The organism is Mycobacterium sp. SMC-21 (genome assembly GCF_045310825.1).
Classification (GTDB): Bacteria; Actinomycetota; Actinomycetes; order Mycobacteriales; family Mycobacteriaceae; genus Mycobacterium.
The window spans coordinates 225,358-282,293 of record NZ_JBJIAO010000003.1 but is presented as its reverse complement, the minus strand read 5'-3'; the positions used below and the strand labels follow the sequence as shown (position 1 = coordinate 282,293).

General features: G+C 67.3%; 53 protein-coding genes, 4 tRNA genes and 1 pseudogene (1 of these 58 running past the window's edge). 29 read left to right on the top strand and 29 right to left on the bottom strand.

Annotation, left to right across the window (positions count from 1 at the left end):
- The first annotated feature begins 17 nt into the window (after window positions 1-17).
- Together ACJH6H_RS05135 and ACJH6H_RS05130 are read left to right on the top strand one after the other, a co-directional pair.
- Window positions 18-545: a DinB family protein gene (locus ACJH6H_RS05135; RefSeq protein WP_406774376.1), complete on the top strand. Its 528-nt coding sequence runs from the start codon at window positions 18-20 to the stop codon at window positions 543-545.
- A 2-nt stretch (window positions 546-547) separates the two neighbouring features.
- Window positions 548-1,147, top strand: a complete 600-nt coding sequence (locus ACJH6H_RS05130; protein ID WP_406774375.1) for a DinB family protein — start codon at window positions 548-550, stop codon at window positions 1,145-1,147.
- Between the two features lie 51 nt (window positions 1,148-1,198).
- Here the strand turns inward: ACJH6H_RS05130 and ACJH6H_RS05125 are convergent, their stop codons facing one another.
- Window positions 1,199-1,801: a TetR/AcrR family transcriptional regulator gene (locus ACJH6H_RS05125; protein WP_212806949.1), complete on the bottom strand. Its 603-nt coding sequence runs from the start codon at window positions 1,799-1,801 to the stop codon at window positions 1,199-1,201.
- Window positions 1,802-1,875: 74 nt separating this feature from the next.
- On the opposite strand from ACJH6H_RS05125, the gene ACJH6H_RS05120 reads away from it, so the two are divergent.
- The 4 genes from ACJH6H_RS05120 (at window position 1,876) to ACJH6H_RS05105 (ending at window position 6,401) form a co-directional block, all read left to right on the top strand.
- Window positions 1,876-2,874 (top strand): oxygenase MpaB family protein, encoded by a 999-nt coding sequence (locus ACJH6H_RS05120; protein ID WP_212806950.1) that lies wholly within the window; start codon window positions 1,876-1,878, stop codon window positions 2,872-2,874.
- Between the two features lie 73 nt (window positions 2,875-2,947).
- Window positions 2,948-4,312, top strand: coding sequence for an AarF/ABC1/UbiB kinase family protein (locus ACJH6H_RS05115; RefSeq protein ID WP_318985742.1), 1,365 nt, complete (start codon window positions 2,948-2,950; stop codon window positions 4,310-4,312).
- A 54-nt stretch (window positions 4,313-4,366) separates the two neighbouring features.
- Window positions 4,367-5,293 (top strand): alpha/beta fold hydrolase, encoded by a 927-nt coding sequence (locus tag ACJH6H_RS05110; RefSeq protein WP_212806952.1) that lies wholly within the window; start codon window positions 4,367-4,369, stop codon window positions 5,291-5,293.
- A 211-nt stretch (window positions 5,294-5,504) separates the two neighbouring features.
- Entirely contained in the window at window positions 5,505-6,401 is an 897-nt protein-coding gene (locus ACJH6H_RS05105; protein ID WP_212806953.1) for a cyclopropane mycolic acid synthase family methyltransferase, read from the top strand.
- A 58-nt stretch (window positions 6,402-6,459) separates the two neighbouring features.
- Here the strand turns inward: ACJH6H_RS05105 and ACJH6H_RS05100 are convergent, their stop codons facing one another.
- Window positions 6,460-8,247, bottom strand: coding sequence for a cellulase family glycosylhydrolase (locus tag ACJH6H_RS05100; protein WP_406774374.1), 1,788 nt, complete (start codon window positions 8,245-8,247; stop codon window positions 6,460-6,462).
- Between the two features lie 367 nt (window positions 8,248-8,614).
- Between ACJH6H_RS05100 and ACJH6H_RS05095 the strand changes: the two genes are divergently transcribed.
- Window positions 8,615-9,559, top strand: a complete 945-nt coding sequence (locus ACJH6H_RS05095) for an endonuclease/exonuclease/phosphatase family protein (protein WP_406774373.1) — start codon at window positions 8,615-8,617, stop codon at window positions 9,557-9,559.
- Window position 9,560: 1 nt separating this feature from the next.
- On the opposite strand, the gene ACJH6H_RS05090 is transcribed toward ACJH6H_RS05095, so the two are convergent.
- Window positions 9,561-10,220, bottom strand: a complete 660-nt coding sequence (locus ACJH6H_RS05090) for a M15 family metallopeptidase (RefSeq protein ID WP_318985738.1) — start codon at window positions 10,218-10,220, stop codon at window positions 9,561-9,563.
- A 79-nt stretch (window positions 10,221-10,299) separates the two neighbouring features.
- The gene (locus ACJH6H_RS05085) at window positions 10,300-10,998 is read right to left on the bottom strand and encodes a TetR/AcrR family transcriptional regulator (RefSeq protein WP_406774372.1); all 699 of its coding nucleotides are present in this window, start codon (window positions 10,996-10,998) and stop codon (window positions 10,300-10,302) included.
- A 320-nt stretch (window positions 10,999-11,318) separates the two neighbouring features.
- Between ACJH6H_RS05085 and ACJH6H_RS05080 the strand changes: the two genes are divergently transcribed.
- Genes ACJH6H_RS05080 through ACJH6H_RS05055 form a run of 6 tightly spaced genes read left to right on the top strand, consistent with a single transcriptional unit; the run spans window position 11,319 to window position 17,445 of the window.
- Window positions 11,319-12,176 carry an SDR family NAD(P)-dependent oxidoreductase gene (locus tag ACJH6H_RS05080; protein WP_212806957.1) on the top strand — a complete coding sequence of 286 codons (858 nt, stop codon included), beginning with the start codon at window positions 11,319-11,321 and terminating at the stop codon, window positions 12,174-12,176.
- Window positions 12,173-13,036, top strand: a complete 864-nt coding sequence (locus tag ACJH6H_RS05075; protein ID WP_212806958.1) for an SDR family NAD(P)-dependent oxidoreductase — start codon at window positions 12,173-12,175, stop codon at window positions 13,034-13,036. Before ACJH6H_RS05080 ends, ACJH6H_RS05075 begins: the two co-directional genes overlap by 4 nt.
- Before the next feature lie 5 nt (window positions 13,037-13,041).
- Window positions 13,042-14,568, top strand: a complete 1,527-nt coding sequence (locus ACJH6H_RS05070; protein ID WP_406774371.1) for a flavin-containing monooxygenase — start codon at window positions 13,042-13,044, stop codon at window positions 14,566-14,568.
- Window positions 14,565-16,094, top strand: coding sequence for a flavin-containing monooxygenase (locus tag ACJH6H_RS05065; protein WP_406774370.1), 1,530 nt, complete (start codon window positions 14,565-14,567; stop codon window positions 16,092-16,094). Before ACJH6H_RS05070 ends, ACJH6H_RS05065 begins: the two co-directional genes overlap by 4 nt.
- Window positions 16,091-17,119: an alpha/beta hydrolase gene (locus ACJH6H_RS05060; RefSeq protein WP_406774369.1), complete on the top strand. Its 1,029-nt coding sequence runs from the start codon at window positions 16,091-16,093 to the stop codon at window positions 17,117-17,119. Before ACJH6H_RS05065 ends, ACJH6H_RS05060 begins: the two co-directional genes overlap by 4 nt.
- Before the next feature lie 44 nt (window positions 17,120-17,163).
- A complete protein-coding gene (locus ACJH6H_RS05055) occupies window positions 17,164-17,445 on the top strand; it encodes a hypothetical protein (RefSeq protein WP_406774368.1) in 282 nt (93 codons plus the stop codon).
- 61 nt (window positions 17,446-17,506) lie between these two features.
- On the opposite strand, the gene rplA is transcribed toward ACJH6H_RS05055, so the two are convergent.
- The 12 genes from rplA to ACJH6H_RS04995 form a co-directional block, all read right to left on the bottom strand.
- A complete protein-coding gene (gene rplA, locus ACJH6H_RS05050) occupies window positions 17,507-18,217 on the bottom strand; it encodes a 50S ribosomal protein L1 (protein WP_061001845.1) in 711 nt (236 codons plus the stop codon).
- Between the two features lie 92 nt (window positions 18,218-18,309).
- Window positions 18,310-18,741, bottom strand: a complete 432-nt coding sequence (rplK, locus tag ACJH6H_RS05045; protein WP_020101322.1) for a 50S ribosomal protein L11 — start codon at window positions 18,739-18,741, stop codon at window positions 18,310-18,312.
- A 71-nt stretch (window positions 18,742-18,812) separates the two neighbouring features.
- On the bottom strand, window positions 18,813-19,556 hold the full coding sequence (gene nusG, locus ACJH6H_RS05040) for a transcription termination/antitermination protein NusG (protein WP_406774403.1): 744 nt from the start codon (window positions 19,554-19,556) through the stop codon (window positions 18,813-18,815).
- 136 nt (window positions 19,557-19,692) lie between these two features.
- Window positions 19,693-20,157, bottom strand: coding sequence for a preprotein translocase subunit SecE (gene secE / locus ACJH6H_RS05035; protein WP_406774367.1), 465 nt, complete (start codon window positions 20,155-20,157; stop codon window positions 19,693-19,695).
- A 63-nt stretch (window positions 20,158-20,220) separates the two neighbouring features.
- A tRNA-Trp gene (locus ACJH6H_RS05030) sits at window positions 20,221-20,293 on the bottom strand.
- 144 nt (window positions 20,294-20,437) lie between these two features.
- Entirely contained in the window at window positions 20,438-20,950 is a 513-nt protein-coding gene (gene hadC / locus ACJH6H_RS05025) for a (3R)-hydroxyacyl-ACP dehydratase subunit HadC (protein ID WP_406774366.1), read from the bottom strand.
- 2 nt (window positions 20,951-20,952) lie between these two features.
- Window positions 20,953-21,381, bottom strand: a complete 429-nt coding sequence (gene hadB / locus ACJH6H_RS05020) for a (3R)-hydroxyacyl-ACP dehydratase subunit HadB (RefSeq protein WP_406774365.1) — start codon at window positions 21,379-21,381, stop codon at window positions 20,953-20,955.
- Complete coding sequence (gene hadA, locus ACJH6H_RS05015) at window positions 21,368-21,847, bottom strand: (3R)-hydroxyacyl-ACP dehydratase subunit HadA (protein WP_212806967.1); 480 nt, start codon at window positions 21,845-21,847, stop codon at window positions 21,368-21,370. Before hadA ends, hadB begins: the two co-directional genes overlap by 14 nt.
- A 9-nt stretch (window positions 21,848-21,856) precedes the next feature.
- Window positions 21,857-22,024 carry a 50S ribosomal protein L33 gene (rpmG, locus tag ACJH6H_RS05010; RefSeq protein ID WP_059015841.1) on the bottom strand — a complete coding sequence of 56 codons (168 nt, stop codon included), beginning with the start codon at window positions 22,022-22,024 and terminating at the stop codon, window positions 21,857-21,859.
- Window positions 22,025-22,059: 35 nt separating this feature from the next.
- Window positions 22,060-22,136 (bottom strand) — tRNA-Met (locus ACJH6H_RS05005).
- A 67-nt stretch (window positions 22,137-22,203) separates the two neighbouring features.
- Window positions 22,204-22,276: transfer RNA gene (locus ACJH6H_RS05000), tRNA-Thr, on the bottom strand.
- Window positions 22,277-22,541: 265 nt separating this feature from the next.
- Window positions 22,542-23,381, bottom strand: coding sequence for a hypothetical protein (locus tag ACJH6H_RS04995; RefSeq protein ID WP_406774364.1), 840 nt, complete (start codon window positions 23,379-23,381; stop codon window positions 22,542-22,544).
- A 263-nt stretch (window positions 23,382-23,644) separates the two neighbouring features.
- Between ACJH6H_RS04995 and ACJH6H_RS04990 the strand changes: the two genes are divergently transcribed.
- The 6 genes from ACJH6H_RS04990 (at window position 23,645) to recD (ending at window position 34,463) form a co-directional block, all read left to right on the top strand.
- A complete protein-coding gene (locus ACJH6H_RS04990; protein WP_406774363.1) occupies window positions 23,645-24,358 on the top strand; it encodes an MBL fold metallo-hydrolase in 714 nt (237 codons plus the stop codon).
- Between the two features lie 100 nt (window positions 24,359-24,458).
- Window positions 24,459-25,295, top strand: coding sequence for a hypothetical protein (locus tag ACJH6H_RS04985; protein ID WP_212806969.1), 837 nt, complete (start codon window positions 24,459-24,461; stop codon window positions 25,293-25,295).
- Window positions 25,296-25,370: 75 nt separating this feature from the next.
- Window positions 25,371-26,069 carry a crotonase/enoyl-CoA hydratase family protein gene (locus ACJH6H_RS04980; protein WP_212806970.1) on the top strand — a complete coding sequence of 233 codons (699 nt, stop codon included), beginning with the start codon at window positions 25,371-25,373 and terminating at the stop codon, window positions 26,067-26,069.
- 47 nt (window positions 26,070-26,116) lie between these two features.
- Complete coding sequence (recC, locus tag ACJH6H_RS04975) at window positions 26,117-29,407, top strand: exodeoxyribonuclease V subunit gamma (RefSeq protein WP_212806971.1); 3,291 nt, start codon at window positions 26,117-26,119, stop codon at window positions 29,405-29,407.
- Entirely contained in the window at window positions 29,407-32,715 is a 3,309-nt protein-coding gene (locus ACJH6H_RS04970; RefSeq protein WP_212806972.1) for a UvrD-helicase domain-containing protein, read from the top strand. Before recC ends, ACJH6H_RS04970 begins: the two co-directional genes overlap by 1 nt.
- A 41-nt stretch (window positions 32,716-32,756) precedes the next feature.
- The gene (gene recD, locus ACJH6H_RS04965) at window positions 32,757-34,463 is read left to right on the top strand and encodes an exodeoxyribonuclease V subunit alpha (RefSeq protein ID WP_371824581.1); all 1,707 of its coding nucleotides are present in this window, start codon (window positions 32,757-32,759) and stop codon (window positions 34,461-34,463) included.
- Here recD and ACJH6H_RS04960 read toward each other — a convergent pair.
- Entirely contained in the window at window positions 34,460-34,930 is a 471-nt protein-coding gene (locus tag ACJH6H_RS04960) for a carboxymuconolactone decarboxylase family protein (protein WP_212806974.1), read from the bottom strand. The genes recD and ACJH6H_RS04960 overlap by 4 nt on opposite strands.
- A gap of 83 nt (window positions 34,931-35,013) precedes the next feature.
- Between ACJH6H_RS04960 and ACJH6H_RS04955 the strand changes: the two are divergent.
- Both ACJH6H_RS04955 and ACJH6H_RS04950 read left to right on the top strand, forming a co-directional pair.
- Window positions 35,014-35,979: pseudogene (locus ACJH6H_RS04955) on the top strand (pirin family protein); the annotation flags it as partial.
- An 18-nt stretch (window positions 35,980-35,997) separates the two neighbouring features.
- Entirely contained in the window at window positions 35,998-36,327 is a 330-nt protein-coding gene (locus ACJH6H_RS04950; RefSeq protein WP_225433725.1) for a GNAT family N-acetyltransferase, read from the top strand.
- Window positions 36,328-36,338: 11 nt separating this feature from the next.
- Here the strand turns inward: ACJH6H_RS04950 and usfY are convergent, their stop codons facing one another.
- The 5 genes from usfY to ACJH6H_RS04925 all read right to left on the bottom strand — a co-directional run bounded on the left by usfY (window position 36,339) and on the right by ACJH6H_RS04925 (window position 40,331).
- Complete coding sequence (gene usfY, locus ACJH6H_RS04945; RefSeq protein WP_212806976.1) at window positions 36,339-36,644, bottom strand: protein UsfY; 306 nt, start codon at window positions 36,642-36,644, stop codon at window positions 36,339-36,341.
- 99 nt (window positions 36,645-36,743) lie between these two features.
- Window positions 36,744-38,060, bottom strand: a complete 1,317-nt coding sequence (locus ACJH6H_RS04940) for an Ig-like domain-containing protein (RefSeq protein WP_212806977.1) — start codon at window positions 38,058-38,060, stop codon at window positions 36,744-36,746.
- 355 nt (window positions 38,061-38,415) lie between these two features.
- On the bottom strand, window positions 38,416-39,468 hold the full coding sequence (locus ACJH6H_RS04935) for a hypothetical protein (protein ID WP_212806978.1): 1,053 nt from the start codon (window positions 39,466-39,468) through the stop codon (window positions 38,416-38,418).
- Window positions 39,469-39,588: 120 nt separating this feature from the next.
- Window positions 39,589-40,059 (bottom strand): cyanase, encoded by a 471-nt coding sequence (gene cynS / locus ACJH6H_RS04930; RefSeq protein ID WP_212806979.1) that lies wholly within the window; start codon window positions 40,057-40,059, stop codon window positions 39,589-39,591.
- Between the two features lie 44 nt (window positions 40,060-40,103).
- Window positions 40,104-40,331: a hypothetical protein gene (locus ACJH6H_RS04925; RefSeq protein ID WP_244872772.1), complete on the bottom strand. Its 228-nt coding sequence runs from the start codon at window positions 40,329-40,331 to the stop codon at window positions 40,104-40,106.
- 104 nt (window positions 40,332-40,435) lie between these two features.
- On the opposite strand from ACJH6H_RS04925, the gene cynR reads away from it, so the two are divergent.
- The 6 genes from cynR to ACJH6H_RS04895 all read left to right on the top strand — a co-directional run bounded on the left by cynR (window position 40,436) and on the right by ACJH6H_RS04895 (window position 46,923).
- Window positions 40,436-41,344 (top strand): transcriptional regulator CynR, encoded by a 909-nt coding sequence (gene cynR, locus ACJH6H_RS04920; protein WP_212806980.1) that lies wholly within the window; start codon window positions 40,436-40,438, stop codon window positions 41,342-41,344.
- Window positions 41,345-41,505: 161 nt separating this feature from the next.
- On the top strand, window positions 41,506-41,946 hold the full coding sequence (gene arr, locus ACJH6H_RS04915; protein ID WP_371824483.1) for an NAD(+)--rifampin ADP-ribosyltransferase: 441 nt from the start codon (window positions 41,506-41,508) through the stop codon (window positions 41,944-41,946).
- 68 nt (window positions 41,947-42,014) lie between these two features.
- Window positions 42,015-42,335, top strand: a complete 321-nt coding sequence (locus ACJH6H_RS04910; protein WP_212806982.1) for a helix-turn-helix transcriptional regulator — start codon at window positions 42,015-42,017, stop codon at window positions 42,333-42,335.
- Window positions 42,332-42,808: an SRPBCC family protein gene (locus ACJH6H_RS04905; RefSeq protein ID WP_212806983.1), complete on the top strand. Its 477-nt coding sequence runs from the start codon at window positions 42,332-42,334 to the stop codon at window positions 42,806-42,808. Before ACJH6H_RS04910 ends, ACJH6H_RS04905 begins: the two co-directional genes overlap by 4 nt.
- Window positions 42,809-42,810: 2 nt before the next feature.
- Window positions 42,811-43,437 (top strand): maleylpyruvate isomerase family mycothiol-dependent enzyme, encoded by a 627-nt coding sequence (locus ACJH6H_RS04900; RefSeq protein ID WP_212806984.1) that lies wholly within the window; start codon window positions 42,811-42,813, stop codon window positions 43,435-43,437.
- Between the two features lie 111 nt (window positions 43,438-43,548).
- On the top strand, window positions 43,549-46,923 hold the full coding sequence (locus ACJH6H_RS04895; protein ID WP_212806985.1) for a YncE family protein: 3,375 nt from the start codon (window positions 43,549-43,551) through the stop codon (window positions 46,921-46,923).
- On the opposite strand, the gene ACJH6H_RS04890 is transcribed toward ACJH6H_RS04895, so the two are convergent.
- From ACJH6H_RS04890 to ACJH6H_RS04880, 3 genes are all read right to left on the bottom strand, one after another.
- Window positions 46,920-48,113 carry a permease gene (locus tag ACJH6H_RS04890; protein WP_406774362.1) on the bottom strand — a complete coding sequence of 398 codons (1,194 nt, stop codon included), beginning with the start codon at window positions 48,111-48,113 and terminating at the stop codon, window positions 46,920-46,922. The genes ACJH6H_RS04895 and ACJH6H_RS04890 overlap by 4 nt on opposite strands.
- Window positions 48,114-48,215: 102 nt before the next feature.
- Entirely contained in the window at window positions 48,216-49,133 is a 918-nt protein-coding gene (locus ACJH6H_RS04885) for an alpha/beta fold hydrolase (RefSeq protein ID WP_212806986.1), read from the bottom strand.
- A gap of 66 nt (window positions 49,134-49,199) precedes the next feature.
- The gene (locus ACJH6H_RS04880; protein WP_406774361.1) at window positions 49,200-50,231 is read right to left on the bottom strand and encodes a pentapeptide repeat-containing protein; all 1,032 of its coding nucleotides are present in this window, start codon (window positions 50,229-50,231) and stop codon (window positions 49,200-49,202) included.
- A gap of 632 nt (window positions 50,232-50,863) precedes the next feature.
- On the opposite strand from ACJH6H_RS04880, the gene ACJH6H_RS04875 reads away from it, so the two are divergent.
- Window positions 50,864-52,789 (top strand): serine/threonine protein kinase, encoded by a 1,926-nt coding sequence (locus tag ACJH6H_RS04875; protein ID WP_406774360.1) that lies wholly within the window; start codon window positions 50,864-50,866, stop codon window positions 52,787-52,789.
- 607 nt (window positions 52,790-53,396) lie between these two features.
- Here ACJH6H_RS04875 and ACJH6H_RS04870 read toward each other — a convergent pair.
- Both ACJH6H_RS04870 and ACJH6H_RS04865 read right to left on the bottom strand, forming a co-directional pair.
- Window positions 53,397-55,439: an ATP-binding protein gene (locus ACJH6H_RS04870; protein ID WP_406774359.1), complete on the bottom strand. Its 2,043-nt coding sequence runs from the start codon at window positions 55,437-55,439 to the stop codon at window positions 53,397-53,399.
- A gap of 241 nt (window positions 55,440-55,680) precedes the next feature.
- Window positions 55,681-55,763 (bottom strand) — tRNA-Tyr (locus tag ACJH6H_RS04865).
- Between the two features lie 115 nt (window positions 55,764-55,878).
- On the opposite strand from ACJH6H_RS04865, the gene ACJH6H_RS04860 reads away from it, so the two are divergent.
- A complete protein-coding gene (locus ACJH6H_RS04860) occupies window positions 55,879-56,370 on the top strand; it encodes a YajQ family cyclic di-GMP-binding protein (protein WP_020101292.1) in 492 nt (163 codons plus the stop codon).
- 3 nt (window positions 56,371-56,373) lie between these two features.
- Here the strand turns inward: ACJH6H_RS04860 and ACJH6H_RS04855 are convergent, their stop codons facing one another.
- Both ACJH6H_RS04855 and ACJH6H_RS04850 read right to left on the bottom strand, forming a co-directional pair.
- Window positions 56,374-56,796 carry a hypothetical protein gene (locus ACJH6H_RS04855; RefSeq protein WP_212806987.1) on the bottom strand — a complete coding sequence of 141 codons (423 nt, stop codon included), beginning with the start codon at window positions 56,794-56,796 and terminating at the stop codon, window positions 56,374-56,376.
- Between the two features lie 91 nt (window positions 56,797-56,887).
- Window positions 56,888-56,936: the final stretch of an alpha/beta hydrolase gene (locus tag ACJH6H_RS04850; RefSeq protein WP_406774358.1), read on the bottom strand. It continues 1,805 nt past the right edge of the window; the window shows 49 of its 1,854 coding nt (coding positions 1,806-1,854); the start codon falls outside the window, past its right edge — the gene reads right to left on this strand; its stop codon occupies window positions 56,888-56,890.

Below are 56,936 nucleotides of genomic sequence, written 5' to 3'. Positions count from 1 at the left end.
AATGTCAGGCTCTTCATGTGACCGAAGAACGGACCGAAGAACTGGCCGACCAACTCGGCTGGCACTGGCGACACCAGCTGCGTCCCCGGCTCGAGGGACTGACCGACGACGAATACTTCTGGGAGCCGGCGCCCGGCTGCTGGACCCTGCACCGCGACGGATCCATCGACTTCAGCTACCCGCCACCGCAACCCGAACCGTTCACGACCATCGCCTGGCGGCTGGCGCACGTCATCGTCGGCGTCCTGGCCATGCGGAACCATTCGCATTTCGGCGGGCCACCGGCCGACTACCAGTCGTGGCCGTACGCCCGCGACGCACGCACCGCACTCGAGCAGCTCGACACCGCCTACGCGACCTGGATCACCGGGGTCCGCGGACTCGACGCCGCTGCCCTGGCCCGGCCGTGCGGACCCGCCGAGGGTCCCTACGCTGACTTCTCAATGGCCACCCTCGTGCTGCACATCAATCGCGAAGTCATTCACCACGGAGCTGAAATTGCCTGCATCCGTGACCTTTACACCCACACCCAGAAGGAGAACTGAACATGGCCGGACTGCCCGCACCCGCAGGCGACGAGCGTCAGACCCTCGTCAACTTCATCGCGTTCCAGCAGGACGCGTTCGCGGCCGTCGCCCACGGCCTCACCGACGAGCAGGCCCGCTCCACGCCGTCAGTGAGTGCCCTGTCGGTCGGCGCCCTGATCAAACACGTCACCGCCGTACAAGCGGGCTGGGTCGCCCGCGCGGAGGCGGCCCCCAACTTCCCGCCGCGTGATACGCGACCGATGGCCGAACAGATGGCCGACCATCAGGACCAGCTCACGATGCGCGACGACGAGAAGCTGGGCGACCTGCTCGACGCGTTGCGTACGCAGAACGCCAAGACGCTGCAGGCCTTCGCCGAACTCGACCTGGACGCGCTGGTGCCGGTGCCGCACGAGGTGCCGTGGTTCCCGTCGGACATCGACCACTGGACGGTGCGCTGGGTCGGCATGCACATCATCGAGGAGCTGTCGCGGCACGCCGGGCACGCCGACATCATCCGCGAATCCATCGACCGCGCGACCATGTACGAGCTGCTGGCCGCCGAGGAGGAGTGGCCGGAGACGGATTTCATCAAGCGCTGGCGGCCGGCCGCCCGGTAACTCGAGATGGACGAAATGGCTGCTCCCACCCACGGCGGAGCAGCCATTTCGTCATTCTCGGCGCAGCACCAATGCCAGTGCCGCGTCGACCACCACATCCAGGTCCGACCCCAACGAACCGGACAGCCACTGTTGGGCCAGCTCCGCCATGGCCCCGGTGTACATGGCCGCACCGACGCGCGCGGCGACGGGATCCGAACCGGGGTGCAGCCGGCCGCCCTCGGCGAGGACGGCATCGAGCAGCAGGTCCTGCGTGACGGCGCGGCGCGCGGCCAGCACCGGGTTGGCGCGGGCCTCGGTGAACAGCACCCGGCCGCGCCGCGGATCGGCGGACCCGAAGCCCAGTACCGCGGCGATGCCGGCCCGGGTCCGGTCCCGCACCGAGTCGCCCGCGACGGTGATGGCGGCGTCGACCACCGTGGCCAGTTCACCGCTGACCTTGTCGTAGACGGCGCCCAGCAGATCGTCGATGCCGTCGAAGCTCTCGTAGAAGTAGCGGGTGTTGAGCCCGCACGCACGGCACACCGAACGGACCGACAACGCCGATTCGCCGCCGGAGCCGAACAACTCGAATGCCGCGTCGACCAGTAACCCGCGCCGCTCGGCGCGGCGGTCGTCGAGCGGAACCCCCGCCCACCTGGTCGGTGTCGACATCCCTACAGCCTAGGTCTGGTCACACCCGTCACCAAATACTATTCTGGTTACGACCGTGACCAGAAGGGGTTGACGTGTACCTGCCGCACCAGTTCATCGAGCATCAGCTTCAGCACCGGTTCGACCAGACCATCCGGCGGAACTACTTCCGCGGCATGGAGTTCGCCGGCCCCGCCGGAGACCCGGGCTGGTTCGGCCCCGGCAGCGCCGTCTGGCACGTGCACTCCCACACCGAGGCCCTGGTCTTCGGCCTGCAGTGCGCCGCGTTCATCGAGCGCCTCGACCCGTCCATCTACTGGATGGGCATGCACCACTCGCGACTCGTCAAGCGCGACGAGAACGGCGAGGCCATTCCGGTGGTCGACCCGAAGGGCGCGGCCGTCCGGCTGGGCCACTCCATCGCGTTCTTCATCGGCACCGCGTACGGCAGCACCGAGACCGCCGAGAACCTGGCCCGGACCGTGCGCGCCATGCACCACACCATCAAGGGCGTCCGCCCGGACGGCGCGGCCTATGACGCCGACGATCCGGACTGGCTGCGCTGGAACTACGCGACGGTGGTGTGGGGCCTCGCGACGGCGCACGAGCTCTACCACCCGAACCCGTTGCGCGGCAAGAAACTTAACCGCTACTACGGCGAGTTCATCCGCGTCGGACACGCCCTCGGTGGCACCGACCTGCCCACCACCAAGGCCGAGACCCTGGACTGCCTGAAGTCCTATCTCCCCAAACTGGCGCTGACGCACGGCGCCGCCATGGCCACCGGCCCCAACCTGCCGATGCCGCAGAGCGCCATCGACTGGGCCGTCCGGGACACCATGCCGAAGTGGGCCAAGCAGCTGCTCGGACATACCGACCCCAACCCGATCGAGCGTGCCGCCCGTCGAGCCGTGGTGTGGTCGATCATCAACGGCCTGCACGCCGCCGCCGGACCGTTCCCGGAATTCCGCCAGGCCACAGCGCGGGTCAAGGGCGGCGTCGATCCGGAGCTGGCACCACACACCGTCCCGGCGTACGTGCCCGGCAGCGACCCGGTCCGCAGCCGCGCCGACATCGAGAGCGTCTTCGTCTGATCCGCGGCGGCGAAACGGCATGACGCGAGACACACCTTTTTGGCGGTACCCGGGGTTTTGAGACACTTCACCAATGAGTTCTCCGCGGAAGACACCGCACCGTGAAGGTGCCAGGCTGGACCGGGTGCCGCTGCCCGTCGAAGCCGCCCGCATCGGGGCCACCGGCTGGCAGCTCGCCCGGACCGGCGTACGCGTCGTCGGCAGCGCCTTTTCCAAGGGCAGCCTGCAGCAGAAGGTGATCAAGCAGGTCCCGAAGACGTTCTCCGATCTGGGGCCGACGTACGTCAAGCTCGGCCAGATCATCGCGTCGAGCCCCGGCGCCTTCGGCGAGCCGCTGAGCCGCGAGTTCCGCAGCCTGCTCGACCGGGTCCCGCCGGCCGACAAGAACGAGGTGCACAAGCTGCTGCGCGAAGAACTCGGCGGCGACCCGGCCGACCTCTTCGCCAGTTTCGACGACGAGCCCTTCGCCTCCGCGTCCATCGCCCAGGTGCACTACGCGACGCTGCACTCCGGTGAAGAGGTCGTCGTCAAAATCCAGCGCCCGGGCATCCGCCGCCGCGTGGCCGCCGATCTGCAGATCCTCAAGCGCGGCGCGCAGCTCGCCGAACTGGCCAAGCTGGGCCAGCGCCTGTCCGCGCAGGACGTGGTCGCCGACTTCGCCGACAACCTCGCCGAGGAACTCGACTTCCGGCTCGAGGCGCAGTCCATGGACGCCTGGGTGGCGCACATGCACGCCTCGCCGCTGGGCCAGAACATCCGGGTGGCCCAGGTCTACTGGGACCTGACCAGCGAGCGCGTGCTGACCATGGAACGCGTCGAGGGCATCCGGATCGACGACGCCGCCGCCATCCGCAAAGCCGGGTTCGACGGTGAGGAGCTGGTGAAGGCGCTGCTGTTCAGCGTGTTCGAGGGCGGTCTCAAGCACGGGCTGTTCCACGGCGACCTGCACGCCGGCAACCTCCACGTCGACAAGGACGGCAAGATCGTCTTCTTCGACTTCGGCATCATGGGCCGCATCGACCCGCGGACCCGGTGGCTGCTGCGCGAACTGGTGTACGCGCTGCTGGTCTCGAAAGACCACGCCGCCGCCGGCCGGATCGTCGTCATGATGGGCGCCGTCGGCACCGTCAAACCGGAGGGCCAGGCCGCCAAGGACTTGGAGGCCTTCGCCACGCCGCTGACCATGAAGTCACTGGGCGACATGTCGTACGCCGAGATCGGCAAGCAACTGTCCGCGCTCGCCGACGCATACGACGTCAAGCTGCCGCGCGAGCTGGTCCTGATCGGCAAGCAGTTCCTGTACGTCGAGCGCTACATGAAGCTGCTGGCGCCGCGGTGGCAGATGATGAGCGACCCCCAGCTGAAGGGCTACTTCGCCAACTTCATGGTGGACATCAGCCGCGACCACAAGAACGCCGACGGCCAATCCGAGGGGTAGGCCCCGAAGGCCGAATCCGACCATCGAACAGCACCCGCTGAGATACGAGTAGATATGCAGCCCGAACGAGACACCACCCCCGAGGTCCGCACCGGATTCGCCCGCTCGGGCGACCTGGAGATCGCCTACGAGGACATGGGCAATCCGGACGATCCGGCGGTGCTGCTCATCATGGGCCTGGGAGCGCAGCTGCTGTTGTGGCGAAAAGGCTTCTGCGACAAGCTCATCGAGAAGGGTTACCGCGTCATCCGGTTCGACAACCGCGACGTGGGCCTGTCCACCAAGATCGAGGGCAGGCACGCCGGTTCGGCGCTGCTGCCCCGGATGTTGCGGTCGTACGCCGGCCTGCGCAGCGACGCGGTCTACACGCTGGAGGACATGGCCGACGACGCCGCGGCACTGCTGGATCACCTGGAGATCGAGCAGGCACACATCGTCGGCGGCTCGATGGGCGGCATGATCGCGCAGGTCTTCGCGGCCCGCTACCAGCACCGGACCAAGACGCTCGGCGTCATCTTCTCCAGTAACAACCAGCCGCTGTTGCCGCCGCCCGGCCCGAAGCAGCTCAAGGCCATCACGACGCGGCCGCAGGACACGTCGCGCGCCGGCGTCATCGCCAACGCGGTCAACGTCGGCCGCATCATCGGCAGCCCCGCCTACCCGACGCCGCTCGACCAGGCCGAGGCCGACGCCGCCGAAAGCTACGACCGCTCGTACTACCCCGTCGGCGTCGCGCGCCACTTCGGGGCCATCTTGGGCAGCGGCAGCCTGCGGCACTACGACGAGATGATCACCGTCCCGACGCTCGTCATCCATGGTCGGGCCGATAAACTGATGCGACCGAGCGGTGGTCGAGCAGTGGCCAAGGCAATCCGGCGCGCTCGGTTGGTGTTGTTCGACGGCATGGGTCATGACCTGCCCGAGCCCCTCTGGGACGACATCGCCGGTGAACTGGCCACCACATTTGCCGAAATCCCATAGACGTATCAGTCCGGTCACAGCCGCCGCCACGCTGGGGGAATGAACGCGGCTACCGGCCTCAAGGCGGTTACGTTTGCTGTCTCGACTGACCGTGACGGCGCGTTACACCAACGTCAAGGAATCGGCCGGAGGCCAGGTATTGTGCGGGCACGATTGTGATTTAGTGACCGGCATCACCACCCAGTGAGGAAGGTCAAGTTAGGTGTTACAGATGATTCAGGAGTCCGCAGAGGCCAAGGACATGCGGCCGCATTTCGAGGACATCCAGGCGCACTACGACCTGTCCGACGATTTCTTTGGGCTGTTCCAGGACAACTCCCGCAAGTACAGCTGCGCCTACTTCACCGGACCGTTCGTCTCGATGGAGGAGGCCCAGCTCGCCAACGTCGACCAGCACCTCGAACAGCTTGACCTCAAGCCCGGCATGACGCTGCTGGAGATCGGCTGCGGCTGGGGTCTGACGATGCAGCGCGCCATGGAGAAGTACGACGTCAATGTCATCGGCCTGACGTTGAGCAAGAACCAGCAGGCGTTCTGCACGGAGCTGCTCAGCAACACCGCGTCGGACCGCTCGCACCGCGTGCTGCTGAAGGGCTGGGAAGAGTTCCACGAGCCGGTGGACCGCATCGTGTCGATCGAGGCCTTCGAACACTTCGGCTTCGAGCGCTACGACGACTTCTTCAAGAACTGCTACGAGATCATGCCCGCCGACGGCCGCATGACCATCCAGAGCAGCGTGAGCTACCACCCGATGGACATGGCCGCGCGCGGCAAGAAGCTGACGTTCGAGATGGCCCGGTTCATCAAGTTCATGGCGACCGACATCTTCCCCGGCGGCCGGCTGCCCAGCACCCAGATGATGGTGGATCACGGCGAGAAGGCCGGCTTCAACGTCCCCGAGCCGCTGTCGCTGCGCAACCACTACATCAAGACGCTCGGCGTGTGGGCCGCCAACCTGGAGCACGCCAAGGACAAGGCCATCGAGATCGCGGGCCAGGAGAACTACGACCGGTACATGAAGTATCTGACCGGCTGCCAGTTCTACTTCCTTGACGAGTGCCTCGACGTCAGCCTGGTCACCTACACCAAGCAGAAGGAAGCCGCGTAGGCATTTTCGACGAGTAGCGCCCCCGACCCGAGGTCGGGGGCGCTACTCGTTTTCGGGATCAGCTGCCGGATGCCGACGATTTCGCGCTCGCGTCGCGGTGCCGGTGGGAACGCTTGTCGACGGGTGGCGGCGCGTCCGACGCCCCAGCGTCTGACCGGTCCGGCTTCGTGGCCTTGTCGGACGTGTTGGCCTTGTCCGACGTGGTGGCCTTGCCGCGCGTGTCCTTCGAGGGTGACGTCGATCCGTCATCCTTGCGGGGCTTGCCCGACGTCTTGCCGGCCGGGTCAGCCGCGGCGGCGTCCGATGCCTTGCCGTCCGCGGCGGTATCCGACGTCTTGCCGTCCGCAGCGGTACCCGACGGCGCGGTGGTGTCTGACACCGCCGACGCGGTTGACCCGGCGTCCACGCCGGTCCCCTTGGCGCGCTTCTTCAGCTTGGTTGCCGTCGATGTGGTTTCCGTGGATTCGGTCGTCCCGGATTCCGCGGCCGCCGCGGTGGCGGCGGTCGTCGTCGCAACGGATGCCGTGGCGGCGGTGGCGGTGGCGGTTGCCTTTGCGGCCAACGGCGTAGATGTCGGCAGGACTCCGCTGAGGTGCGAGCTGACCGCCGTGACCCAGGCGTTGATGGCCTTGCCCAACTGCTGGAACTCGCCCTGGATCGCCAGGCTGATCGAATTCAGCAGACTCGCCAGCGACTGGGCTATCGCCGTGACACCGGAGACGATGCCACCGACCGTCGAGCCGACACCTCCGGCCGCGCTGGTGGCGTACTCCTTGATGGCCGCCGCGATGACGGCGACGGCGAGCTTCGGGGTCCAGTCGGCGTTGTAGATGCCGTAGCCGTCGGCACCGGCGACGCCGTCCTGCGCGGTGTAGATGAACACCGGCCCGGCATAGGCGAGGGTCTGCCACGTATCGAGCAGGTTCTTGATCAGGTCGGCCTGGGTCTGCTCGCTGACGTCGTTGGTCGACGCACCGAACTCACTGATCCAGATCTTGAGGTTGCCGTCGCCGTACTGCTGCAGCAGCTGATAGATCGCATTCAGTTGCGTCAGTGGGGAATTCGCGACGCCGGCGCCCGACGAGAAGGGCAGCGACTCCTGATACGGATGGAACGACAACGCGTCGAAGTAGCCGGACGCGCCGGCGGCCAGCATCTCCTTGACGAACGTCACCGGATCGAGCGTGATGCTGCCGAAGCTGATGACGCTGCCGAGCGCGCCGGCGACCACGGTGGCGGTCGGGTCGACCGCCTTGATCGCCGGGTAGGCCGCCTTGAGCAGCGCCGCGTAGGCAGTGGCGTCGATGGGATCCGACGACAACACGTAATTCGGCTCGTTCCAGATCTCGTACGCCGAGATGGTCGAGCCGTAGCGCTTGGCCACCTCGGCCGCGAACGCCGCGTACGTGGCCGGGTCCGGCGTGCCGGCACCTGTGATGGACGTCGAGGAGCCCGCCCATGTCGGCGTGCTGGCGATCTCCACCATGACGCCCATGTTCCGGTCGGCCGCGGCCTGCATGACCATGTCCATGTAGGACCAGTTGTAGGTGCCCTGCGCAGGTTCGACGAAGATCCACGGCACGAAGACCCGGATGTCCTGGACCCCGATGGACTGCAGGGTGTCGAGTGTCTGGTCGATCTGCGCCTGGGTCTGTCCGTACAGCCCCGAGTCGGCGATCCCGATGGTCGACGGCGCAGACACGATTTCGGCGGTGTTCTCGATCTGGGCGATCAGATTCGCCGGCCCACTCGACGGCGCGTACGCGCAGATCAGTGCGATCGGGAGCATCGCGACAATGCCGCGAAACACACAGGCACGGACCAATCCACGCAGCGACCAATACATGCCGTCCTCCTCACCCCGAACGACCGGCCAGCGAATTGTTACGAGGCCGTCGATGAATGGCGGAGACATTACCCCAATGACGGCAACAAATCTGCAGAACCGTTGGAGAAATAAACATACCTATGGTCAACAACCAGGTAGAACGCCATTGTCTATTCACAGCCCACTGATAGACTCCTGACAGAATTCTCCAATGATTTCACGCATCCGCGTTACATAGCACACGTAATTACCGAGCTCAGCAAATACGAATTATCGTTGCCAAAGTCACCGGGACGAGGCAGAACATACGTCCGGTACATTTTTCGGAACAGCTCGACGCGAGCCGGCACGGCCAACACGAGAAGTGCGGAGGCAAATCATCGCGATGTGGCATTCAGTTCTGACATACGCCGGTGCCATCACGCTGTGCGCAGCCACGGCCGGCCTCGCGGTGCGGTGGGTTCCGATCGTCAACCGCACACTGCTGGCGCTGGCCGCCGGCGCCCCGTATGCGCTCATCGGCGCCCCCGTGGCCGCCATCCTGTTCGGCGTCGCAGGAAACTGGCCGCTGACAGCGGTCGCGGTCGGCACCACCGTCGTCGCGGCCGTCATACAACTACCCCTGTTCCGCCGCGCGAAGGCGCCGTCGGGGACGGCCCTGCGGTTCCTGTCGGCCAATCTGCGCTACGGGCGGGCCGACGCCGAAGCCGTCGTCCGGTACGCCGAGGAGGGCGCGGATATCGTTGCGCTGCAAGAACTCACGCCCGCGGCGCTGGCGCGGCTGGAGGCCGCCGGGCTCGACCGACTGTTCCCGCACCGGGCGCTGCGCGAGATGGACGAACCCGGGGGCGTCGGGCTCTGGAGCCGTCACCCGATCAGTGACATCCGCATCGACGACGGCTTCTGGCTGGGAATGCTGGCCGCCGACGTCCACCTGCCCGAGGCACCCGCCCCCACCCGCGTGCTGACGGTGCACCTGTCCGCGCCCTGGCCCGACCCGCTACAGGGCTGGCGCGACGATCTGGCGCGACTGGCGGGCACGTTGCTGACGGCTGCCCGGGCAAGCACGGGCCCCGTGCTGCTGGCCGGTGACCTGAACGCGACTCCGGACATGCGGGAATTCCGCCGGCTGCTGCGGCAGGGCTATCAGGACGCCGGCGCACAGGCCGGCGCCGGGGTGGTGCGCACGCATCCGTCCGACATCGTCGCGCCACCGGTCTTCGCGGTCGACCACATCCTCACGCGCGGCTACGTGGCCACGTCGCTGCGGACGCTGCAGGTACCCGGTTCCGACCACCGGGCCCTGCTGGCGCAGTTGGTCGCCGGTTGACTCAGTTCACCGGCACGTCGAGGATCGGGCGCGGCTCGGATGCGCCAGGCCCGTTGAAGTGCCACCACTCCCCCGGGTACACAGTCAGCCCACCGGCGACCATCGCGTCGCGCAGTCGCGCGCGGTTGGCCTGCTGTGCGGGGGTGACGCCCGTGGTCGCGTAGGCCGTCGCGCGCGGCGTGAAGTCGTCGAAATCGGTACCCATGTCGACGCCGGTGATGGTGACGTCCACCGACCGACCGGACTCGTGGCTGCGTGCGAACTGGCTGGGTTTGGCGACCCAGTTCGGGTCCGGCACGGCCTGGAACATCCGGACCTGCACGTCATGCGGGCGGTAGCAGTCCCAGAACGTCAGTACCTCGCCGTGCGCGCGCAGAATCCGGGCGGCGGTGGCCAGCCCCGGTGCCATGGACTCGTGGATCAGGCACCGGGCATCGGCGGGATACAGCGGGACACCGACGAAGTTGTTCGGGGTGGCGTAGCGCAGGTCGATCACCGCGTCGGGGACGACGGTCCGGACGTCGATCAGTCCGGCCGCAGCGGCCTGCGGTGACACCGGCGGCGGGGCGGGCTGTGGTGCTGCCGAGGCCGCGCCGAGGTCCGGCCCGAAGTTCCCGACCGACAGGAGCGCGCCCAAGGCGACGAGTGTTCGCACGAACATGTGTCGAGGTTGCCAGATCCCGGCACCGGACAACCACGGGATCACCGGATGTCGCGGTGTGCCAACGCGGTCGGCGCGCTCAGCGGCTGGGCGACGCCGGCTTCCTGGTGTTCTTGGTGCCGGCCCGCTTCCCCTTGGTCGGCCCGGGCTTGTCGCGCTGATCGTCCGCGGCCTGCGGTGTGGCCAACCGATCCATCCACATCCGCAGCGTGGTGACCAGCAGCGCCGCACTCTGGTCGGCGTCGGCCATCCCGATCGCCTGAGATATCGCCAATCCGCTTCCGGTCGCCACGATGGCGTCGATCGCCTCGTCCAACCGCGGGTCGGCGGCGTCGACGCCCTCGGGTATCAGGTCCTCGACCATCACCCGGACCGACTCCCGGAACCGGTCGATGGTTTCCCTCGTCCCCGCGGTCTGCTCCGGGTCTCCCAAGGTGCTCAACAGGTACTCCGAACCGAGCACCGTGAGCGGGATGTCCGAGGACAACCGGGACCACCAGGTCGCCAGCGCCCCGAACCTGTCGTCCATCGAATCAGATTCGCCGACAAGCATTTCCAGCAGTTTGGTGGTTTCCGCGAGGTACCTCGTGCGGAGGACTTCGAGGCACAGCGCCTCTTTGCCCGCGAAGTTGCTGTAGACAGCACCGATGGTGCGCCCGGCGTCAGCCGCGATGGCTGCGATGGAGGTGCCGTGATAGCCGTTCGCATAGAAGAGCCGCGCCGCCGAATCGAGCACATCCTGGCGCGTCTGCGCCTGACTCTCTGCGCGTGTCAACACTTTCCGAGCCGCCACAGTGTCCTCCGCAGGTCCGCCCACCGGTCGCCGACGAGAGGCCAGACTACCGCCTCGGCGCGCTCCAAATTTGATATTGCCCCCATATTCAAATAGGGCTACTATCCGAAATGTGACATCGGCTCCACGGCAAGCAGCCCGACGGCGGCGCCCTGGCGATGCCCGCGATGAGCACGACGTAGGCCCGGCGACGCATTCCCGCCTACCGAAATTGATTACCGCTCAACTCTTTTCATGAGGTCGACCCAAGGAGTCGAAATGACCGATACACACAGCTCACACAGCGCCACCGACGGATGTCGGCCATGACGGTGGCAGTGGTGACGGGTGGCGGCAGCGGCATCGGACGTGCGACGGCCGTGCGGTTCGCCCGCAACGGCTCCGAGGTCGTCGTGGCCGACATCAACGAGCAGACCGGCAAGGAAACGGTCGACCTCATCCAGGACGCGGGCGGCCGCGCGGTGTTCCGGCGACTCGACGTCGCCGACCTCACCGACTGGGAGGATTTCACCGACCGGGTGTGCGCCGAACACGGCGTGCCCGACGTCGTCGTCAACAACGCCGGCATCCTCATCGGTGGTGGGTTCCTGGAGCAGTCCAACGCGGACTGGCGGCGAATGATCCAGATCAACATGATGAGCCCCCTGGTGGGATCTCGGTTGTTCGTGCAACGCATGACGGACGCCGGGGTGCGCGGCCACATCGTCAACGTGTGTTCGGTCGGCGCGTTCATGCCGACGCCCATCGCCCCCTCGTATGTGGTCGCCAAGGCCGGCGCGTGGTTCGGCACCCAGGCGCTACGTGCGGAGTTCGGTGACAAGGGCATCGGCGTCAGCGCGATCTGCCCAGGGCTGATCCGAACCAGCCTGGCCGCCAACGGGACTCGCGGCGGCGTCGACGACAGCGACAGTTCGGACTGGGCGGCCAAGCTCGCCGCCGGCCACCGTTACATCGGCCGGTCCCCCGACCGGGTGGCCGCCGCGATCGAACGCGCGGTGCGCTGGAACCTCTCGACGGTCCCGGTCGGCGTCGAGGCCTGGGCCGGCTGGTACCTGTACCGGCTGTCACCGAGTGCGGCCCGCGGTCTCTACGGCCTGTTCACGATGTCGATCGCCGACAAGGCAGTCGCCCTGTCGGGCAGGCTGTTCGGAGGGAAGCGATGAAGAACGTCATCGTCACCGGCGCGGGGGCCGGTATCGGGCGTGAGACGGCAAAGCTGTTCGCCGCCAAAGGCGGTCGGGTCATCGTCGCAGACATCGACATGCCGGCCGCGAAGGAGACGGCCGAACAGATCGTCGGCGCAGGCGGCCAAGCCGTCGCCTACCGGCTGGACGTGGCCGCCGACGACGAGTGGGAGGCCTTCGGCGAGTGGATGTTTGCCCACTTCGGCGCACCCCACGTGCTGATCAACAACGCCGGCGTCATGGACCTCGGCGGGTTCGTGGAGATGAGCGCCGCGCAGTGGCAGCGCGAGATCGACATCAACCTGATGAGCGTCATCTACGGGTCACGGGTCTTCGCGCAACAGATGATCGACGATGGGATTCCCGGCCACATCGTCAATCTGTCGTCGGCGGCCGCGTACTTTCCATCGGGGCTCGAGCCCGCGTACGGCGTCGCGAAGTCGGCCGTCCTGATGGCCTCGCAGGCGCTACGAGTGGAGTTGCGCAGCAAAGGGATCGGCGTGACCGCGATCTGCCCGGGCGCCATCCGGACCAACCTGCTCGCCAACGGCCAACGGGCCGGGCTCACCGCGGAGCAGCAGGCGGCGTGGCGCGAGACCGCGGGCGGTATGCAGCGATACGCCTACACCTCACCGCAGAAGGTTGCCCGGGCGATCGAACGGGCCGTGCGGTGGAATTCGGCCGTCGTACCGGTCGCACCGGAATCCTGGCTGCTGTACGGGCTGTTCCGGTTCTCCCCCAGCCTCACGCGCGCAGTTCTCGCGCGCGCGTCCTTCGACCGCATCGAATCCGTGATCCCGGTCGCCGGCAAGGCACTCGCCCGGCTGACCGGGAAATAGGAGATATGACAATGACATCCAGCCCCGAATTCGAGGTCGTCGTCATCGGTGCGGGCTTCGGCGGCATCAACGCCGGCGTCCGGCTCCGGCAGGCCGGCATCGAGAACTTCGTCATCCTCGACAAGTGGGACAAGGTCGGCGGGACGTGGCACGCCAACCATTACCCCGGCGTCGCGGTCGACATTCCGTCGTTCATCTATCAGTTCAGCTATCACCAAAAAGGCGACTGGTCGCGGCTTTTCGCACCGGGCCACGAAATTCAGGCGTACGCCGAGGAGGTCGTGGATGCCCACGGGCTGCGGCCGAAGCTGCGCCTGAACACCACGGTCACCGGATGCCGGTTCGACGAGGCGAACGACATCTGGCACGTCAGTACCGATTCCGGCGAGGTGACGGCCCGGTTCATCATCGCGGGCATCGGCGGCCTGGAGGTGCCGAACCTCCCGGATATCGCGGGCATCGACAGCTTCGGCGGGACGGTGCTGCACACCGCCGCCTGGGATCACAGCGTCGATCTGCGCGGTAAGCGGGTCGGCGTCATCGGCACGGGCGCCAGTGCGCTGCAACTGATTCCGGAGGTCGCCAAAGTCGCCGCCCACCTCACGGTGTTCCAGCGCACCCCGATCTGGGTCGCGCCCAAGCCGGATTGGCACACGGGCCGGGTCACCAGGGCGGTGCTGGGCACCCCGATACTGCGCGCGCCGTTGCGCGCGATCGGCATGGTGGGCGTCGAACTCGGTGTCGGCGCCGGCATGCTGCACGGGCGGCGGATGCAGCCGCTCATCCGCGGCGCGGAAGCCGCGCTGAAGCTCTGGATGCGCACGCAGGTCAAGGATCCGGTGACGCGCGAGAAGCTCACCCCGAAGTACCTGCTGGGCTGCAAGCGACCGTCGATGCACAACGAGTACTTCAAGACCTACAACCTGCCACACGTCGATCTGGTGACCGACCCCATCGAGAAGGTCACCCCCGACGCGGTGGTGACCGAGGGCGGCGCGGCGCACGACATCGACGTGTTGGTGTGTGCCACCGGATTCAAGGTCATGGCCAAGGGCAGCACGCCGCCGTTCCCGACCCTGGGCCGTGACGGCATCGATCTCAACGAGTTCTGGGAGGCCAACCGCTACCAGGCGTACCAGGGCGTCTCGGCACCGAAGTTCCCCAACGCCTTCCTCGTCATCGGGCCGTACGCCTATGCCCCGGGCTCGTATCTGGTGTTGATCGAGTCGACCGGCGACCACGCCGTGCGCGTGATCACCGAGGCCCGGCAGCGTGGCGCCACCCGTGTCGAGGTCAAGCAGGAGCCGCACGACCGCTTCTTCGCGGACATGCAGAAGCGCGTCGCCGGAACTCCCCTGATGACCTCGGCGTGTGGCGGCTCCAACACGTATTACCTCAATCATCACGGCGACGCCGCGGCGTTCCGCCCGACCACGGTTCTGGAGATGCGTTGGGCGAACCGGCATTTCCCGCTGTCGGACTACCGTTTCACCCGCAACACCGTGCACGTGCCCGAAGGGGTGAGCGCATGAGTACGGCGCCGCAATTCGAGGTCGCCGTCATCGGCGCCGGGCCCGGCGGTATCGCCGCGGGTGTGAAGCTCCGCAAGGCCGGCATCGACGACTTCGTCATCCTCGAGCGCGCCGACGATGTCGGGGGCAGCTGGCACGAGAACCACTACCCGGGTCTCGGCGTGGACATCCCGACCATCGCGTATCAGTACTCGTTCGCGCGCAACGCCAACTGGGATCGTTTCTTCGCCAAAGGCGCGGAGGTCAAGCAATACCACGTCGATGTGGCCCGAAAGTACGGGCTGTATCCGCGTATCCGGTTCAATACCAACGTCGAACGGGAGGAGTGGGACGACACCGGTAACTTCTGGAAGCTGCATGCCGCCGACGGTTCCGTCGTCACGGCACGGTTCGTCATCAGCGCGGTGGGCGCGTTCGTCCGGCCCAAGGAGGACGTCGGGATTGCCGGCGCGAAATCGTTCAAGGGCAAGGTGCAGCGGCCGACCGATTGGGACCACGACTACGACATGACCGGCAAGGCCGTCGGCATCATCGGCACGGGAGCCAGTGCGGTGCAGATCATTCCGGCGATCGCACCGGAGGTCGGCCATCTGACGGTGTTCCAGCGCACCCCGGTCTGGTCCATTCCCAAGCCCGACTTCCGGGTACCGGCGGTGATGAAGAAGGTGCTGGCGATCCCCGGTGTGCAGGCCACGATCCACGGCGGCGTGCTGGTCGTGGTCGACCTGATTCTCCGTGGGGCACTGCGGACCTCGCATTCGACGCTGGATCGAGCCGACGCGCTCTGCATCCGCGGCTACGGCAGATTCGTGGCCAGAACGGTGCACGACCCGGAAACCAGCGCGAAGCTGACACCGAACTTCGGTCTGCTCGCCAAACGGCCGACCATGTCCAACGGATATCTGCAGGCCTACAACCGCACCAACGTGTCGCTGGTGACCGATCCCATCGAGAAGATCACGCCGACCGGCGTCCGGACCCGCGACGGAATGCTCCACAAGCTGGACGTGCTGATCCTGGCCACCGGCTACGAGGTGTTCTCCGATCCGGAGACGTATCGCCCGGGAACCGTCGTGGGCCGGGCCGGTTTCGACCTCGCCAAGTTCTACAACGAGGAAGGCCTGCAGGCGTACGAGAGCGTCTCGGTGCCGGGGCTGCCCAACCGGTGGACGCTGTGCGGCCCGTACTCGTGGACCGGGTCGGGCTGGCACGCTTTCGTCGAGATGACCGCGGACCACGCCGTCCGCGCGATCACCGAGACCCGCCGCCGCGCGGCGCACGTCTGCGAGATTCGCCCGGAGGCCGCCGAGGCCTACCATCGCACGACCTACCGACGTGCGGAACCGCTGCGCTACTACCTCGGCGACCTCAACGGGCATGTGCCCACCTACTACCGGAACTCGCAGGGCGACACCACATACATCCGTCCCTCCGGTTTCTTCGAGGCCAGCCGCGGCAACCGCAGATTCCCGCTGGACGACTACCGCTACGAAATCCCGGCCACCACCGAGGGAGTGCGCGCATGAGCGCGATCGATTCGGTGACCATCGAGTTGCCCAGCCGCGCGAGCCGGTCACTGCGCGTCGCCGATGCGTTGGGCCGCAGGACGATTCGGCCCGCACTCGACGGTATCGCCCGGTTGGCCTGGCGCGGTCCGCTGCGCGGCACGCCCGCGTTCCGCATCGCCAACCTCGCCGAGTTGATCACCGTCCCGCTACGGGCGCCGCGCGGCACCCGCCGCCGCGCCCTGCGCTTCGCCACCTGCCGCGCGGAATGGCTGTGGCACAAGACGATCGCCGGCCCCGACGACGTCACCGGCGGTGCCATCCTCTACTTCCACGGCGGTGGTTTTGTGGCTGGTGGACTGCACAGCCATCGCCGGATCGCGGGCCGCATCGCCCGCGCCGCGGGTATCCCGCTGCTCAACGTCGACTACCGGCAGCTGCCGGCAGCCCACATCACCGACACCGTCGCCGACGCGCTCGATGCCTACCAGCATCTGCTCGGGTTGGGCTTCGCTCCCGAAAAGGTCGTGTTCGCCGGCGATTCCGCGGGCGGTGGCCTGGCCTTCGCCGCGGCGCTGGCCGCACGCGAGCGCCGGCTGCCGATGCCCGGCGGCATCGTCGCCATCGCGCCGTGGGCCGAGTTCGATCCGGCCCGCAGGCTCGCCCACGCCAACGATCGGACGGACGCCGTGTTGTCGGCCTTCACCCTCTCGATCCCCGCCCTGGTCGGTTTCGCGGCCGGCGGCGAGCTGGACCCGCGCTGGTCGCCGGTGAACCACGACTTCACCGGGCTCCCATCGGTTTTCATCCAGGTGGGTTCGACCGAGGTACTCCTGGCCGACGCCGAACAACTGGCTCAGTGCTGCCGCGCGGCCGCGGTGCCCTGCACCCTGCAGATCTGGGATCGCGCACTGCACGTCTTCCACGCCGGGGCCGACATCCTTCCGGATGCCCGGGCCGCCATATCCGACATGGGCCGCACCATCCGCGTATTCGTCGACACCGACGCCCCGTCTCTGCCGACCGGGCGCAGCGCGGCGGCATGACCCGACGACAACGTCGCCTCGCAACCGAACAGAACGGAATCTCCATGCCCCAGCCGCTGTTCCGCCAACGCATCACCGCCTGGATGCAGCTCCGTCCGGCCCCGATTCCCGCGCTCTGGCGCGGGGTGGACCGCATCCACTTCACCGCGGATGCGGTGATCCGGCTGATCGAGAAGGCGCACATGGGAATTCGGGATCAGATCGTGCTGCCGGCGGCCGCGAGAGTCGGTGTGGCGCCGGCGGCCATCGACACCTTCCGCCGACGGCACACGCAGTTCTTCGGCCGGGTGTACCGCGGACTGCGCACCATCCACTGGTACGTCTGACAACAAAGAACCCCCGCACGACCGAAGTCGTACGGGGGTCCTTTGTGAAATCGGATTCGGCTTAGGCCTCTTCGGTGAAGTTCCGGGTGACGGCCGGGTCGACCGGGATGCCCGGGCCGGTGGTCGTCGAGACGGTGACCTTCTTCAGGTAACGGCCCTTCGACGACGACGGCTTGGCGCGCAGCACCTCGTCCAGCGCAGCACCGTAGTTCTCGGCCAGCTTGACCTCGTCGAACGACGCCTTGCCGATGATCAGGTGCAGGTTGGCCTGCTTGTCGACGCGGAAGTTGATCTTGCCGCCCTTGATGTCGGACACGGCCTTGGCCACGTCCGGGGTGACGGTGCCGGTCTTCGGGTTCGGCATCAGACCACGCGGGCCGAGGACGCGGGCGATCTTACCGACCTTCGCCATCTGATCCGGCGTCGCGATCGCGGCGTCGAAGTCGGTCCACCCACCCTGGATACGCTCGATCAGGTCATCGCTACCGACGGCATCGGCGCCGGCGGCCACAGCGGCCTCGGCCTTCTCACCAACCGCGAACACCACTACGCGGGCGGTCTTACCGGTGCCGTGCGGCAGGTTGACGGTGCCACGCACCATCTGGTCTGCCTTACGAGGATCGACACCCAGCCGGATCGCAACCTCGACGGTCGCATCCTGCTTCTTCGAGGACGTCTCCTTGGCCAGCTTGACGGCCTGGAGCGGGGTGTACAGGTTGTCGCGGTCCACCTTCTCGGCAGCTTCGCGGTATGCCTTGCTGTTCTTGCTCATTTGAATCTCCAGTTCAGAGGTTGTGGTTAGCGAGCCGAAGCGGGCTCTTCCACGTATTGCTCAGTTCGAGTACCCGACGTGTACGGGACGAACTATTCGACGGTGATGCCCATCGAGCGCGCGGTGCCGGCGATGATCTTGGCAGCGGCGTCGATGTCGTTCGCGTTGAGATCTTCCTTCTTGGTCTCGGCGATCTCGCGGACCTGGTCCCAGCTGATCTTGGCGACCTTGGTCTTGTGCGGCTCGGACGAACCCTTCTGGATACCCGCAGCCTTGAGCAGCAGCCGGGCGGCCGGCGGGGTCTTCAGGACGAACGTGAACGTACGGTCCTCGTAGACGCTGATCTCGACGGGGATGACGTTTCCGCGCTGGCTTTCTGTCGCGGCGTTGTACGCCTTGCAGAACTCCATGATGTTGACGCCGTGCTGGCCGAGCGCCGGACCCACGGGCGGGGCGGGGTTGGCCGCGCCGGCCTGGATCTGAAGCTTGATCAGCCCGACGACCTTCTTCTTCTTCGGGGCCATTGGTGTGGTGTTCCTTTCTAGGTAGTCGCGGCGCGACTACGTTCCTGCTAACCGGGAGCCGAGGCTCGCGATTAAATCTTGCTGACCTGTGTGAAGGTCAATTCGACGGGTGTCTCGCGTCCGAAGATGGACACCAGCACCTTGAGCTTCTGCTGTTCGGCGTTGACCTCGCTGATCGACGCGGGCAGCGTGGCGAACGGGCCGTCCATGACGGTGACCGACTCGCCGACCTCGAAGTCGACCAGGATTTCCGGACGCGCCAGGGTGGCTTCGCTGTCGGCACCCGACGCAGCGGCGGCCGCGGTCGCCTTGGCGGGCTTCTTCGCGGCGCCCTGCGGCAGCAGGAACTTCACGACGTCGTCGAGCGAGAGCGCCGACGGCTTCGAGGTCGCGCCGACGAACCCGGTCACACCCGGGGTGTTGCGCACGGCGCCCCACGACTCGTCGTTCAGGTCCATGCGCACCAGGATGTAGCCCGGCAGCACCTTGCGGTTGACCTGCTTGCGCTGGCCGTTCTTGATCTCGGTGACCTCTTCGGTCGGCACCTCGACCTGGAAGATGTAGTCGCCGACATCCAGGTTCTGCACGCGGGTCTCGAGGTTGGCCTTCACCTTGTTCTCGTAGCCGGCGTACGAGTGGATGACGTACCACTCGCCTGCCTGACGACGCAGCTGCTTCTTCAGCGCGACCGCGGGATCCTCGTCCTCGGGCTCCTCGGCGACGGCTTCCGCCGTCTCGTCGACGACCACGTCGGTCGCCTCGGGCGCTTCCTCGGCGTCGGCCGAGTCGGTGTCCAGGGTGTCGTCAGCGTCCACGGTGTCGTCCGAGGTCTCCACCGACTCGACTGCCTCGGCGGTCACGTCGGACTCGTCCGAAGGTGTCTCGCCATCGAAAGTCACGGTAGTCAGTCCTCTCTTACGTTCTTGAGCTCGTCCAGGCGGGCGCTCGGCGTCAGCCGAACACCCACATGACGAGCTTGGCGAGACCGAAATCGACCCCACCGATCAGCGCCACCATGAAGACCAGGAACACCAGCACGACGGTCGTGTAACCGATCATCTGCTTGCGGTTCGGCCAGATGACCTTGCGCAGCTCGGCGACGACCTGCTTGAGGTAGTTCCAGACGAACACGAACGGGTTCCGAGTGGGGCCCGTCTTCTTGGACTTGTCAGCCTTCTTCGGCTTGGACTTCTTGCCGGCCTCGGCCGCGTTGTCCTCGGCGCCGGAGTCCGTGTCGCCGGTCTCGGCGTCCGATTCGGACTCGTCGACCTCGACGGCCCGCCGGGCCCGCTTTCCGGTCGGACGCGCCGGACGCGTCACAACTGCGGTCTGGCCCTGCGACTCGCTTTCGCTCGCGTCGGTGCCCGCATCAGTACCGGCGCCTGCGGAGCCGGCACTATCGCGCTCGTCGCTCACCGCATGCCTTTCGTCTGTTCCAGGTGGTCACATTTCCAGTGTCCACATCGGTATTCAGTTGAGCAGGGGCGACAGGACTTGAACCTGCAACCTGCGGTTTTGGAGACCGCTGCTCTGCCAATTGAGCTACGCCCCTTCAGCACCGGCCAGGCCGGCGCTTCCGGTTGGGTCCTCACACAATTCGCGCGCTCCCCGATCGGTCGATGTGTAACCGACGGACAGCGCGCTGAAAAGGGTGGATCCCCGAGGACCGAGTGTACATCGGCCCCAGTCTGAGTTACTAATCCGCTCCGACGGCCGAACGCAAAACCTGGCCCGTTTCGCGGTCGTAGCGCACCGACACCGAGTTGTCGCCCTCGTGGCCCATCAACGTCGTGAAGGCCTCCATGATGACGCTGCCGTCGTCATCGGTGAGGGTGTTGCGGGTCATCACGATGTCGGCGCCGAACCGGTGCTCGACGGAGATGATCTCGACGGTCGCGTGCAGGCGGTCACCGACCAGGATCGGGCGGTGGTACACGAACTTCTGGTCGACCTGGATGATCTGCATGGTCTCCATGCCGACATCGACGACGCGGAAGAAGTCCTGCTGGACCAGCAGGGCGACGATCGCCACGAACGTCGGGCCGGCGACGATGGCCTTGTGACCCAACTCGGCCGCGGCGTCTTCGTCCATCGAGACCGGGTGGTCGGACTTGACGGCCTTGGCGTACTGCCGGACCTGCTCCCGGCCCACGACGAAGACCTGCGGGTACTTGTGGACCATCCCCAGGATGTTGGGATTCAGCGGCATGACTACGCCAACTTCGCGGTGGCGACGGCGCGGCCGAAGATCTTCTTGCCGCCGGTGGTGGCAGAGAGCGCGATGGTGACCGACTTGGATTCCTCGTCGACCGACTTCACGCGGCCGCTGAAGATCAGCTCAGCGCCGACGCCGTCGTTCGGGACCGGGACCACAGAGGTGAAGCGGACGTTGTACTCGGTCACGGCACCCGGGTCACCGACCCAGTTGGTGATGTAGCCGCCGCCGAGGCCCATGGTCAGCATGCCGTGGGCGATCGCGGTGTCCAGACCGACCTGCTTGGCGATCTCGTCGTCCCAGTGGATCGGGTTCAGGTCACCGGAGACGCCGGCGTAGTTGACCAGATCCTGCCGGGTCAGCTGGTAGGTCTTCTCAGGCAGCGCGTCGCCGACCTTGACCGAATTGAACTCACGAAGTGCCATCTGAGAATCCTCCCTGTCCGTCCTCGTCACCCGAGCGACCCGCCAAGGTCGTGTAGGCCTCCTGCACGACCTCATCACGGTCATTCGTGATGATGTTCTTGGTCACGATGATGTCGGTGCCGTGTGCCTGACGGAACGAGTCGACGTACACATCGCAGTACAGCTTGTCCCCGGCCTTGATCGGCTGCAGGAACTTCAGCGACTGGTCGACCTGGACGATCTGGGCATCAGAAATGGCGATGCCGGCATCGCCGAACATCGCGAATTGGGCTTGGTAGCCGAAGATGCAGATGAAGGTCAGCGGCGCGAGCAGTGCATCGTGGCCGAGCTCGGCGGCCGCCGACTCCTGGTGGAAACACGCGTCGTCGTTCTGAACGGCAGTCGCGTGCTCACGGATCTTCTCGCGACCGACCTCGTAGCACTCGGGATGCCGGTAGTGATAGCCGACAATGTCCGCCAGACCCACGACGAGTGACTAACGCGACTCTTTGTGCGGCTGGTGCGTACCGCAGTTCGGGCAGAACTTCTTCAGCTCGAGCCGATCCGGGTCGTTGCGGCGGTTCTTCTTGGTGATGTAGTTACGGTGCTTGCACACCTCGCAGGCCAAGGTGATCTTCGGCCGTACGTCGGTACTCGACGCCACGTCTCTGCCTCTTTCGCTTCGAATCTCTGTTGTGCTGGTAGCGGTGGGGAGGCTCGATCTCCCGACCTCACGATTATGAGTCGTGCGCTCTAACCAGCTGAGCTACACCGCCCCGACAGACACAGGCGGCGCAGCGGCGGATTTTTACTTCCGTCGCTCCGCTCGCCATATGTCCACCGAGCCCCCTAACGGAATCGAACCGTTGACCTTTTCCTTACCATGGAAACGCTCTGCCGACTGAGCTAAGGGGGCCTGACCCTCGGTTTCGAACTGTCGGTTACGACCGTCTGCCCCGTGGGCCTTAAAGAGGTTACCGTCTCGCGGTTTCACCTGCCAAAACGGCAGCTCAACCACGCTATTTCGGCCTGTTCGGGCGGTCCCGCCGCGGGTTTGCTCCGGGTTTGTCCCTGGCCTCGTCCAATGCCGCCTTGGTTGTTCATCGGTTGAAGTCAGGTACTTCTGCGGCGCCGAAACGATCCCTGAGCTCAATCGCCCGTCTCACTGAACTCAGATACGTCTACGCCGCCCGCCACCCCCGGCGGTACAACGCTGCCGCGACCCGGGCCAGGACGTCATCGTCGGTGTCCTCCTTGATCACCCTGATGACGATCCAGTTCCGCGCCTCGAGCCTCGGCAGCGCCTTCAGGTCGCGGACATACTGCTCGCGATCGGTCTGGTGGTGGCCTCCGTCGTATTGCACTCCGACCAGCAGGTGCTTCCAGCCCATGTCGAACTTGGTGATCAACCGATTGCCGTCATAAACCGGGATCTGGGTGTCGGTAGGGCGCATACCCGCGTCGGTGAGCAGCAACCGCACCCGCGTCTCCTGCGGCGACTCGGCCCCGTCGTCGCTCAGCTCGAGCGCCACGCCGAGCTGAGCGAGACGGCGCGCCCGCGGATACCGTGCGATGAGCGGCTGAACTTCGTCGGCGCCGATCCGGCCCACCCACAGCAGTGCGTCGATCCGGGCGACCGCCGCATCCCGGTCGAGGTGGCGGCCCAGGTCGAAGATCGTCCGCCCCGGCGTGGTGACCGGAATCCCGTCATACGTGGTGACCTCGTCCGCGGCGTACGCCTCATTCCGCACGATCAGCCCGCTCGGCGGGTTGCCGTTGCGCCAGAGCATCTCGATCGGCACGTCGTCGTCGACGTATTTCGCCCAATGCAGCGCCGATGCCGCCACGCCTGTGATGACACCCCGCCGGCCGGACCACAACCACGCACCGCGAGCGCGATCTCGGACGGTGGGCTCGAACGGTCCGTAGACGTCCGGGAACATGCGCCCGTAGTGCCGACGCAGGTCATTACGCGTGACCTTTCCCGCGGCCAATGCCTCGCTGCCGATGAATACCCCCATGACGCGATGTTGTCGGCGGCCTCCGACGCTGCGGCGCCCACACGCCGTCGTTGGGTTCGAGCTGTGGATGAACGTCGCACTGTGGATTGCTCGACCCCCGCGAAGTCCCGGGCTTCAATGAGCGAGCGCGCCAACCCCTCGTGATTGACGTCAGGGACGCCGCGCACCCGAAATCCGTACCCGGCTTCAATTGGCACGAGATATGCGCTCGGAGATTGCAGCCACGCACGTCAACGCCGAGACGACCCTCCTAGGCTGTCGGCATGCCTGATGACCGCCTGTATTTCCGCCAGTTGCTCGCCGGTCGCGACTTCGCCGCGACCGACCCGATCGCCCAGCAGATGCGCAACTTCGCCTACCTCATCGGCGACCGGGAGACCGGCGACTGCGTGGTGGTCGACCCGGCCTACGCGGCGGGCGATCTGGTCGACGTCCTCGAAGGCGACGGCATGCACCTGTCGGGCGTGCTCGTCACCCACCACCACCCCGACCACGTCGGCGGTTCGATGATGGGCTTCGAGCTCAAGGGCCTGGCCGAGCTGCTGGAGCGGGTCAGCGTGCCGGTGCACGTCAACGCCCACGAGGCGGACTGGGTGTCCCGGGTCACCGGCATCGCACCGTCGGAGCTGACGCCGCACCAGCACGGCGACGTCGTGCAGGTCGGAGCGGTGCCGATCGAGCTGCTGCACACCCCCGGACACACCCCCGGTAGCCAGTGCTTCCTGCTCGACGGCCGGTTGGTGGCCGGCGACACGCTGTTCCTGGAGGGCTGTGGCCGCACCGATTTCCCGGGCGGGAACGTCGACGACATGTTCCGCAGCCTGCAGGCGCTGGCCGCCCTGCCCGGCGATCCGACGGTCTTCCCCGGGCACTGGTATTCGGCCGAACCCAGTGCGCCACTCGACGACGTCCGTCGCACCAATTACGTCTACCGGGCACGCGACCTGGACCAGTGGCGCATGCTCATGGGCGGCTAGCAGCGCAGCTACCTTTCGCTCTCCGTTGTACAAGTCAACCAGCGAATATTAGTCTCAGTGTCGGATAAAACCGATCGGGACTTGACGACTGGATGGCGCGGTGGACTGGATATCTCAACGCTGGGACGACCTGACAGGCCTGGGATCAGGCAGCTGGCTGGCCATCGCGGCGTGGGCCGCACTGGCGTTCGGCATCGTCGTACTGATCGTGGTGAACCGCCAGCTGTCCAAGAATCGCCAGCTCAAGCAGGATCAGGTGCGCCCGCAGGTGACCATGTTCATGGAGCCGCACGCGTCGGACTGGCATCTGATCGAGCTCGTGGTCCGCAACTTCGGGCAGACCGCGGCGCACAACATCTCGTTCGATTTCACGCACCACCCGACGGTCGCCATCTACGAGGATTCCGACCATGACGGCGAACTCGATGTCACCGAGCTGCGACTGCCCAGCGAACTCTCGGTCCTGGCTCCGGGGCAGGAGTGGCGAACCATCTGGGACTCGGCGATCAGCCGCGAGGAGCTGGGTGGGTCCATCCGGTCGCGATTCGAGGGGACGCTGACCTACTACGACGCGCCGGCGCCCGTGCAGGGCAAGAAGTCCCGCTTCGGGCGCAAGCCCCGCGAGTTCGAGTCGAAGGCGGTGCTCGACTGGGCGGCGCTGCAGCCGGTGCAGCGGCTGGAGCTGATGACGACGCACGACCTCGCCAAGCGCGAGAAGCAGAAGCTCGAACTGCTGCGCAGCGTGCTGACGTACTTCCACTACGCCTCCAAGGAGACGCAGCCCGACGTCTTCCGCGCCGAGATCGACCGGATGAACCGGGCGGTCCGCGAGACGCAGGACCGGTGGCGCAGCCGCGCTTCCGACGAGACCACGGAACTGGAAATCCAGTGGTTCGACGACGGCCCCAAGGGCCGGCACCGCAACGCCGTCCACTGACAGGACGCCTCCGAAGGCACGTCTAGCATCGGCTCACACCTGTTCCCGGCCCGGGAACCGACCGAGGGAGAGCCGATGAGCACCGTCACCTACTCCGTGACCGATGCGGTTGCCACGATCACGCTGGACGACGGCAAGGTCAACGTCCTGAGCCCGACGATGCAGGAGAACATCAACGCCGCGCTGGATCAGGCCGAGCAGTCGGACGATGTCAAGGCCGTCGTCATCGCCGGCAACAACCGGGTCCTGAGTGCCGGGTTCGACCTCGCGATCTTCGGCTCGGGTGACGCGGCGGCCGGGTTCGCCATGCTGCGCGGCGGCATCGAACTCGACGCCCGGCTGCTGCGCTTCCCCGTCCCCGTGGTGATCGCCGCGACCGGACACGCGATCGCCGGCGGCTCGTTCCTGCTGTGCTCGGGTGACCATCGGGTCGGCTCGGCCACGATGCGGTGCCAGGCCAACGAGGTGGCCATCGGCATGACGGTGCCGCAGTCCTGCATCGAAATCCTCCGGCTGCGACTGACCAATTCGGCCTTCCAGCGGGCGGTCGGCCTGGCCGCCACGTTCACCGGCGAGGAAGCCCGGGCGGCCGGCTGGGTGGACGAGATCGTCGACCAGGAGCACGTGCTGAGCCGCGCCCAGGAGGTGGCCGCGGGATTCGCCGCGACGCTGCACCCCAAGCATCACCTGGCCAGCAAGCTCAAGGCCCGCGCCGGCGGACTGGCCGCGATCCAGGCCGGCATCGACGGTCTGGCCGCCGAGTTCGCCGGGTAACGCCACACATCGACAAAGCTGTCGGTACGCCGACCTAGGGTGGTCCGATGGCGCTACACCTGCACCGAGCCGAAGACACCGGCGCGCTGGCCGCCGGGCTGGGTGCACTGCTCGCCGAACCGCCGGCGGATCCGTTCGCCTCCGAGCTGGTGCTGGTGTCCGCCCGCGGTATGGAGCGCTGGCTCAGCCAGCAGCTGTCCCATGCGCTCGGCCGCGGCACGGCGAACGACGGTGTGTGTGCGGGTATCGAATTCCGCTCCCCCGCATCGCTTCTCGCGGAGATCACGGGGACGGCCGACGACAACCCGTGGGAGCCCGACGCCCTGGTGTGGCCGCTGCTGGAGGTGCTCGACGAGCTGGGCGCAAACCACCCCTGGGCGGGCACCCTGGCCGCGCACCTCGGCTACACCGCGCTGGGCAATCCCGAGGAGACCCAGTTGCGGCAGGGCCGTCGGTACGCGGTGGCCCGGCGGCTGGCGGGCCTGTTCGACACCTACGCCAAAGCCCGGCCGGCGATGCTCGCCGACTGGCTGACGGGCGGCGAGTCCGACGGCGCGGGCGGCCGGCTGGACGACGACCTGCGGTGGCAACCGCACCTGTGGCGCGCGACCGCCGAACGTGTCGCTGCCGACCCGCCCCCGGTGCGGCAGGCGAAAACCATTGCCCGGCTGGTCGATTCGCCGTCCGAGCTACCCCCGCGGCTGTCTTTGTTCGGGCACACCCGGTTGCCCGCGGCAGATCTCGAACTGCTCGGGGCCTTGGCGACCCACCACGATCTGCACCTGTGGCTGCCGCACCCCAGCGACCCGTTGTGGCAGGCGCTGTCCGATCTGCGCGGGCAGGAGCTCCGGCGCCAGGACAGCAGCCGGTTGCGGGTAGGCCACCCCCTGCTGCAGACCCTGGGCCGCGATCTGCGGGAGCTGCAACGCGGCCTGCCAGCCGCGCAGTCCGATCGGTTCCACCCCCGCAGCGGATTCCCGGACACGCTGCTGGGCCGGCTGCAGTCCGACATCTCGGCCGACGAGGTGCGGCCCGGCGGGCGCCGGCTGGCCAAGGGCGACCGGTCCGTGCAGATCCATCGCTGCCACGGCGCGGCCCGGCAGATCGATGTCCTGCGTGATGTGCTGCTGGGCCTGCTCGACGACGACGAGACCCTGCAGCCGCGCGACATCCTGGTCATGTGCCCCGACATCGAAACCTATGCGCCGCTGATCACCGCGGCGTTCGGGGCGGGCGAGCATGCCGACCTCGGCCACCCGGCCCAGAGCCTGCGGGTCCGGTTGGCCGACCGCGCGCTGACCCAGACCAATCCCCTGCTCGGGGTGCTGGCCGAGCTGCTCGACATCGCCGACGGCCGGGCCACCGCCAGTGCGGTGCTGAGCCTGGCGCACAGCGAGCCGGTGCGCCGGCGCTTCGCGTGGGGCGACGACGACCTCGTGGACCTCACCGAATGGGTTGGCGCGGCGGGCATTCGGTGGGGTTTCGACGCGGCGCACCGCACCCCGTACGCGCTGCAGCGATACCCGCAGAACACCTGGCAGTTCGGGGTCGACCGACTGCTCGTCGGCGCCGCGATGTCCGACGATTCGCAGGGCTGGCTCGGTACCGCGTTGCCGCTCGACGACGTCGACTCGAACCGCGTGGAACTGGCCGGCCGGTTGGCCGAATACGTCCAGCGGTTGTGCGGTGTCGTCGACCGGCTCACCGGCGCGCAGCCCCTGGACAGCTGGGTGGAGATCCTGCGCGACGGCGTCGCGCAGCTCACCCGCGTCGGCCCCGACGAGCAGTGGCAGCAGGCGCAACTCGACCGTGAACTCGCGAAAGTGTTGACCCACGCGGGTTCTCGGTCCGGCACGACGCTGCGGCTGCCCGATATCCGGTCCCTGCTGCGCCGGCAGCTGGCCGGCCGCCCGACCCGCGCCAACTTCCGCACCGGCACACTGACGGTGTGCACCATGGTCCCGATGCGCTCGGTGCCGCATCGCGTGGTGTGCCTCGTCGGGCTCGACGACGGCGTCTTTCCGCGCACCAACATCGCCGACGGTGACGACGTCCTGGCCCGTCGCCCGCTCACCGGTGAACGCGACATCCGTTCGGAAGACCGGCAGTTGCTGCTCGATGCGATCTGCGCGGCCACCGACACCCTGGTCGTCACCTACACCGGCACCGACGAACACTCCGGCGAGCACCGGCCGCCCGCGGTCCCGGTACAGGAGCTGCTCGACGCGCTGGACCGGACCACGACCGAACCCGTCCGGGACCGCATCGTGGCCGACCACCCGTTGCAGCCCTTCGACATCCGCACCGTCGCCTGTGACGAGCTGGTACCCGACCGGCCGTTCACCTACGACCCGGCGGCGTTGCGCGGGGCCAGGGCCGTCCTGGGCGAGCGCCGGCCGAAGCCGCGGCTCATCGACGGCCCGCTGGACGAATCGCCCTGCGGTGACGTCGAACTCGCCGAACTGTTGCGGTTCTTCGCGAACCCGGTGAAGGGGTTCTTCCGGGCACTGGACTACACGCTGCCGTGGGACGCCGACGAATTGTCCGATGCCATCCCGGTCGCCATCGACGGCCTCGGCAAGTGGGCGGTCGGGGAACGCATGCTCGACGACCTGAAGATCGGCCGCGACCCGGACTTCGTCATCGGCGCCGAGTGGCGGCGCGGCACGCTGCCCCCGGGCCGGCTCGGCTGGCGGCAGGCCAACGAAATCCGCGGTGAGGCCCTCGAACTGGCAACCGCCGCCCGGACGCTGCAACGCGGCGAGGCGAGTGCGCTGGACATCGACGTCGACCTGGGCCAGGGCCGCAGGCTCACCGGCACCGTCGCGCCGGTGTGGCAGGACCGCACCGTGACGGTCACCTATTCGAAGCTGGGCGCCAAGCACCGGCTGCAGGCCTGGGTCACCCTGGTGGCGCTGGCGGCAGGTGCGCCGGAACGCGAATGGGAGGCGTACTGCATCGGCCGCGGCCCACGGGGCGGCGTGCACGCCATGGGGTATCGGCCTCCGGAGCAACCGCTTTCGGTGCTGCGGGACCTGGTCGCGATCTACGACGCGGGCCGCCGCGAACCGCTACCCCTGCCGTTGAAGACGTCGCTGGAGTGGGCGCGGGCGCGGCTGTTCGACGACCCGGTACCGGAGCGGGGCGCCGAGTCGGAATGGCGGTTCGAGAAGGACGGTGCCGAATACGTGGAGGTCTGGGGGCCGGCCGCGCCGTTGCACGTGTTGCTCGACCCGCCGCGACCCGACGAGCTCGCCGTCCGCGGCGAGACCACGCGCCTGGGCGCCTACGCGGCCCGGCTGTGGCAGCCGCTGCTCGACGCGGAACGGCGGGTCTGATGGACGCGTTCGATCTGCTCGGCCCGCTGCCGGAACCGGCGACGACGACGGTGCTGGAGGCCAGCGCCGGCACCGGAAAGACCTATGCCCTCGCCGGTCTGGTGACGCGGTATGTCGCCGAGGGTGCCGCGACGCTGGACCAGATGCTGCTGATCACCTTCAGCCGGGCGGCCACCCGCGAACTGCGCGAACGGGTGCGGGCGCAGTTGGTGAGGACCGTTGCCGCCCTGGGTGATCCGTCCGGGGACGACGACGACCTGATCCGTCACCTGGCGGACGTCGCGCCCGACGAACTGGTGCTGCGCCGGGCCCGGCTGCGCGACGCGCTGTCGGATTTCGACGCCGCGACCATCGCCACCACGCACGAGTTCTGTGGGCTGGTGCTGCGTTCCCTCGGCATCGCCGGCGACACCGATTCGGGCGCGCAGTTGGTGGAGAGCCTCGACGATCTGGTCGGCGAGATCGTCTCCGACCTGTACCTCACGACCTACGGAGACCAGCGCGACGAGCCCGCGCTGAGCTTCGCCGATGCGCTCGATCTGGCCAAGCGCGTCGTCGGCGATCCCGGCGCGCAGCTGCGACCCGAGACCGCCGACCCGGACAGCGTTGCCGCGCAACGCCTCTCGTTCGCGCGGGCGGTGCTCGAGGAGCTCGAACGCCGCAAGCGCCGGCTGGGGGTACTGAGCTTCGACGACCTGCTGAGCCGGCTCGCCACCGCGCTGGAGGAGCCCGACGCACCGGCGCGCGAGCGGATGCGCCGGCGCTGGCCGATCGTCATGGTCGACGAGTTCCAGGACACCGACCCGGTGCAGTGGCAGGTGATCTCGCGGGCCTTCGTCGGGCACAGCGCCGTGGTGCTGATCGGCGACCCGAAGCAGGCCATCTACGCGTTCCGCGGCGGTGACATCGTCACCTACCTGGATGCCGCGCGCAGTGCCGACCAGCGGCTGACGCTGGCCGAGAACTGGCGCAGTGACAAGGTTCTGGTGGACCGGCTGCAGACCGTGCTCAAGGGTGCGGCGCTCGGCGACAACGACATCGTGGTGCACCCCGTCGAGGCCCGCACCGAATGTCATCGGCTCACGGGAGCACCGCACAACGACCCGTTCCGGCTGCGGGTCGTCGCGCGCACGGAGTTCGGGACGCCGCAGCGCCGCATGGTGCCGATCGGCCAGTTGCGGCCGTACATCGCCAAGGATCTCGCCGCCGACATCTCGGTGCTGCTGGCCAGTGGCGCGCAGTTCGACGGCCGGCCGCTGACGGCCGGCGACATCGCGGTGATCGTCGACAGTGGCCTGGACGCCGTCCCCTGCCGGGATGCGCTGCTGGACTTGGGTATTCCGGTGGTGTACTCGGGCGACACCGACGTGTTCGCCTCGACCGCGGCGGCCGAGTGGCTGCGGCTGCTCGATGCCTTCGACACCCCCAACCGCAGCGGTGTGGTGCGGGCCGCCGCGACCACCATGTTCTTCGGCCACCGCGCGGCCGATCTCGCCGCCGGCGGCGACGAGCTGACCGACCAGATCACCACCACCATCCGGCAGTGGGCCGGCCTCGCCCGGGACCGGGGCATCGCGGCGGTGTTCGAGGCGGTGGTGTCGCTGGGTCTGCCCGAGCGGGTACTCGGGCATCGGGGCGGCGAGCGGCACATGACCGACCTGGCGCATGTCAGCCAGCTCCTGCACGAGACCGCCCATCGCGAGCGTTATCACCTGCCGGCCCTGCGGGATTGGTTGCGCCGCCAGATCAAGGACCGCGGCGGCCCGGCCGAACGCAACCGCCGGTTGGACAGCGACGCCGCCGCGGTGCAGATCATGACGGTGTGGCGCAGCAAGGGGCTGCAGTTCCCCGTCGTGTATCTGCCGTTCGGGTTCAACCGGTTCGTCAAGGCCGACACGGTGTTGCGGTTCCACGACACCGACGGCACACGGTGCCTGCACGTCGGCGGTGCCGGGGCCACCGACCGGGCCGCGGCCGAGCAGGCGGGCCTGGCCGAGACCGCCGGTGACAACGTCCGGCTGACCTATGTCGCGCTCACCCGCGCACAGTCACAGGTGGTGGCATGGTGGGCACCGTCGCGGGACGAACAGAACGGTGGCCTCTCGCGGCTGCTGCGGGGCCGCCGGCCCGGCGCCACCGCGGTGCCGGACTGCGTTGTCCCGCAGACACTTTCCGACGACGACGCGCTGGCATGTTTCACCGCGTGGGAGCACGCGGGCGGTCCGGTGGTCGAGGCGGCCGAGCCCGTCACCCCGATGACGCCGCCGGCACCGGAGGCACCGGTGGACCTGGACGTGCGGCATTTCCACCGCAGCATCGACACCTCTTGGCGACGGACGTCGTACTCGGCGCTGGTGCGCGTCGTCCACGACGACGGGCAGGCAGTGACCAGCGAACCGGACAGCGCGCTGCGGGACGACGAATCCGCCGACGTCGTGCCCGAGGCCCCACCGCCACTGTCCGGCAACGTGCCGTCGCCCATGGCGCAGCTGCCCGCGGGCGCCGCCTTCGGCTCGTTGGTGCACGCCGTGCTGGAACGTGCCGACCCGCTGTCCGGAGATCTGACGGCCGAACTCGCGGCCCGGATCGACGAGCAGGCCGGGTTGTGGAACGTCGAAGTGCCCACCGCTGAACTGGCTTCGGCGCTGGTGCCGATGCACGACACCCCGCTCGGCCCGCTGGCGCCGGGCCTGACGCTGCGGCAGATCGGGCTGCGGGACCGGTTGCGGGAACTGGATTTCGAGATGCCGCTGGGCGGCGGCCAGGACCGGCCCGACGCCGCGCGGGACATCCGGCTCGGCGACGTCGGCTTGCTGGTGAGCGAGCTGCTGCCGGCCTCGGATCCGCTGTCGGCCTACGGCGCGCGACTGCAGGCCGAACCGTTGGGACACCAGCGGCTGCACGGCTACCTGTCGGGTTCGATCGACGCGGTGCTGCGGGTTCCGGGCGAGAGCGGCCACAAGTACCTGGTGGTGGACTACAAGACCAACCGGCTGGGCGACTTCGGCACCGAGAACACCGCGGCGGACTACACGGCGCCGCGGCTCGCCGAGGCCATGATGCATTCCGACTACCCGTTGCAGGCATTGCTGTATTCGGTTGTGCTGCATCGGTTCCTGCGGTGGCGGCTGCCCGGCTACGAGCCCGCCCGGCATCTGGGCGGCGTGGCCTATCTGTTCGTCCGGGGCATGTGCGGCCCGGCGACCCCCGTGGTCGACGGTCACCCGTGCGGCGTGTTCAGCTGGCAGCCGCCGGTCGAGCTGGTGAGCCGGCTTTCCGACCTGTTGGACCGAGGGACGGCAGCATGACGGCACCACTGGAGGCAACACCGGACCGGCTGCCCGACCCCATGGACTGGCGGCAGGTGCCCGCGGCCACCGGGCTGCTGGCGACCTTCAACGCCGCCGGCGTGCTGAACGCCGCCGATGTGCATGTGGCCCAGCGGTGTTGCGCGCTGGCCGAGGAGACGCGCGATGTCGTCGCCCTCGCGGTCGGGCTGGCGATCCGGGCGCTGCGGGAAGGCTCGGTGTGCGTCGACCTCACCACCGTCGCCGACGACATCGGCGGTGACCTGCCCTGGCCGGCACCCGGCGAGCTGATCGCCGCCGTCGCGGATAGTCCGTTGACGGGCAAGGCCATCCGGCTGGACCACGCGCGGTTGCTGTACCTGGACCGTTACTGGCGCGAAGAACAGCAGGTGTGCACCGACCTGCTGGCACTGTCGGCGCAACCGTCGCGGTCGGTCGACGACACCGAACTCGAACGGCTCTTCCCGCCACCGGGTTACGCCGAACAGCGGGCCGCCGCACAACTGGCGCTGACGCAGCCGGTGACGGTGCTGACCGGTGGCCCCGGGACCGGCAAGACGACGACCGTGGCCCGGTTGCTCGCACTGCTGGCGCAGGCCGCGCACCCGGGGCGGCTGCGGATCGCGCTCGCGGCGCCCACCGGAAAGGCTGCCGCCCGGCTGCAGGAGGCCGTCTCGGCCGAGGTGGCCAAACTCGACTCGGCGGACCGGGAACGGCTCAGCGGGCTGCGGGCCGTCACCCTGCACCGGTTGCTCGGCGGGCGGCCCGACAGCGCATCGCGGTTCAAGCACCATCGCGGCAACCGGTTGCCGCACGACGTCGTCGTCGTCGACGAGACGTCGATGGTGTCCCTGACGCTCATGGCCCGGTTGCTCGAGGCTGTTCGCCCCGACACCCGGCTGCTGCTGGTCGGCGACCCCGACCAGTTGACCTCGGTGCAGGCGGGTGCCGTGCTGGCCGATCTGGTCGACGGCCTCACCGACCACCCGTCCATCCGCATCGCGGCGCTGCACACCACACACCGGTTCGGGGCGTCGATCGGCGGGCTGGCCGAAGCGATCCGGTCCGGTGACGCCGACGAGGTACTCACACTCCTGCGGGCCGGTGATGCGGCCATCGAGTTCATCGAGGATCCCGAGCCGGCCGCGGCGCTGCGACCCGTTCTGGTGGGCCACGCGCTGAAGGTACGTGCCTGCGCGCTGCTGGGCGCCGGGGCCGACGGCCTCACGGCCATGGACGAACACCGCCTGCTGTGCGCGCACCGCGACGGGCCCTACGGCGTGCGGCACTGGAATCGTCAGGTGGAGCGCTGGATCACCGACGAGACCGGACAGGCCACCTGGTCGCCGTGGTACCCCGGCCGCCCGCTGCTCGTCACCGCCAACGACTACGCGCTGGGCATCTACAACGGCGACACCGGCCTGGTCGCCGCGGGCCCGGACGGTGTCCAGGTGTACGTCGCGGGTGCGACTGCGACGCAACGGTTCTCGCCGAGCCGGATCGCCGATGTCGAGACCATGTACGCGTTGACCATCCACAAGAGCCAGGGCTCGCAGGCCGACGAGGTGACGGTGATCCTGCCGCCGGCCGACTCCCGGTTGCTGACCCGCGAGCTGTTCTACACCGCGGTCACGCGCGCGAAGAAGAAGGTGCGCATCGTCGGGTCGGCCGACGAGGTGCGGGCCGCGGTGCAGCGGCAGGCGCTGCGCGCGTCGGGCCTGCGGGACCGGCTGCGGGCCGGTACCTAGGGCCGCACCGGGTGCCGGCTCAGGATCGACACCCGGTTGAAGGCGTTGATCGCGGTGGCCACCCAGATCACCGCGGAAATCTCGTCGTCGTTCAGTACCGCTCGCGCCCTTGCGTATTCGCGCTCGGCGGTGTCGTGGTCGGGCAGCGTCGTGGTGATCTCGGCGAGCCGTAGCGCGGCGCGTTCGTGCTCGGAGAACAGCTCGGTGTCCCGCCAGGCGCGCAGCGTCGCCAGCTGTTTGTCGGTGACACCGGCCTTGACCGCGCGGCGGTGATGGATCTCCAGGCACGACGGGCAGCCGTTGATCAGGGAGACGCGGGTGTTGATCAGCTCCACCAGCGCCGGCGACAACCCGGCCTCGGCAGCGGTCTTCGTGACCGCGGTCGCGACCGCCACCAACGTCCGGTAGGCGTGGGGCGACTGCTTGTCGATGTGCACGTGCGCAGGGCCCGGTTCGGTGGTGTCCATTGCCTACTTTCAGGTTGTGGCCAGGACGGCGCGGGTATGGTCTGAGCGAACGCGACGATGGTACGCAGCCGGGAAGGCGAATCGTGAGCAATCTTGAGGCAGACCCCGTCGAATACGACTGTGCCGCCGGGCCTCCCAACCGCATCGAGATTCTGGAGCCGCGTGAGGTGCCGCTGGGCGGGCCGCGGGCCATGATGGTCCGTCGCACCTTGCCGCAGCGCGACCGCTCGCTGGTCGGCGCGTGGTGTTTCGCCGACCACTACGGCCCGGAAGACGTGCGCGTCAAGGCCGGGATGGATGTTCCGCCGCACCCGCACACGGGTCTGCAGACGGTCAGCTGGTTGTTCAGCGGCGAGATCGAGCACCGCGATTCGCATGGCATCCACGAGATGGTGCGGCCCGGTGAGCTGAACCTGATGACGGCCGGCGCCGGCATCTGTCACTCCGAGGTCTCCACGCCGGCGACGACGATCCTGCACGGCGTCCAGCTGTGGGTCGCACTGCCCGACGCCGCCCGCCACGGTCCCCGAAACTTCGACCACTATGCGCCACAGCCGGTTTCCTTCGGCGGCGCCACGGTGTCGGTGTTCCTGGGGACGCTGGCCGGACAGCGGTCACCGGTGCACACGCATACGCCGCTGCTCGGTGCGCAGGTCGATCTGCCCGCCGGCACCACCGTCGAGTTCGACGTCGACCCCACCTTCGAGCACGCCGTGCTGCTCGACCAGGGCGCGCTGACCGTCGCCGATACGCCGGTCCAGCCGTACGAAATGGCCTATCAGGGCGTCGGATCCACGCGTCTGACCCTCGCCAACACCGGAACCGAACCGGCTCGGGCCGTCATTCTCGGCGGCACGCCGTTCACCGAAGAACTGCTGATGTGGTGGAACTTCGTCGGACGCACGCACGACGAGATCGTCGAATACCGCAATCAATGGCAGGCCGAGTCGGAACAGTTCGGTGAAGTCCTCGGTTATCAGGGTGAGCCGGCGCGGCTGCCCGCTCCCCCGCTACCGACCACCCGTCTGGTCCCGCGGAAACCACCCACCGGAGGAAAGGCCCGAGTGATGCTCACCGACAAGAACGGCGAACCTGTCGAGGTGACCCAGGAAGCCGACCGATTCAGCATCGCGGTCGACGGAAAGCCCGTGGGGCTGACGGCTTTCATCGAGCACGGCGAGCAGCGGGTTTTCTACCACACCGAGATCGATCCGGCGTTCGGCGGGCGCGGGCTGGCCAGCGTCCTGATCGCTCAGGCGCTGGCGACCACGCGGCAGCAGGGCAAGCGCATCGTGGCGATCTGCCCGATGGTCAAGGCGTACGTCGAGAAGCACCACGACTTCGACGACATCCTCGATCCGCGGACGCCGGAGATTCTGCGGCTGCTGCCGCGCTAGGCCTCAGCCGATCAGCCCGCGTGCAGACGCCGTTCGGGATGTTCGGCCAGCCACCGTTCCTCGACTCGCTTGACCCGCAGGTGCTCGAACGTGATGACGAGCGCTCCCGCGGTGACCAGCGCGCCGGCGATGAGGCCGAGCGGTAGCTCGAGCCCCGTGTGACCGAACGCGGTTGCGAAGACGAAGCCGGCGATGGTGACGATGCCCAGTGCGATCAGGCCCAGGCCAGGCAGCCACAACGTGTCGATGAAGGATTCACCGGCATGCGGCTGGGTGGTTCGGGAATGATCCACCGGATCATGGTGTGCGCCCTTCATTCGCATCTCCCTCCTTGCCGAAGATGCCCTCAGGCTACGCCCGAATCCGGGTCATTGTGAGATAGTTCACACTTGGCCGCGACTGTCTTCGCGCGGTAGCTAGCGCGGCGGCAGCGGGGCCGCGACGGGCGCCGCGGTCACAGGCGGCGGCGGCAGGGCGGAGCCGCGGACCCATTGATCCCACGGCATGCTCCAGTCGCCGTTCTGGCTCAGCATCTGCGGCGGGCCACCGGTGTACTTGATCTCGACGACGTCGCCGGGCACGGAGAAGTCGTAGAACCACTTGGCATTCTCGCTGTTCAGGTTGAGGCAGCCGTGCGAGGTGTTCTGTTTGCCCTGCGCCCAGATGGTGGAGTTCAGCTGGTGCAGGTAGATGCCGTCATGGCTGATCCGGGTGGCCCACGGGATGGTCTCCTTGTAGCCGAGGCGGCTACTGGTCGGCAATCCGAACGTCGACGAGTCCATGATCACCGGGTTGGCCTTGTCCATCACGGTGTAGACACCGGGCGGGGTCCAGAACGAGATGACGGTGTTGCCGATCGTCTCGGTGCCGCCCATGCCCATCGAGGTCGGCATGGTGCGCACCAGTTGGCCGTTGTCGAAGACGCTGACCTGGTGGGTGTGGTCGTCGGCGACGGAGACGTGGGCGTTGCCGATCCGGAACGAGACATGCTCGTCCTGCTGGCCGTAGGTGTCCTCGCCCAGCCGGACGCCGTAAATCTTGGCCGCGACGCTGACCGTGGTGTTCGGCGCGTAGTACTTCTCCGGCCGCCAATGGGCGTTGGCGTCGTCGACCCAGTGCCACGAGCCGGTAACCGGCGGGTTGGTGGTGACGACGAGGTTGCGCTCCGCGGCGGCCTTGTCCTCGATCTTCTCGTCGAAGTGCGCGGTGACCACGACGCCGACGCCGTAGGTCCCGCCCTCCTGCAGCTGCGCACCGGAAACGGTGTTGAGGTACACCGCCGTCTGGTAGGTGGGGTCCAGCGTGGTGAAGCTCGACGTCTGCCGCGACGGCATGCCGGAGGGGCCGCGCGCCTCGATGGTCATCGTGTACTTGCGGCCGTAGCCCAGTTGCTCGGCGGGCGTCCAGGTCTTGGCGTCGGGCGAGAGCGTCCCGGGAATCTCTTTTCCGGCGCCGTTGACCATCGACACGGCGGTGATCGTGCCGCTCGCCGCGGTGACGTTGACGGGCGCCGCGGGGCTGACGTTCTTCGCCCCGCCGGCCGGCGAGACGCGCACGACGGCGGGCTCGGGAGCGGCGGGCTGCGACACGGACAGGTCGCGCGACGCGGCGACCACCTTGCAACCTTCCTGGCAGCGCGACGTCGACGACACCACGGTCCCACCGAGCACGGCAAGGACGGCCAACGCAGCGGCCAGCCAGGCGCCACGAACACGGCGGGATGAGGTCAACACAGCTCCAAAGTTCGGCTTCGGCCAGGGATTGTCGGATGGATGTACTCGAGGTACTGCATCAGAGTAAGCGGTCGGCCGGGCTCTTTGCACGTCGGATGGAGCTCGTCTCGATTTCACCAGAGCGACACTTCGGCGTGTCGGCTGGCAAACGCCCGCCGATGTGTGATAGGCCCAGATTCCCGGTGATTTCAGCACCGCCGGGCGGCGCCGTGCTGACCAGGCAATTCAGCCAAAGATGGTGCCCGCCAAGATGTTTGGGCAACACCACCGCGCCCGCGGCCGAATACCCTCCGCGACAAAGCAATTCACGACGCAGAGCGGGCTCTGCGCCGTGAACGGTGGACGGGCCGCGGGGCTACTGCGCCGCGAATCGATTGAGGGTGCCGCCGTGCATCGCGCGACCTGCGCGGGCCTGCCGGAAGCCGATCAGCCCACCGGCGCCGGTCAGCACCAACAGGCCGGTGAAACCCGGAACTGCGACAGCGGCGACCTCACTCAGGCCGGCCGCGCGGAGGTCGTCGGAATAGCCGGCCCGGTACGGCGCCGCCGCGACGATCGCGTTGTCGGCCGCGAACACCCGGTCAGCCGGTGCCGGGGCGCGCCCCGGCAGTTCCCCGGTGCCGCCGGAGTGGCCGGCGAAACGCGAATCCGTCTGCGCCCCACCGGATGCCACGGGCTCGACGCGGGTCCCGAAGTCGCGGCCGGTGGACACGGCGCGCGGCACTCCGGTCACCGGCGTGCCGACCGGCGACGACAGCTCGGCCACGGCGGAGGCCCACCCGTCGACCACGGGCAGCGCTTGCGCGACAGCAAACCCCGGCAACGCGGCCACGGTTCGGATCGGTTCACCCAATGCTGCCGGCAGCGGCCCCGTCAGCGCCGTCACCGGCGCCAGTGGCGCATCCGCCACGACGAGTGCGGTCTGACCGGCCGCGGCACTCGCCGCGGCCAACGGTACGGAGACCGACTGGACCGACGGCGCGGTGGTGGGAGTTTCGGCAATGCTCGCGGGTTCGCTGGCCGGTGCGCTCTGCGTCGTGTTCACGACGCCCGAAGGCAGGGCGGCCGACGTGCTCGAGGACGACGTCGCCGACGAGATGTTGGAGCCGTTGCGGCCGTCGCCGAATTTGGGCGTCAGTTGCTGGCCCGGAGAGGGCGTGACTCCGAAGCCGGTGAGCGCACCGGTTCCGACAGTGGTGGCGGTGGTGGTCAGCCCGCCGAACGCCTTGCGGAGGTCCCCAAGGGAAGACAGGCCCGGGCGCGACGTTCCCGAGCTGTCCCCACCTGCATCACCAGAAACACTGGGAGAGAGCGGCATATCGATCGGTGCAGCGCTCGCCACGCCGACACTGATAACCGGTGCGGCGACCAGCCAGGTCACCGCTGCCATGCGCAGGTGCGTCGCCACGCTGCATCCATCCTCTCGAAGCCGACTGCCAGCGGCCTCTGTCTAGTTTGCCACGAGAATTTGCTGTTGCGAAAATTTTCGTGACATCAACAACCATATTAGGGCAGTCGGCGCGAGAAATCAGAACGGCACAGTGGGCAGGTACTTGCCATCCAGGGTGATGACGGCTCGTTCGCCACCGTTGGGATCAGCAACCTTCTGCACATCGAGCCGGAAGTTGATGGCGGAGATGATGCCGTCACCGAACTGCTCGTGGACCAGCGCCTTGAGTGTGGTGCCGTAGACCTGCAGCATTTCGTAGAACCGGTAGATGGTCGGGTCGGTGGGCACGCCACCGGGGATGGACCCGCGCGTCGGGATGGTCTGTAGCAACCGCACTGCGGCATCGTCCAGGCCCAGCAGTTCACCGACGGCCTTGGCCGACTCTTCCGGAAGCGCGTGCTGGCCGAGGACGGCGGCCGTCGTGAAGGCCACCGACAGGCCGGCCGCGTCGGCGATCTGCTGCCAGGACAGGTCCTTGCGGGTCTTGGCTTCGACGGCCGTGGCGGCGAGGAGCTGACGGGCGGTCGGGTCGAATTGTGCGTGGATCATGACGGGACTTCCTTCCGGAGGGCGGGTGGTGTTTCGAGCGGGTGTCAGTGCTGCGCCCAGGTGCCGTACGGCACCATCGGGTTGGTGCCGAACGGCACGTAGGGGTTGGCACCGCCGATGAAGGTGTCCTGTGCGTACACGGGAACCGGGCCGGGAAGTGCCACCGTCCCGCCGTTGTCGGCCGATGCCGGGGCGGCCAGGCCGATCGTGAGCGCGGCGAATGCGCCGACGGCCAACCCGGTTGTCATGGCGCCGAGGCTGTTCTTCTTCATGATGGTGTTTCCTTTCTTGCTGCATTCACCATGTACGAACAGCACCTATAACGTCCAATAGCCACTTTTCACGCTTGCCATAGACAGCATCTATAGTTGGCGCCATGGCTGGACTCGAGCTCCGTCACCTGCGGTATCTCCTCGCCGTTGCCGAACACGGCAATTTTTCCCGCGCCGCCGAGGAGCTATATGTGTCGCAACCCACGCTCTCGCAGCAGATCAAACAGCTGGAAACGACGCTCGGCGTGCAACTCGTCGACCGCGGCGGCCGCACGGTCCGGCTGACGGATGCCGGCGCCGCTTTCGCCGAGCGCGCCCGGAGCGCACTCCGCGAACTGGCCGCCGCCGAGCGGGCCATCGAGGACGTCCAAGACCTCTCCCGCGGGCACCTGCGCCTGGGCATCACCCCGACGTTCATCACTTATCTGATCGGCCCGCTGACGGCCGAGCTGTACGCCCGCCATCCCGGGATCACCCTGACCGTGGTCGAGATGTCCCAGGACAGCATCGAAGCGGGCCTGCTCGCCGACGATCTCGACGTGGGCATCGCGTTCGTCGGCGCTCCCGTTCCCGGCATCGAGTTCGCCGCGCTGTTCACCGAGCACCTCGGCCTCGTGGCCGGTGGGCCGCGGGCCACCGGTCTGGCGGTCCCCCTGCCGGTCCGCGCGCTGGACGATGTCCAGCTGGCGCTGCTCAGCAGTGACTTCCTCACCCGGACCCACATCGACACCTATTTCGCGGCACACCATGTGGCCCCGCGGATCATCATCGAGGCCAACTCCGTCCAGGCCCTCACCGAGATCGTGCAGCGCACGCCGCTGGCGACGGTGCTGCCGGACGCCGTCACCCACGACCATCCGCACCTCACGCCGGTGCCACTGGACCCGCCCATTCCGACCCGGACCGTCGCGATCCTGCGCCGCGACGGCGGCTACCACAGCGCGGCCGCATCCGCGTTCGTGCGGCTCACGCACGAACTCGTCGCAGATCGCGGCTATGCACCGCCCGGGTGATCGTCAGAAGAAAGCCGTGTCGCGCAAAGCAATTCACGTGCCGGCCGCACGGGGGAACTCAGACGTGAACGTTCCTCCCACTCTCAATTTATGGCACACCCCGGGGCTTGCGGCAAGGCCCCGGTGGTGCCGCACAATCGTCCGGCCAGTCGGTACGACGAATGGGGGATGTCATGACGAACACGCCGAAGCCTTTTGAAGTGCATGAGTCGGGCGCGCTGCTGCACGGCACCAAGGCCGACCTCGCGGTGGGTGATCTGCTGCAGCCCGGGTGGGAATCGAACTACGAGACCGGCCGCGTCTCGAACCACGTCTACGTCACGCGGACACTGGACGCCGCGGCCTGGGGAGCCGAACTCGCGGCCGGCGACGGTCGCTGCCGCATCTACATCGTCGAGCCGCTGGGCGAGCTGGAGGACGACCCCAACGTGACGGACAAGAAACTGCCGGGCAACCCGACGCACTCCTACCGCACCCGCGAGCCGGTTCGCATCGTCGGTGAACTCACCGATTGGGTCGGGCATTCACCGGAGCAGATTCAGGCGATGCGCGACGGCCTGGCCGACCTCCAACGCCGGGGCCTTGCCGTCATCTACGACTGACGGTCAACACCAGCCAAAGCCATCGCAACCCTTTTCAATCGATATCCGTAAGCCTAGACTTACCGTTAGTGACTACTTACGAAACGGCCGACCCCTGGGGTGCTCTCGCCGACCGCACCCGGCGGACGATCTTCAAACGATTGGCCGCCGGGCCGCTCGCGGTCGGCGAGCTCGCCGAGGGACTGCCGGTCAGCCGGCCGGCGGTGTCCCAGCACCTCAAGGTGCTGCGTTGCGCCGGCCTGGTGACCGATCGGCAGGTCGGCACCCGGCGCATCTACCAAGTCGACCCCCGTGGCGTCGCGGCCCTGCGGGCCGAACTCGACGTGTTCTGGGACAAGACCTTGACGGCGTTCAAACAGCTGGCCGACGACGAAGGGAAACATTCATGACCGAGGTGGCACCGATCCGCAAGAGCGTCGTCGTCGAGGCGCCGGTCGACAGGGCGTTCGCGTTGTTCGTCGGCCGCTTCGACGCCATCAAACCCCGCGACCACAACCTGCTGGCAGTCCCGATCGCGGAGACGGTCTTCGAAACCCATGTGGGCGGCCACATCTACGACGTGGGCACCGACGGCAGCACGTGCCGGTGGGCACGCGTGCTGGCCTACGAGCCGCCCAAGCTCGTGGTCTTCTCGTGGGACATCGGGCCGACATGGCAGGTCGAATCCGACCCCGACAAAACCAGCGAGGTCGAAGTGCGGTTCACCGCCGAAGCCGACGGGCGGACGCGCGTCGATCTGGAGCACCGGCATCTGGAACGCCACGGCGCCGGCTGGCGATCGGTGGCCGACGGTGTCGACGGCGAGGCCGGCTGGCCGCTGTACCTGAACCGGTACCACGACATCGTCGCCGCGGAGGCGTGACCATGTCGTCGCAGCGTTCCATGCTGGACCTCGCGTACGAGGAGCGTCGCGACCTCGCCGCCTATCTGCGGACGCTGTCCGACGCTGACTGGCAGGCCCCCACGTTGTGCACCGAGTGGTCGGTGAAAGACGTTGTCGCACATGTCGTGAGCTACGAAGAGCTCAGCATCTTCGGCCTGCTGCAGCGCTTCGTCCGGGGACGGATCGTGCGCGCCAACGAGGTAGGCGTGCGGGACTTCGCGAGCTACACCCCCGCGCAGTTGATGGACTTCCTCGAGGCCCATCTGCGTGCGCAGGGGCTCACGTCGGGGTTCGACGGGATGATCGGACTAGTCGACGGGACTGTCCACCACCAGGACATCCGCCGGGCGCTCGGCCATCCGCGCACCATCCCGGCCGAACGCCTCGAACGCATCCTCCCGGCAGTCCCGGGCAACCCGCGACTGGGCGCAGGAAAGCGAATCCGGGGGCTGCGGCTGCGGGCCACCGACGTCGACTGGCAGCACGGCGCGGGGCCCGAGGTGCTTGGCACGGGCGAGGCATTGCTGATGGCGATGACCGGACGCCCGGCAGCCGTCGACGAACTGGGCGGCCCGGGTCAGCCGATTCTCGCGGCGAGATTGCGGTAATCGCACAACGCGAGAAATCAGCCGTTTGTACTGCAGACAGACGGCTGCTCATGCGGTATTCCCATTAGAGGGACATATGTCCCTCTTTCGGGCCGCGCGAGAGGACCGACCATGAGCAACGCCACGTACGTCGGACGGGTCGGGGGACTGGCGGTGGCACTCGGGGTCGGTTTCGCGATCGCGAGTACACCGGGTACGGCGTGGGCCGACGATGCGGCGAATCCCGGAGCCACCTCGGCGCCGGCACAGAACGCCGCGCCCGAGGCGGCCGGCGCCACGAAGCCCGGCGCGAATGCCGGCAAGAACAAGCGCCCGCCGGGCAAGGCGAGCAGCGACAAGCAGCGCGCCACGAAACCCACACCGACGGCGGCAGACAGTCCCGCGAAGACGCAGGCGACCGCGAAGACCGTCACCGGGTCCACGAAGAAGCCCACGCCGCGCGCCCTCCAGGCCGACGTGGAAACCGTGTCGGCCCCGGCACCGCGGGCGGTGGCCGCAACGGTCGTCGCGACATCGGCGGTGACGCCGTCGGTCACGTCCACCCCGACGCAGGCGAACGGCGCGGTCAGTGTCATGTCGGCGTCGAGCCTCGAGTCGTCGGCGAACGGTGGTCCCATCGCCCCGGACTTCTCGCCGGTGGCCGCCGTGCTGGCGGCCTGGGGCACCCGCACCCGGATCGAGGCCCAGACGAAACCCGCCGCGGTCACCTCGACGAGTCAGCCCGTGGTCGCCACCGCGGCGCAACCTGTGGTCGCGACCGCCACGCAGCCGGTCCCCACGGCCGCGACGACGAACGTCCCGTCACCCTGGCTGAACTACTCAAAGTCGATTTCGGTGGGCACCAATCCCGGCGCGGAGGTGATGGGTGCCGACGGCCGGCTGTACGTCGCCAACACCGGCAGCAACACGGTCTCGGTCATCAACACCACCACCGGAAAGCGCATCGACGCCAACCCGAGCTGGTTCTCGCAGGACATCTCGGTCGGTACCGCGCCGAGCGCACTGGCGCTGAGCCCCGACGGCACCCGGTTGTACGTCGCCAACAGCGGCAGCGGCACGGTGTCGGTCATCAACACCGTCGGCTACAAGCGCATCGACGCCAACCCGAGCACGTCGTCGAAGGACATCACGGTGGGCACCACGCCGAGCGCCTTGACGGTCGGCGCGGACGGCCGAATCTATGTGGCCAACAAGGGCAGCGGCACCGTGTCGGTCGTCGACCCCACCACCTACACCGTCACCGACACCATCGGCGTCGGTAGCCAACCGACCGCTCTCGCGCTCGGCACCGGGAAGGTGTACGTCGCCGATCAGGGCAGTAATACCGTCTCGGTGATCGACACCAGCACCCTCGGCGTCACCGGCATCGCGGTCGGCACCTCACCCACCGCGCTCGCCTTGGGCACCGGCGGCACGCTCTATGTGGCGGGCCAGAACAGCACGCTGTCCACCATCGACACCGCCACCGGCACCGTGCTGCCCGGCGCGGTCGCGGTGGGTCCCGCCCCCAGCTCGGTGGCCGTCAGCGCCGACGGCAGCATCGCCTACGTCGCCAACGGCAACGACACCGTCTCGGTGATCAACACCGCCACCTCGGCCGTCGTCAGCACCGTCCGGTTCGACACCGATGCCGCCGGTGGCCACGCCGTCGCCGTCGCCCCGGGCGGCGCCGTCTACGTCACCGACGCGACCGACCGCACCGTGCGTGTGCTCGTGCCGCCCTCGCTCATCGCGACGTCGGTGACGAAGATCGGGAGCGTCGGCGTCTCGGGCGTCGGCTCGACCCTGTTGAGCACCGACGGCACTCGCGCGCTGGTCATCACCGGCCCCTCGCCCATCTCGACGACCAGCACCACCCGCGTCGCGGTGATCGACACCGCGACCGGCAAGCAGGTCGGCAGCACGGTGTCCATCGCCGGCAAGCCCGTCGTCCCGGCATTCAGCGCCGACGGCACGCGGGCCGTGATCACCGCCGCGGGCACCGCGACGACACAGCTGGCGGTGATCGACCTCGCGACCGGCAAGCAGACCGGAACGACCCTCACCCTGCCGGGCGCGGTCGGCGTGCAGCTGCTGTCGGCCGACGGCAGCCGCGCTCTGACCACCACCTACGGCTCGGGCACCACGCAGGTCGCGGTGATCAACACGCTCACCGGCGCCCAGACCGGCACCACTGTCTCCGTCACCGGCAACAGTCTGGAGCCGCCCGTCCTGACTGCCGATCGCACCCGCGCCCTGATCACCACCAGCCGCCCGATCTGGGAGGCCCCGGACACCACACGGGTGGCGGTGCTCGACACCACCACGGGCACCCAACTCGGCACCACCGTCGAGATCGCCGGCAACGAGCTGGCCCCGCCGGTCCTCAACGCCGACGGCAGCCGGGCCGCGATCACCAATCAGATCAGGGATTTCGCCTCGGGCTACACCACGCAGGCGACGGTGATCAACGTCGCGACCGGCGCGCAGGTCGGCGCCACCGCGGACCTCGACGGTGAGGGCATCTCGTACGGCGCAGCGGTATTCAACGCCGCGGGCAACCGCGTCGTCTTCATGGCCCGCACGGAGGGCCCGGTCAACACGTTCACCACCCGGCTGGCGGTCCTGGACGCCGCCACCGGCGCCCCGGTCGGCACCGGTCTGGTCGTCGCCGGCGACGGGGCCCGCGAGCTCAGCGCCGACCGGACCCGCATGGTGATCACCGCGACGTCGACCGACCCGGTCACTCAGGTGACGACCACCAAGCTCGCGACCGTCGACCTCGCCACCGGCAACCAGATCGGCGACGTCACCCTGCCCGGCACCTGGCGCTCGCTGCTGATGACGCCCGACGGCAGCCGCGCCGTCACCATCGCCGGCGACAACGCCGGGACGCACGTGGCCGTGATCAACACCCTCACCGGCGCCCAGACCGGCACCACTCTCAACCTCGCAGGCGAGGAATTCGGCTCCCGTCTCATCAGCGTCGACGGCAGCCGGGCGCTGATCACCACGTCTGTCTACAACGGGGCCACGAGCGTCAACAGCGAGCGATTGACGGTGCTCGACACAACGACCGGCGCGCAGATCGGCAACACCGTGACGCTCATCGGTTTCCTCAACGGCGGGGTGCAGTACAGCGCCGACACCGGGCGTGCGGTGGCGATGACCATCAGCAGCAATTTCAACACCACCGGCGTCCCCACGTCGCAGGTGGCGGTGCTCGATACGACCACCGGCTTCCAGCTGGGCAGCACCCTCACCCTCAAGCCCGACAACGGCTACCTCGTCCTCAGTGGCAGCGGCACCCGCGCCGTCGTCAGCACCGGGAGCCAGCTCGTGGTCATCAACACCGCCAACGGCGCACAGGTGGGCAGCGCCCTCACCGGGGTGGGCAGCAATCCGCTGTTGACGGCCGACGGCAGCCGCGCGCTGACCACCGGAATCTCCTACAACGCCTGGACCCGCACGTACACGACGACGGCACGGGTGCTGAAGATCGTCTAGTGGTGGTCGTGGCCGGCGTGGTGCTCGTGGCTGCCCTCATGTCCCGCGTCGGGCGAGCCGCCCATCATGCGCAGCATCGGGATGCCGCCGGTGCGGACGAAGCGCAGCACCAGACCCGCGGCCAGCAGCAGGAAGACGATGTTGAGCCACGTGGTGTAGTTCCAGGAGATGCCGCTCTCCATCACCATGGCGTGGCGCTGCGTGGGGATGAGACCCGTTGCGCCGAACAGCAATTCGACAAGGTAACCCGCCGCGACCATCGAGACGTAGAAGGTGGCCAGCAGCGTCAGCATCATCCGGGTGCCGTAGTACTTCCGGTAGATGTTGAGGATCGGCAGGATCAGCAGGTCCGCGAAGATGAACGCGACCACGCCGCCGAAGCTGATGCCGCCGTTCCACAGCACCGCCGCCAGGGGCACGTTCCCGATGGAGCAGACGAACGACACGATCGCCACGACCGGCCCGACGATCGGTCCCCAGATCGCCGACCACGTCGGATCGTCGGCGAGAAAGAAGTTCTCCCAGAACGTATTCGGCACCCACGCGGCGATGGCACCGGCGATGAGCAGGCCGATGATGAGGTCCCGCAGGATCGCCGCCCACTCCATGACGAAGACGTGCGAGACGGACGTGAAGCCGGGTCCCGAGAACAGGCGCTTGGCGAACGAGCCCTCGCCCTGCACCGACATGTCCATGGCGGCATGCCCTTCCATCGAACCGGCGATGCCCTGGTCCGCCTGCACGCGGGCCGCGTCGATGAGGCGGCTGCGCACGAACAAGCGGAACAGCACCGCCAGAACGACGATCATGATCGGGCCACCGATGAACTCCGCGGCGGTGAACTGCCAGCCCATCAGCAGGGCCAGGATGATGCCGAGTTCGACGACGAGGTTGGTCGAGCCGATCTCGAAGGCCATCGCCGCGGTGAAGTTGGCGCCTTTGCGAAACAGCGAGCGCGCCAACGCCACTGCCGCGTACGAGCACGACGACGATGCGGCGCCGAGTCCGGCGGCCACGGCGAGGGTCTTGGGCTTGTCGTCGCCGAGGAGGCGGACGATCGTCGATTTCCGGACGACGGCCTGCACGACAGCCGACAGCGCGAACCCGAGGATCAGCGCCCAGAGAATCTCCCACGTCATCGAACCGGCCAGGGCCAGTGCGTGACCGATCGCAGCGATCGCGGCGTCCATCAGGTGACGTTAACCCGTCAGCGGCATTCCGAATCGTCGAGCGTGGGGGTTCACGCGGAAAATCGGCCGGATCTCCACGTCATCCCCCACGCTCGACGGTGATCAGACCGGGCTGCCGATGAACTCGATGCCGGCGTTGATCGCCGGGCGGTGCCGCAGCATGCGATAGTGCGCGAGCTTGCCGAGACCCTTCGTGGTGAGCAACTCGGAGCCGGGCCACGAAGCGGCGAGCTTCACGCTCGACGAGTAGGGGCTGTCGGGGTCGTCGGGGTCGTGAATGAGCAGCAGCGGCGGGTGGCCCGCGCGGGCCGCGAGGTTGACCATGTTGGTCTCTTCCAGCGACATGCCGATCCTGCGGACCAGGCGCTTCTGCAGGCCCGCACGGATCCGGGGGCCGAAGTTGTGGCGCGCGGCGAACAGGTCCAGGTACATCGGGTAGTCGCCCATCGGTGCGAGCAGCACCAACCGGCCGACCTTGGCGCCGTTCACCGCGGCGGCCATGGTGGTCGCGTTGGCCCCGAGCGAGTGCGCGACGACGGCGTGCGCCGGCCCGTGTTCGCGGATGACGGCCGCGACGGCGTCGGCGCATTCGATGGCGGTGGTGCGTCCGGGCGCGAGCGCGCCCGGGTCGGACTCGTTGTGGCTGGGCAGGTCGAACGCGATGACGCGATAGCCGGCGGTCACCAGCGGTTTGATGAACATGCCCAGGTGCGGCCGGCGGCCGCCCCAGCCGTGCACGAGGTACACCGGCGGCCCGTCGCCCCAGGATTCCCCGGCGATGCGGTGGCCGTCCCAATGCGCTTCCAGCGGTGCGCCCGGCTGGACACCGGGCGGCATGCGCAGGCTCTGCTCGATGATCGGCGGGGTGCACCACAACTCGGTGGCCCAGCGGGATCCGATGGGCGGGGCGAATCGCTCGAGTAAGGCGAACTGTTTGCGGATCTTGGGATCGACCGGCGGTTGCACACCGGAGCCCTCGACGTCGAGCACGACGTCACGGTCCGAAGACGACTCGACCATGTGTCGAATCCTAACGACGTGGAGGCAGCGAAACTCAAGCTGGCCGCCGACGCGTCGCGCTTCTGCTCAGTGTTTCGACTCGCCTTCGACTCCTGCTTCTGCTGCGCGCGGCGGCCAAATATCCGGTCGGATGTTTGGCGGCTTGCCGCCCTCATTAAATATCGGGTTGCCAACGATGTCGACTTCCGAGAAGTCAACCTGCTGGCATTGCCACGCCGCGCCATCAAAGCCTATATATGCATTTTTAAATTCCGCCCCTTTGAAGTCTACCGAGTAACCAGAAAAAACTGCGTTGTCAAAGGAGGCGAATCCACCCAGAAATTGAGTCGACTCAAACCATACGTATCGGCACGAAAAGTTCACCCTTTCAAAAAGCGCGGAATGATGAAAGACTGTGCGAGTAAAGTTGGCCGAATCGCCCGCGAACGTGGCTCCACTAAAGTCGACTTGCTTGCTAAACACGCAGTCCCCGAAACGCGCCGCACGTAGGTATGCGCCCTTGAAATCAAACTCCAGATCACTCCATGAGATAGCCGCATCTCGACGTAGATGATTATTGATTAGCAACACAATGTTATCGCGGACATCGACGTCGTCAGAGCGATAATCGTAGTGCTTTTCAACGTACTCTTTGTCATCGACTTGAGTACGAACCGTAAAACCAGACATCGAGTCTGCCTCATCCCGGACCAAGTACGGTTGACGCAAATAACTACACAAGAGATTGATGCACGATTGCGCTTCCTTACTGTCGTTCCTTGCGAGCCAATCGTCCGCCAGAGCACCGAGGGCATAGACACCTGCACTTCGAACCGTTCCTGACGAACTATCAAGCTGAGCGCTGATCGCTGTGTATCTGTCTCGCAGGCCGCGGAGTTGTTCAAGCCCATGGGATGCCACGAACTGTTTCTCGAGTTGCTGACGATTCTTGAATGCCACATACATGGCGACACAAGCAGCCAAAATTGCTGCAAGCGCTGCCGCCCCAGTCGCGAGTGGCTGCGCCCAAATTTCCCAGACACCCTTTGGAAGCGGGGCCGGCAGGTTGATGATTGCAGGAGGTGACGCGGGCACGACGCTGACAGGCGGCGCCGGCATCGGAGGTGGCTGAGGTGGCGGAGGCAGCGGTTCGAGCGGCAACGGTGCCCAACCCGACCAAAAATGATGGTGTCCTTCCAACCCCCAACCCCCAGTTCGATCTGATTCGCCCTGAGGACTAATCATGGTCGACAAGCTGACCGGCCGAGCCTAAACGAAAACCTGAGAGCAAATGCGACACCGTCAGCCCAACGTCCGGGCTTCCATTAGTTGTGGACCGGATGCAGCTCCGATCAGCCCGGGGAGAGGCCCCATTAGGTTTGCCGACCCGTGCTATTGGCGTGTAAGACCCGACGATGAATCACCCCAAGCAGTCCATCGCGTAGCGACGGGATAACTCAAGTCCATTACGTTCCTGAGATGGTGAGCTGGACGGTATGGGAACGGCTCTGTCACAAGCGAAGCTGGACTGCGCCGAGCGCCTCCGAGGCCGGAGCCGGGCCGGGGCGCCTCACCATGGTGCGCAATCTCCTTGCGGAGCGGCTACCGGGCCTCAGGGGCGAGGACATGTACCGCGAGGAGTTGGGCGCACGGCCTCGTTGACGGAGTGCGCCGGTCCGGGCCCGCTGTCCCTGGTGTGAACCAGCTCCGGATCCGATCCCGTACAGCAACTCACCTGCCACACTCACAATGTGCAAATCACCGCGATCGCGGGGTACCGCGTGATCCGTCCGCTCGGTGCGGGCGGTATGGGGCAGGTGTTCCTCGTGCAGCACCCGCGTCTACCGCGGCAGGATGCTCTGAAGCTGCTCGACGCCGGGGTCAGCCGGAATGACGACTTCAAGGTCCGGTTCCAGCGCGAGGCAGACCTGCTCGCCCAGCTGAGCCACCCGAATATCGTCACGCTGCACGACCGCGGCGAGTTCGAGGGCCGGCTGTGGATCACGATGGAGTACGTCGACGGCACGGACGCCTCGGAGCTGCTCAAGGCCGATGGCCCCCTCGACCCTGGCCTGGCGGTCCAGCTGATCAGCGCGGCTGCCGCGGCGCTGGATTACGCCTGGCGGAAGCAGAAGGTCACGCACCGCGACGTGAAGCCGGCCAACCTCCTGGTGAGCATCGACGAGTCCGACGGTGCCTGGCAGATCGAGTCGGTGAAACTAGCGGACTTCGGTATCGCAAAGGCGGCTGGCGAGTCCACCTCGCTCACATCCACCGGGATGACCGTCGGGACGATGCAGTACATCTCGCCGGAGGCGATCGAGGGCGAGGTGGTCGATAACCGCTCGGACCTGTATTCGTTGGGCTGCACAGCATTTCACCTACTGACAGGCCGGACGCCCTTCGCGGGCACCACCATCGCTTCCATCATGAAGGCGCACCTGGTCCAAGACCCGCCGCGGATCAGCGAGGTCGCACCACACCTGCCCGCAGCGATGGACCCAGTGTTCGAGCGGGTGCTGGCGAAGGAGCCGGGCGACCGGTACGAGTCGTGCGCGGAGTTCGTCTCGGCGCTGCAGGAGGCGGCTGGTGGTGAGGTGCGCTATCCGGCATCCGCTCCGACGTTGGCGGCGGCGACACTGCCGTCGAACGGGCCCACACAGGTTCGGAAGGTCGCGACGAAGGCCTCGCCTATGCCGCAGCCGAAGTCCCGGACGGCTCCGATCGCTGCGGCGGTGGTGGCGACGGTCGCGGTCGCTGCGACGGCGGTCGGTATCTACGTCACGCGTGGTGGGAGTGATGAAGCCGCGGCGCCGGCGGCCAGCACGGCGGGGATTTCGACAACGGCAACCGTGACTCCTTCGCCATCGGCGCAGGCCGCGCCGCTGCCCGACAGCCCATCACCAAACGCAGGCTGCCCAGGCACTGCCAGCGCTCACCACGACCTTGAGCATCCCTATTTGGGCCGGATGCGGGTTTTCGTCATCCCCCGGGCAGCGTCGTACGGCATCTCAGGCGTCGACGGTGCCTGCGTGTCTGCTGTGACCGGCGCCGGTTCGGTTCTCATGCCGCTTTCCGTCAAGTTCGGCTACGGGTTCGAGTTTGCCGAGCCGGCCTCCGATGCGACCGGCAATCTCTTCGTTCGCTACAAGGGCGGCGGAGCTCACAACCCTGCAATGGTTCTGGTGTTGGTCCCGACCGCACAGGGGTTCAGGACCATCGGTGAAGACAAGCTCGACACCGAACTGATCGGTCCCGGTGTCGACGGACAATATGTGCTTCGCGAACACCAGAACGACTGCACACCCTCATGCGCTGAGGGGACATGGACCAACAAGGACTTGCATTGGGACGGAAGCGGTTACGTTGGGGAGGGCAAGCCGGCGACGTCCGCGGTCACTTCGACCCGCACCGCGGTGACGACGACCACGAGTGCTCCCCTCCTGTACGAGGGCAAGCCGTGCACCCCGGCTGAGTCCGGCGATGTGTCACCCGACGGCACGTTGTACTGCAGCATGGAGACGGGTTCGTGGAGAGACAAGACCCACCAGAGTCGGCCCGCCGTCCAGCTCGGGTCGGCGTGCAGCGAGCCCGGGGCGCGCGCCCGTGTCGTGCAGATCGATGGGATCGCCACTTGCAAGGCAGACCTGAACGGCGACTTAGCGTGGGGCTGGTGAGCGGAACTCTGCCCGGAACGTCGCCCCCGCCGAGTAGCCTCCGACTCGTGAATAGGACTTCGGCCGGCAGCCTCTGGATCATGCCGTAGCTCCGTCGCCGTAGACGTTCTGCGTACTCGGCGGGGCTACCGGATCCCGAGGGTTCTGCCATGTCCCACACCGATGCCCATAAGCCTTACCGCGCCCGCGTCACCCGCCGTGGAGTCGCTGTGCGCGCTGTCCACCGCTGCGGCGGCCGCGAGTGCGACCTTCCGGGCCCCGACTCCTCTTGGAAAATCGGCCGGGATCGGCCGCGGCTACTGGGAATTCGTCTACACAGCCCCCGCGCCTGCTCCTGTCGGATGTGCCACTGGCACCGCAATCTCGAGTTGCGCCGCGCGGCGGTGTGTGCCGAGCTTCGGGCGATGGCCCGCGAGTGGAAAGCAGCTGGCGAGAGGCCTGGTTGGGAGGCGGGAGGACGCCGCGTGGCATGCCAGAACCTCAACCCGCCACGTCGATAGTGAATGACGGCTGCGGGCCCGCCCAGCGAGGTACGGATGCCCTGCCCTTCGTCCAGCCGGCAGGACGACTTCACGGTCGCGTTCGGCCGGGGGCTCGCAGCCGAGCCTTAGCCGGAGGGAAGGCCCAGTTTGTCAAAGAAGGCACGGTTCCGCTCAGTTGCTGCATTAACCAGCCCATCGAAGCTCATCACCTCGACGAACGCCCTCGCGGCATTGTTGTAGCCAAAGTAGCCGAGACCATCGTGGGTGGGACGCAGGTCTGAAGTCTCGCACCGCTCGATCATCTTCTCCGTGAGGTCGGCGATGATGTAGCAGAACGCTGGGGGATCCTGGGTGGGCGGGATCGGCCTCCCCGTCGCGGTCAGTACTCCTCCTGCGCGGATCCTCTTCACGTAGTCGAGACACTGCTGGATCGGGTTCTTGTCCTCGGTGGTGTCCTTGCGCATCGGGCGCTTGATCTCGACCACGACGATCGACGGCAGCGGCAGCTTCTGCCCTTCCGCGGCGAGCACCGGAGCGTCGATGAGCCGGGTCGCGAGGATATCGGGCTCCTTCGTCGATTCGGACCCCGTTATCGGCATGCTTTTCAGCGTCTTGTCGGAGGCGAGGTAGTCGTGGAACGCGAGCCTCTCGTCGATGATCCACAGGTTCGAACCGTCGGAGGCGACGTCGTTGGACTCCGTTCGCATCGGGACGATCAGCGAGTGGATCGCGTCTTCTCGGCTGTACTTCCCCTCCTTATCAGCGCGGATCAGCCGCCCAAGCAGGTCCAGCACCGTGCGGCGACGCGAGACATATGCGGCGAGGTCTGACTGGTTGATCTCGCTGACGGTGGCGAGATAGGCCGCGAGACGCTCGGCGTAGTCCTCCGCTGGCTCCGAGTCGGCTTCCGCGAAGATCTCCTGCCCCTGAACGAACGCCTCGGACTCGATCTTCTGCAGGTGCCGGTGGAGCTGGAATTCGAGCTCCTGGTCCTTGACCGACGGATCAACCGTGATGCCACGCTGCTCGATCGTGGCCAACACAGGCCGATACCGGGGAGCGCGCTTGGTTACGAAGTCGTGTACCCGCTGCTTTCCCTGCTCACGAGCCAACTCGAGCGGGCCCTTCAAGATCTCACTGATCGTCCCGGCGACGGCATCACGGATGTCGTCCAACGAGAGGTCGTCGAGGAGCGGTTCCCCCGCGATGCGGTCGGCGATGTCGAAGGCCGTCCGATCAGACCTGACGCGTTCATCCAGGAAGTCCGAGGTCAGATAGCAGGCGTAGACGAACTCACCGGAGGCCTCGTCCTTGAGCTTGCCGTGGAGCCCGGGCACCTTCCCGTTCAGGTTCTCCTCGATGACGACGCGACTTGCCGCGCACCAGTGGAGGCGGGGGACAGAGTTCCGCGCGGTCGCCTTCAGCCGGAGGTTCAGCATGTGGAACTTCTGACCCTTGACCTCGATCGTCGACGACGACATCGCCGAGTCGACGAACTCGTCCATCAGGCTGGCCAGGGACACTGACTCATCGTCGTCCGCGATCGTCACCACGGGCGCACCGCCGGGGCGGAGAAAGTACCAGATGCAGTGTTCGAACACCTCGCGTGCAATGGCGTCGACACCCTTCGGCGCGTGCTGCTGGAACGACTTCTTGAAGCCGTCGAGACTGACGACTGCGCCGGGACGTACGAACCCGTCGGCGTCTCCGTTGTGCTCGACTTCGTGCTCGACCGAGAACTTGAACTGCCGTCCCCGGAGTTCCCCCTCCTCGTCCTCGTACGCGCTCCGGACCGACACCCTGTCGAATGCCTTCAGCCAAAGAAGCCGGCCTACGCCGCGGCAGCCGAGGTCCGACTTGTAGTCGCTGTCGAGAGTCTCGAAGGAGCACATATTCTGCGGCGTGAATCCCACGCCGTCATCGGCGATGGTGAAGCCGACGATTGGCTTCATGGGCGCCCGCCCAGGACCTGCGGAGCCGAAGTCCAGCTCCGCCTGGGCATCGCGGTGCACCCTCACTTCGATCCGGCCGAGTGATTCCGAGTCCCCGGGCCGGGCATCTATCGCCTGAATGCTGTTCACGATCGCCTCGAGGAGCGGCAAGAGTGCGTGGCTCTTCGGCAGGCTTGTGTTCCGGACACGGCCTGCCAGTGATGTGGTCAGAGCCACAGCGCCCCCTACTTCGATCCGACCCTGGGAGACTATCGCCCCCCCACCGTCACCGACGGTCCCATCTCGGCCTGCCTCCGGTTCGAAACTCTGCCGAACCAGCCGCCCCATACCCATCCGCCATCTGTTCCCAGATGATCTAGACTCCGCGGCCGACGCCTTCGAAGCCGCTGCGGACAACTTCCGGACGATCGACTCTCCAAACGAAATCAGGCCCCCTCGAAAGGGGGCCTGATCAGTGTGGCAGGTACAGGATTCGAACCTGTGTAGGCTTCCGCCGACGGATTTACAGTCCGCTCCCATTGGCCGCTCGGGCAACCTGCCGGGTTCGTCGCCTCCCGGTGACCCCGGGTTTGGCGCGAGTAGCAGAGTACAACGAAGATGTACCGAACACGAAAACGGGACCCCGACCAGGGGCGCAGATACGGAGGGCAATCCAATGGCGGATTCATCGTTCGACATCGTCAGCAAGGTCGACCGGCAGGAAGTCGACAATGCGCTGAACCAAGCCGCCAAGGAGCTGTCCACCCGCTTCGACTTCCGCGGCACGGACACCACCATTGCCTGGAAGGGTGACGAGGTCATCGAACTGGTCTCCTCGACCGAGGAGCGCGTGAAGGCCGCCGTCGACGTGTTCAAGGAGAAGCTGGTCCGCCGCGACATCTCGATGAAGGCGTTCGACGCCGGCGATCCGCAGCCCAGCGGCAAGACCTACCGGGTGTCGGGGACGCTGCAGCAGGGCATCAGCAGCGAACAGGCCAAGAAGATCACCAAGATCATCCGCGACGAGGGCCCCAAGGGCGTCAAGGCGCAGATTCAGGGCGACGAGATCCGGGTGTCCAGCAAGAAGCGCGACGACCTGCAGGCCGTCATCGCCCTGCTCAAGGGGGCCGACCTGGACGTGGCGCTGCAGTTCGTCAACTACCGCTGACGCTCAGCCGTCGCTGTTCAGCTCCTTGTCCAGGTGGGTGCCGACGTTCTTGCTGTCCCCGTGATGGTTGGTCATGTTGCGGCACTCGCCGTAGAGCTTGAACGCGAGCCGGCTTTCGCCCTGGTAGTACTCGATGTTGATCGCGACGCCGTTCCGGTTGATGGTGCCGCCGTAGTTGTGCTGGGTGGGTAGCTTGTCCGACCAGCCCGCGGCCAGCATGGCCTTCTTGACCTGTTCGGCGTAGTCGTGGCCGCTGACGCCGGGAGGCAGTTGCGCACTCATCTCGATGTATCCGCGGTTCGGCGGAGCGCCGTCGTCATTGCAGGAGGCGAGGTAGCCGCCGCCGGTAACGTCTTGCAGCCCAGCCACTTTCCGCAATTGCCGACCGGCGTCGAGGACTTGCGCCATGGACTCTTCATCGGTCATCGGGTGCGCTGGACGATCACTGTGCGGAAACAAGCCACATCCTCCTAACAACAGGGCACAGGCGACAGCCGCTGTACCGACGCGATATCGACTACTTGTACTCATGGTCGTTCTTCACCGTCTCACCTGGGCGATTGGAT

Coding starts and splice junctions, on each gene's coding strand:
- ACJH6H_RS05130 (WP_406774375.1), top strand. CDS start 548: ATGGCCGGACTGCCCGCACCCGCAGGCGACGAGCGTCAGACCCTCGTC.
- ACJH6H_RS05125 (WP_212806949.1), bottom strand. CDS start 1,801: ATGTCGACACCGACCAGGTGGGCGGGGGTTCCGCTCGACGACCGCCGC.
- ACJH6H_RS05115 (WP_318985742.1), top strand. CDS start 2,948: ATGAGTTCTCCGCGGAAGACACCGCACCGTGAAGGTGCCAGGCTGGAC.
- ACJH6H_RS05110 (WP_212806952.1), top strand. CDS start 4,367: ATGCAGCCCGAACGAGACACCACCCCCGAGGTCCGCACCGGATTCGCC.
- ACJH6H_RS05105 (WP_212806953.1), top strand. CDS start 5,505: ATGATTCAGGAGTCCGCAGAGGCCAAGGACATGCGGCCGCATTTCGAG.
- ACJH6H_RS05100 (WP_406774374.1), bottom strand. CDS start 8,247: ATGTATTGGTCGCTGCGTGGATTGGTCCGTGCCTGTGTGTTTCGCGGC.
- ACJH6H_RS05095 (WP_406774373.1), top strand. CDS start 8,615: ATGTGGCATTCAGTTCTGACATACGCCGGTGCCATCACGCTGTGCGCA.
- ACJH6H_RS05090 (WP_318985738.1), bottom strand. CDS start 10,220: ATGTTCGTGCGAACACTCGTCGCCTTGGGCGCGCTCCTGTCGGTCGGG.
- ACJH6H_RS05080 (WP_212806957.1), top strand. CDS start 11,319: ATGACGGTGGCAGTGGTGACGGGTGGCGGCAGCGGCATCGGACGTGCG.
- ACJH6H_RS05075 (WP_212806958.1), top strand. CDS start 12,173: ATGAAGAACGTCATCGTCACCGGCGCGGGGGCCGGTATCGGGCGTGAG.
- ACJH6H_RS05070 (WP_406774371.1), top strand. CDS start 13,042: ATGACAATGACATCCAGCCCCGAATTCGAGGTCGTCGTCATCGGTGCG.
- ACJH6H_RS05065 (WP_406774370.1), top strand. CDS start 14,565: ATGAGTACGGCGCCGCAATTCGAGGTCGCCGTCATCGGCGCCGGGCCC.
- ACJH6H_RS05060 (WP_406774369.1), top strand. CDS start 16,091: ATGAGCGCGATCGATTCGGTGACCATCGAGTTGCCCAGCCGCGCGAGC.
- ACJH6H_RS05055 (WP_406774368.1), top strand. CDS start 17,164: ATGCCCCAGCCGCTGTTCCGCCAACGCATCACCGCCTGGATGCAGCTC.
- rplA (WP_061001845.1), bottom strand. CDS start 18,217: ATGAGCAAGAACAGCAAGGCATACCGCGAAGCTGCCGAGAAGGTGGAC.
- rplK (WP_020101322.1), bottom strand. CDS start 18,741: ATGGCCCCGAAGAAGAAGAAGGTCGTCGGGCTGATCAAGCTTCAGATC.
- hadC (WP_406774366.1), bottom strand. CDS start 20,950: ATGCCGCTGAATCCCAACATCCTGGGGATGGTCCACAAGTACCCGCAG.
- hadB (WP_406774365.1), bottom strand. CDS start 21,381: ATGGCACTTCGTGAGTTCAATTCGGTCAAGGTCGGCGACGCGCTGCCT.
- ACJH6H_RS04995 (WP_406774364.1), bottom strand. CDS start 23,381: ATGGGGGTATTCATCGGCAGCGAGGCATTGGCCGCGGGAAAGGTCACG.
- ACJH6H_RS04990 (WP_406774363.1), top strand. CDS start 23,645: ATGCCTGATGACCGCCTGTATTTCCGCCAGTTGCTCGCCGGTCGCGAC.
- ACJH6H_RS04980 (WP_212806970.1), top strand. CDS start 25,371: ATGAGCACCGTCACCTACTCCGTGACCGATGCGGTTGCCACGATCACG.
- recC (WP_212806971.1), top strand. CDS start 26,117: ATGGCGCTACACCTGCACCGAGCCGAAGACACCGGCGCGCTGGCCGCC.
- ACJH6H_RS04970 (WP_212806972.1), top strand. CDS start 29,407: ATGGACGCGTTCGATCTGCTCGGCCCGCTGCCGGAACCGGCGACGACG.
- recD (WP_371824581.1), top strand. CDS start 32,757: ATGGACTGGCGGCAGGTGCCCGCGGCCACCGGGCTGCTGGCGACCTTC.
- ACJH6H_RS04960 (WP_212806974.1), bottom strand. CDS start 34,930: ATGGACACCACCGAACCGGGCCCTGCGCACGTGCACATCGACAAGCAG.
- ACJH6H_RS04950 (WP_225433725.1), top strand. CDS start 35,998: ATGCTCACCGACAAGAACGGCGAACCTGTCGAGGTGACCCAGGAAGCC.
- usfY (WP_212806976.1), bottom strand. CDS start 36,644: ATGAAGGGCGCACACCATGATCCGGTGGATCATTCCCGAACCACCCAG.
- cynS (WP_212806979.1), bottom strand. CDS start 40,059: ATGATCCACGCACAATTCGACCCGACCGCCCGTCAGCTCCTCGCCGCC.
- ACJH6H_RS04925 (WP_244872772.1), bottom strand. CDS start 40,331: ATGAAGAAGAACAGCCTCGGCGCCATGACAACCGGGTTGGCCGTCGGC.
- cynR (WP_212806980.1), top strand. CDS start 40,436: ATGGCTGGACTCGAGCTCCGTCACCTGCGGTATCTCCTCGCCGTTGCC.
- arr (WP_371824483.1), top strand. CDS start 41,506: ATGGGGGATGTCATGACGAACACGCCGAAGCCTTTTGAAGTGCATGAG.
- ACJH6H_RS04905 (WP_212806983.1), top strand. CDS start 42,332: ATGACCGAGGTGGCACCGATCCGCAAGAGCGTCGTCGTCGAGGCGCCG.
- ACJH6H_RS04900 (WP_212806984.1), top strand. CDS start 42,811: ATGTCGTCGCAGCGTTCCATGCTGGACCTCGCGTACGAGGAGCGTCGC.
- ACJH6H_RS04895 (WP_212806985.1), top strand. CDS start 43,549: ATGAGCAACGCCACGTACGTCGGACGGGTCGGGGGACTGGCGGTGGCA.
- ACJH6H_RS04890 (WP_406774362.1), bottom strand. CDS start 48,113: ATGGACGCCGCGATCGCTGCGATCGGTCACGCACTGGCCCTGGCCGGT.
- ACJH6H_RS04885 (WP_212806986.1), bottom strand. CDS start 49,133: ATGGTCGAGTCGTCTTCGGACCGTGACGTCGTGCTCGACGTCGAGGGC.
- ACJH6H_RS04880 (WP_406774361.1), bottom strand. CDS start 50,231: ATGCCGGCGCCGCCTGTCAGCGTCGTGCCCGCGTCACCTCCTGCAATC.
- ACJH6H_RS04860 (WP_020101292.1), top strand. CDS start 55,879: ATGGCGGATTCATCGTTCGACATCGTCAGCAAGGTCGACCGGCAGGAA.
- ACJH6H_RS04855 (WP_212806987.1), bottom strand. CDS start 56,796: ATGACCGATGAAGAGTCCATGGCGCAAGTCCTCGACGCCGGTCGGCAA.